Raw genomic sequence first — 56,464 nt, 5'->3', positions numbered from 1 at the left:
CGGCGCGTCGAGGCGCTCCCACACCTCGCGCGGCAGCACGGTGCCGAGGACGCCGACGAGCGCGGCGTCGATGTCGAGGCCGCCGACGTCGAGGCCGCCCTGCGCGACCACCTGACCGTCGCGGACCACGGCCAGGTCGGTGGTGCCGGCGCCGAGGTCGACGACGAGCAGCGCCGCGCCCGGCGGCAGGTCGTGCTCCTCGGCGAAGTACGCGGCGGCGGCGAGCGGCTCGCTGACCAGGTCCACCCGGCCGAGCCCGGCCTTCGCCGCCGCGGCGGTGAGGACCGCCCGCCGCGGCGCGCCCCACGCGGCCGGCACGGTCAGCACCACGGCCGCCGGCGCCGCGGGGACCCGGGCGGCGACGGTGGTCAGGACCGCGGCGAGGGCGTCGGTGACCGCGACCGTGTGCGCGCCGAGCAGGACGGTGCCGTCGTCGACGCGGCGTTTCGGGTTGGGCTCGAAGGCGGCCGGGTCGGCGCGGGCCAGGCGCTCGGCGTCGGGGCCCGCGACCAGCGCGCCGCCGGGACCGGCGTGGACCGCGGACGACAGCTGCTCGTGGCCGTCGAACAGGACCGGCCGGGCGGTGCCGTCGCCGTCGCGAAGCACCGCGACCGTGTTGGAGGTGCCGAGGTCGATGGCGAGCCGGTGCACGTCCGCAGCGTACGCCCGCCTCCGGTCGCCCGCCTCCGGTCGCCCGCGGCACCGCGCCGGCCTGACCGCGACGACCCCACCCGCTCCACCGCGACAACGGCGGGCGGCGGGCGGCGGTGTTCGACGTCGTCGAGCTGCGCGTAGACCGTCGCGCGGAGCTCAGGCGCCGTGGTAGAAGAAGCCGCCCAGGCCGACGGTGAAGATGAGCAGGCCGTAGGCGGCGTGCTCGACGGAGACCGTGAAGAGGGAGCGGGACGCCTGGTAGCGGCGGGCGAACAGCCACCCGCCCGCCAGGGTCATCACCACGGCCAGGACGTTGCCGAAGATGATGTGCGCGAAGCCGAAGGCCAGTGCGCCGGCAAGCGCGGCGGACCGCGGCCCGGGGAACAGCGGCGCGTACCGGTGCAGCAGGAACGCCCGGTACAGCAGCTCCTGCGGATAGACCGACGCCAGGGGGTAGAAGACGACGATCAGCGCCCACAGCAGCGGCCGCTCGCGGGGCAGGTCGAAGAGGCGGTCCGGGGCGAGCCACGCGACGAGGCCGGTCATCGCGACGGCGGCGACGACCCACAGGCCCAGCAGCTGTCTCCACTCGCCGCGCAACGCGCCGGGGCGCCACAGGTCGCGCCGGTCGAAGCCGTCCTGGCGGCGCAGGTGGACGACGGCCGCGACGGCGAGGACCAGCAGCACCGGGATCGGCCCGCCGGGCGGTTCCAGCAACGCGTACACGGCGATGAGGACGAAGAACACGAGGCCGAACTCGGCCGCGAGGCGGACCCGCATCAGGCGGCGCCCGGCGTCCTGCGGACGCTCCAGTCGAAGCTGCCCTGGCACACCACGGCTCCCGTCCCGTCGGTGATGTCCGTGGTCGTGGTGACCCGCACCCGGGTCGCGACGCCGATGAAAACCTCGGCGAGGGCCTCCCGGTCGTCGGGGTCGATGCGGCAGGTGGCGGTGAGCCGCCCGCGCGCCGGTGCCAGGAACCGCAGCGTCGCGGCGGCGCCGAGCGGGACGACGCCCTGGAACGCCTCGCCGGTCGGGCACGCGGAGATGATCGCGGCGAGGCCGGCCGCGTCGACGAGGGTCACGAGGCCGCTGGAGTGCAGCGAGCCGATCACGTTCGCGAGGGCGGGCGGCGCCGTCACCGCGACCACGCCGAGACCGTTGACCGCCCGCACGACCTCGAGTCCCACGGTGCGGTGCGCCGGGATCGGATCCAGCAGCGACCGGGCCAGCGCGGTGGCGTCCATCCCGCCGATGCTGCGGCACCAAGATGGCCGCAGGTTCACCAAAGCTCCACGGGATCCCCACGAACCGATGACGAGGGTACGGCATGATCGGCTGGATGAGAGCACGGTGGCTGACAGTGCCGGCGCTGGTGGTGGCGCTCGCCGGGTGCGGCACGACGCCCGCCCATCCGGTCGCGGCGCGCCCCGACGTGTCGATCCCGGTCGTTCCGGAGCCGGTTTCGCCGTCGGTACCGACGCCGCGGACGACATCCGGGTGCCTCGACCCGGGCGTGTCACTGTCAGTCGGCGAGGTCGACGCGGCGATGGGCCTGCGTGCCGTAGGGGTGACGCTGCGCAACTGCGGCACGGCCGTCTACACCGTGCAGGGCTACCCGGAGGTCGACATCCTCGACACCGACCGGAGGGTCCTCGACGTCACGGTCCTGGACGGCACCGCGGCCGTCGCGACGATCGAACGGTACGACGTCCCCCCGAAGCGCCTCGACGTGCCGCCCGGTGGCATCGCGGTCGCCGTCCTCGTGTGGCGCAACCTGACCACCGACGCGGCCACGGTCGCCAAGGGCGCCTACGTGAGCGTCGCACCCGCCCCGGGGCTGCCCCGGCACACCCTCAGCCTGATGACCGACCCCGGCAACACGGGCAAGATGGGGATCAGCCCGTGGATCGCCGGCTGACCGCGAGGGGGTCCCGAAGCCTGCGCTGAACGGCTGAACCTGAACGACGTTCCCGTCCAGTACGGTGCGGGCGTGGTCAACGGGGAGAACGACGCGCCGCTCCGCGGCCCGGACATGACGCCGCCACCGCCCGCGGGTGCGGGGCCGGCCGAAGCCCCTTCCGGGACGGCGCAGGGCGAGCCGCTTCCGGTTGCGGCGCAAGGACCATCGCCGTCCGCGACGGCGCAGGAAGCATCGCCGTCCGCGACGGCGCAGGGCGAGCCGCCGTCCGGTGCGGCGCAGGCAGCGGCGCCGCTCGCCTGGGCCGAGGGCACGGCGCCCTTCGCGGCGGTGCGGGCGCCGGTGCGGCGGCGCAGGCGGGTCCGGCTCGCGGTCGCGGCGGCGGTCGCCGGGGTCGTGGCCGCGGGGCTGTTCCTCGTCCCGGGCGGCACCGGGCCGCGGGCGACACCGGCCGCCGCCGTCGCGTCACCGTCGGCGAGCCCCTCACCGTCCCCGTCGCCGTCGCGGCCGCCGACGACGCGGGAGACCGTCGACCTCACCCTCGCCGCGCAGGACAAGGCGCTGCTCGCCGGGGACCTCGACGGCTATCTCGCGCCCGTCGACCCGGCGCTGCACGGCTGGTTCACGGCACGGTTCACGTCGCTGCGGACGCTCGGGGTGGCGCTGTTCTCGTCGAGGGCCGCGGACGCACCGGCGGTCCAGCCGGACGGGCGGTTCAGCCTGCTGCTGGAGACCTCGCACTGCTTCGGCGCGGTGGACTGCCGCACCCAGCAGCTGTTCGTCGACAGCACCTGGACGGTCGCCGGGGGCAGGGCGGTGCTGTCGGCGGCGAGCCGGTCGACGGCCCCGTGGGACGCGACGGAGCTGCGGTTCGCCACCGGCCGGAGGGTGGTCGTGGCCGCACCGGCGAAGTACGCGGGCAAGCTCGCGGCCACGGTCAAGGCCGCCGACCGGGGCGCGGACGTCGCCGACCGGTTCGCGCACTGGGGGCAGCCGCCGGGCCGGTACGTCGTGTACCTCGCCGGGCCCGCGGAGTGGAGGTCGTGGTTCGACGGGCGCACCGAGAACGCCGCGGACGCGTTCGCCCGCGGCGGCGAGGTCGTGCAGCGCGTCGACCGTGGCGTCGGGTCGTACGAGCTGTTCGCGCACGAGTTCACGCATGTGGTCAGCCTCGGGAAGCGCGCCCGCGGGCAGCAGGACTGGTGGCTGGTCGAGGGCCTGGCGGAGTACGCGGCGAACCGGGACGGCTCGTGGGTCCGCGCCCGGCTGCCGTTCGTGCGCCAGTACGTGCGCAAGGGCCGCTGGGACGGTTCGGTGGCGCTCGGCCCGATCCCGGAGCGCGCCACCGACGACGACTGGCAGGCCCGGTACGGCATCGCGCTGCTCACCGTGATCCGGCTCGCGGAACGGTTCGGCGAGCCGGCGATGCTCGACTTCTTCGCCGCGGTCGTCCGCGACGGGACACCCCCGGACGTCGCCGCCCCGGCCGCGCTCAGGACCGACTGGGCCGCGGTCGCCGCCGACTGCGCGGCCTACGTCCGCTCCCGCGCGAAATAGCGGACCCGGCCACGCCGCCCGCTCCCGCGCGAAATGGCGGGCCGGCCGCGCCGCCCGCACCGCCCGCACCGGCGCGACGCGGCGCGGTCATTCGAAGGCGGCAGCGGGCGCGTGGGCGAGGACCGCGGCGGCGGCGACCGTGGCGGCGACGGCCGCGACCGCCACGGGAGCCCACCCGGCCCGCACGTCGTCGCCGAGGAGCAGGACCCCGGCGACGGACGGCGCGAGCACCTCGACGATCCACAGCAGCGCGGTGACGGGACCCACCTGCCCGTGTTCCAGGGCATGGGCGTACAGCAGCGTCCCGGTCAGTCCGAAGCACGCCAGCGCCCAGGCGAGGGGCTCGGTCAGCAGCGGGCCGGGCCAGGTGACCGCGCGGGCGCACAACGCGGCACCGCCGAACGCGAGCCCGGCGACGGCGCCGGTGAGATTGGGCGAGCCGCGCCGCGCGACGGCCCACCCGGCGAGCGCGACCGGCACCACCGCGAGCGCCAGCCCCAGGCGGGTCGCGGCGGGCGGCAGCGCCGGGTCCTGCGGCCCGGACGCGGCGGCGAGCGCGGTGAGGGCGACGACGGTGACCGCGACCGCCGCCACGTCCACCGTCCGCAGCCGCGCCCTGAGGACCAGCCGGGCGGTGACGACCGTGACGGCAAGGGACCCGGCGAGGACCGCCTGCACCTGGTACACGGGCAGTGTCCGCAACGCGGCCACCGACAGCAGCCACGCGACGAGGTCGAGGGCGACCCCGGCGAGGTACGCCGGCTGCCGCAGCGTCCGGAGCATCCCCGGGTCGTGCTGGGCGCCGACGGCCTGCAGCACCGACGCGACGCCGTAGCCGATCGCGCCGGCGGCGGCGAGGGTGAGCGCGACCGCGGGGCTCACGGATGGCCGAGGAGCCGGCCGATCACCGGCAGCTCGGCGACCCCTTCGGCGTCGGCGACCGCCACCCCCTGCTGCGGCGCGTTGCCGAGGCCGCTGAGGACGAGGTATCTGGGCCGCCACAGCGGCTGGTACTTCTCGTTGTACCGCCACAGCGACTCGATCTGCATGGTGTCGGAGAACCGGTGCAGCAGCCGGCGTTGCAGATCGCTGAGGCGGCCGCCGCCGTGCTCACTGTCGCGTTCGCCGGCGAGGACCTGGCGCATGACGGCGAAGTTCAGCCCGAGCCCCCAGGCGCCCAGCGACCGGAGCCGGCTGATGGTCTCGACGATGATGAAGTCGGTGAGGCCGTTGGGCAGGTCGGGGTCGGTGCCGCGGCGCATCACGTCGAGGGACCAGCCGGAGATGTCGGCGGCCGGGATCCAGTGGCAGAAGGCGGCGGCGCGCCCGTCGGGGCCGTGCGCGACGGCGAGGAGCAGCCCGGTGTCGCGCGGGTCGAACAGCCGCGACAGCGTCATCGAGAAGCCGCGTTCGACCTCGCCGTGGCGGCTCTGCGTCATCAGCTCCTCCAACTCGGCCGTGAGGTCGGCGGGGAGCTTCGCCGGGTCGTAGAACCGCACGGTGTAGCCGGCGCGGCCCACCCGGTTCCACGCGCCGCGGAGCCCCTTCATAGCCCGCCCGTCGAGGGTGAACGCGCTGCAGTCGACGATCGCCTCGTCGCCGAGGTACACGGGGCGCAGCCCCGCCGCCCGGTAGACGGGCAGCCAGCCGGCGGCGGCGCCGACGACGCTGACGGGCCAGCCGTGCCGGTCGGCGAACGCCGTGAACTCCGCCCACGCCGCCGCCCACTGCTCGGGCGGGCCGATCGGGTCGGGGGAGACGAGGCACACGCCGTCGCGCACGGCGTAGGCGACGACGCAGTCGCCGGTGAAGAACCACGACTTGTCCTCGCGCAGCGCGAAGTAGGCGAGGGTGTCGCTGCCGTGCTCGGCCACGATCCGCCGGGCGTGCTCCAGATCGGCCCGGTGTTCGGCGGCGCTCGGCGGGCGGTGCAGCCTGGGCCGGACGAGGAGCCAGCCGACGATCAGCAGGAGGCTCAGGCCGGCGGCGTACAGGGCGGGCGCCAGCAGCGGCATCGTCGACGGCAGCGGCACGCCCCGGTCGCCGACCAGCCGCCCGGCGACGGCGCGGGCGGTCTGGTCCGACGTGCCGCGCTCCCCGGCGACGAGCACGAGCACGCCGGACACGACGGCGACGAGCAGCGCCCCGGCGAGCAGCGCGACCGTGGCGAGGCGGACCTGCCGGCTGTCGGGGTGGGCGGGGAACGAGGACCGGTGCCACAGCAGCCAGCAGGCCAGGACGGCGGCGAGCGCGGCCTCCTCGACGTCGATGCCCTTCAGCACGTGCAGGGCGGCGGTCACGGCGAGGAGCAGCACCGTGAGCGTCCACGCGAGCCGCCGCCCGCGCCGCAGCCCCCAGGCGAGCAGCAGCAGCGCGGCCGCCGAGAACACGACGGTGGCGGCGGCGGCCTGCGGTACCTCCACCGGCAGCGCACCCAGGAGCGCGGCGAGCCTGCCCCGCAGCGGCGTCGTCAGCGCGGACAGCAGGCTCAGCACGGCGGAGGCGGCGACGGCCCACGCGGCGACGCGGCGGACGCGTTCGTCGTGGACCCGCCGGCGCAGACCGGTGCTCTGCAGCGGCCACCCGGCCTCGCCCGGCAGCGTCGCCACCACCTCCCGCGCCCTGGGCTTCTCGCGGGCGGCGAGCCGTTCGAGGCGGGTCTCCTCCCCGCTGGGCGATTCGGCGACGTACAGGCGGATCCGGAGGTCGCGGTCGGCGTCGACCTCGACCCAGGAGCGGCGCAGGACGGCGGCGAACACGGGCGGCAGGAACCAGCGCGCGGGCCGCGACTCGACGCAGCGGGTCCCGCAGCCGCTGTTGGCGTAGATCCCGCCGGGCACGGCCGCGAGCTCCGGCTGGTGCGTGTGCCCGGTGATCAGCCCGGCGACCCCGTCGGCGCACAGCGACGCGGCGACGGCCTTGGGCGCGCCGTTGAGGTGCATGCCGCGCGGCCCGAGGCGGCTGCCGGACATCGCCGTGTACACGACCCGGGACGTCAGGACGGCGAGCAGCACCAGCAGCGCCGCCTCGGCGATCAGGCCCGTGCCGGCCAGGGCCGTCCACCTCGGCACTGCCCGCAGCGCGCGTTCGTGCGACAGCAGCTCCGGTACGCGCAGCAGCAGCGCGGCGAGCAACGGCAGCAGGAGCCACCAGGCGCGCGGGCCGAGGCGGCGGTACACGAGGCGGGAGGCGACGTACTGCCCGACCGCGTTCGGGTCGGCGATGGCGGCGAGGTCGGCGAGCAGCGGGCTGCGCCGGACCTCCGGCAGCACCTCCTGCACGATGTGCTGGCCGAGCGGCGAGTCGAGGGGGTTGCGCGGGTCGCGCATCGCGTTCGCCGGGTCGTACGCGTGACCGTGCTCGATCCGCACGAGCCTGCTCCCGGCCGGGGTCTCGACGTCGAGGTCGGCGGCCAGGGCGCAGCGGGCCCCGATCCGGCGGGTGAAGGTGTCCGCGGAGACGCCGTCCCACGCGACGGCCGCGTCGTGGTTGCCGACGACCACGACGACGTGCCGACCGGGCTCCCCGGCGAACTTGAGCAGGGCCGCGGTGAGGTCCGGGTGCGCGTCGAGGGCGGCCTCGACGGTGCCGCCCGGTTCGCCCCAGAGTTCGACGACGTCGCCGTTGAGCACGACCGCGCCGGGTGTGTCGCCCCAGTCGGCGAGGCGGGCCGCGAGGTCGCGTTCGAGCTGCGCGGAGGCGGGGGTGGGGCGGGAGGCGAGGTGCAGGTCGCCGCAGACGAGCGCCCTCGCCCCGGCCGGCAGCGGCACGGTGATCCGGTCGGGGACCTGGTGCTCCGCCTCGCCTTCGACGGTGGTCATTCCGGCGGGACCCGTGCTCATTCCGGCCGGACTCGTGTTTGTTCCGGCGGGACCTGTGCTCGTTTCGGCGGGACCCGTGCTCGTCCCGGCGGGGTCCGTGCTCGTCCCGGCGGGGTCCGTGGTCATTCCGGCAGGGTCAGGCAGGCGACCCTGGGGCCGGCGTCGCCCGCCTGGCCCGCTCCGGTCTTCGTCGGTGACGCGTGGATGACGAGGGACCTGGGCGCCTGGTCGAACGTCCACGGGTGGGTGGCGACCGCCGATCCACGGCCGTCGGCGCGGGTCGTGATGTCGAGCCACACCTCGTTCTGCGGGTTGACGTACGACGGGTTCGCGGGCGGCGGCGACACCGACGCCGAGACCACCGGCGACACGGAAGGGCGGGCGGGCGCTGAGACCGGCCCCGGCGGGGACGGCGCGGTCGGCGGCACCGGCGGGTGCCGGTGCTGGTAGTGCGGCCCGGCGGCGTCGCCGGTCGCCCCGCACGGCTCCATGTGCAGGTGGACGCCGTAGCCGCGGTCCGGCAGCAGCCCGGCGACGGTGAACCAGACCCGGCTGTCCGACGACGTCTGCGTGATGCTGAGCGTGGCGACCGCGCCCGGCGGGACGAGCGCCGGGTCGTAGGTGACCGCCGTCGCGCCCGGCGAGTACGCGGCGAACGTGCCCGTCGCCGACGTCACCCGCGGCGACGGGCCGGGCTGGGCTCCGCCGGCGGAGCTGGTGCACCCCGCGGTGCCGGCGGTGAGACCCAGGGACGCGAGCAGCAGGACTTCGGTGACGCGACGCATGTGCCCAGCGTGGTCCCGGTGGCCGCCCGCCGGGGCGCCGGTCGCCGCGCATCACCCCATTTCCGGTCCCTTGCGGGGTACGGCGGTACGCTGCCGCGCGTGGACTCCGGATGGACGTCGGACGGGTGGATCCTGCGGTCGATCGCCGCGACGGGCTCGACGCTGCGCGGCGTGATCGGCGTCGCCGACTACCTCAACCACGCGATCCCGACGGAGGAGGAGTTCACCGGCGCCGTCGGCCGGCTCGTCGCCGCGGGTCTCGCCGGGTGCGACCCGGCCGCGGACCGCTACTGGCTGACCCCCGCCGGGCAGGCGTCGCCCACGGTCCTGCCGGTCCTGTCGCCGGCGCCGCCGCTGACGCTGCCGCCGGGTGTCTTCGCCGCGGCGGTGCGGGCGTATCTCGGCTGACCGGAGCCGGCCGGGGCGGACCGCCACCTTCCTGAACGGCGGCGGTCACCGTGCCCGCGTGCGCCCGGGTGATCGACCGGACGATGGCGGCGCATCTCGCGTCCGGCGGGCGGTCCGGCCTGCTGCCGGACCTCCCCGTGCCCGTGCCCGCGTTTCGCCGGGATGCCGCTGTGCGTCCGGCGGACGGCGGCGTTACTTCCGGCCGACGGCGCCGAACATCGAGACCTCGGCGGCGCTCGCGTGCTCGGCGGTGGCGGGGCGCCAGTCGCTGATCGCGACCACGCCCGGGTCGACGAGGGACAGGCCGTCGAAGAAGCGGGAGAACGTCGCCCGGTCCCGGGGCCACGCGTCGACGAGGCCCTTGGCGAGCATCTGGTCATACATGCCGGCGACCTCCGGCGGCACGAAATCCTTCGTGGAGTTGCTCGCGACCAGGTAGCTGCCGGCGGGGACGGCGGCGAGGAGGTCGGCGACGACCTTGCGGGCGTGCGAGTCCTCGCGGATGAAGTGCAGCACCGCATACAGCAGGATGCCGACCGGCTCGCGCAGGTCCAGGGTCGCGGCCAGCTCCGGCGCGCCGAGGATCGCGGCCGGGTCGTTGAGGTCGGCGTCGATGTAGCTGGTGGCGCCCTCCGGGGAGCCGATCAAGAGGGCCCGCGCGTGGGCGAGGACCATCGGGTCGTTGTCGACGTAGACGACCCGGGCCGAGGGCGTGATCGCCTGGGCGACCTCGTGCGTGTTGGCGGGCGCGGGCAGGCCGGTGCCGATGTCGAGGAACTGCCGGATGCCGGCCTCGCGGGCGAGGAACGTGATCGTGCGGTTGTGGAAGGCGCGGCCCTCCTGCGCGGCGGTGCGGACCGCGGGATACACCCCGGCGATCCGGTCGCCGGAGTCCCGGTCGACCTGGAAGTGGTCCTTGCCACCGAGCCAGTAGTTCCACCGGCGGGCCGGCGACACGACGCCGGCGTCCAGCCGCGGGTCCTGCTGGGGCTGAGGGTTGTCCAGGTCGCTCGTCGGCACGGTGAAGCCTCCCGGCGGAGTCGAAAGCAGCGACGCTCATCGTAGCGGCCTTGACAACGCGACGTTCCTTATCGATTATCGGTATATCGAAAAACGATAAGGGGGAGATCGGGATGCCTTGGATCCTGGCGCGGTTGCGCCGTCGTGACTGGCTGGGCGAGCTGCAGACACTGCTGATCGTGGCGCTCGGGGTCTGCGCGGTGGTGGCGGTGGTCAACGTCAAGGCGATGGTGACCCGTGAGCCGATCAGCGTCACCGTGGGCGCGGGCGTGGAGATCCGGCCCGGCGGCGTGACCGGGATGCGGCCGGGGGTGCGGCTCGACCCGGACGCCGGCGTCGGTGTCGTCGTCGACGACCCGAGCACGCTGCAGGTGGCCCTGGACGCCGCGCGGACCGTGCCGTGGTTCGCGATCGCGGTGCTCACGCTCGTCATGCTGCTGCTCGTCGTGCGGACCGCCCGGCGCGGCGACCCGTTCGCCGCCGCCAACGTCCGGCGGCTCAGGAGGCTCGGCTGGACGGTGCTCCTCGGCAGCCTCGCCGCGTTCCAGGTCGAGCTGCTCGCCGGCCTGGAGCTGTCCACGTCGGTGGTGGCCGACCCGGCCAGCACCAGCGCGGACCTGCCCTTCGCGTGGCTGCTCTGCGGCTCCGGCTTCCTCGCGCTTGCCGAGATCATCCAGCGGGGGCGGGCGCTGCAGGCCGAGCTCGCGGAGGTCATCTGATGCCACCCGCCGACGACCACCGCGTCGACGTGCACATCGACCGGCTGCTCGCCGAGCGCGGCATGACACTGACCGACCTGGCCGCGGAGGTGGGCATCACCCTGGCCAACCTGTCGGTGCTCAAGAACGGCCACGCCAGGGCGATCCGCTTCAGCACGCTCACCGCGCTGTGCGAGGCCCTGGACTGCCAGCCGGGCGACCTCTTCACGGTCGGCCCGGCAGAGGAAAGGCAATGACGAGACGCGGGTAGCGCGGCGATCGACGGCACCGCCACCCAGCGGTGGACGGCGAACGCCGGCGGCCCGGTCCACGCGCCCGGCACGTGCCCGGACGCCAGGGACGTGTCCTCGGCGAGCGGTGGACGTTCGCGTGACGGAAGCTCAGTCCGCCCGGTCCCGAGGCCGGGCGGCCTGCCGTTCGAAGGCGTCCAGGAAGCGCTCCGGATCGTCGGCGAAGCAGCGCACGGTGCCGACCTCGCAGGTGGCGCCGAGCGGGCGCACGGCGGTGACGGGGGAGGTCAGTTCCAGCCGCAGGTTCGCCTGCGAGGACACCGCGATCGTGACCGTGTCGCCGTCCACCCGGACGGTGCCCTTCTCGTCGTAGGCGCGGATCCGGCGTACCGCGGCGATCTGCGAGCGGGGGATGCGCAGGTCGAAGAACGCGCCGGAGCGGATGCGGACCTCGGCGTCGGAGATGACGTGCGGCCGGGTCACGCAGGACGCGATGATTGCCAGGGCGAGCAGGATCGAGTATCCGTCCAGCGCCAGCAGGACCGCGCGGACCGCGAGGGGCGCGCCGAGCGAGCGCAGGACGATCTCGACGACGACGAGTTCGACGACCATCGCACCGACGAAGACGACCAGCGCCGGGGCCTGAGCGCCGAAGTACGGCACGGGCACCGCACCCGGCGGCACGCCGTGGCGGCGGCGGGCGAGCCACAGCAGCAGGCTCATCATGCCTTTGGCGTCGAAGCCCATGATGCGCCGCACCTGCACCGGCACGAGGGTCTCCCAGGCGGCGCGCACGGCGGCGCGGCGGCTGCTGCCGCTGCGGCGTTCGCGGGTGTACAGGCCGAGCACCGTCACGAGCTCGAGCAGCAGCACGGCGACCACGAGGATCTCCACCGCCGCCACGAGTGGGGCCGGTGGCCGCACCCCGGCCACCAGGAGCACCACGAGCAGCAGCTCCGCGGGGACGGCGGCGAACAGGGCCGCGCGGGCGGTCCGCAACATCAGGGCCTCCCCCTGACGGCGGCGAACAGGGCGGCACAGGCGGTTCGCGGCATCAGGCGGCCTTTCGCAGCAGGTCGACCAACAGGCGGAACACCTCGGCCTGCGCGGCCGACATCTCCGCGGTGACGGTGTCCATCCAGCGGCCGGGGTCGGCGCCGGTCATCGCTTCCGCCATCGGCGGCGGCAGGAAGCCGGCGAGGTCCGCGGCGAGCGCGGCGACCCGAGGGTCGGCCGGGTCCGCGGCGGCGAGCTCGTCCATCCTGGCGTAGATCGCCCGGCCCCGGGCCTGCGCCTCCGGCGAGGTCAGCGGGCGCAGCAGGTCGGCGACGCCGGAGTCGCCGGTGCCCGTGCCGATCAGCGCGAGGAGCTCGCGGTCCAGGGCGCCGAAGGCCGAGCCGTCGGCGGGGAGGTCCCGCAGTACCGCCGCCATCTCCGGCGAAACGGTCGAGTCCGGACCGAGGTCGGGCCGGGCGAGCAGCGCCGCGAGCCGTTCCCGCCGGGCGGCGAGGGCGGCCTGCTGCCGGGCCAGGTCGTCGTCCAGCTCCCGCAGCACCTCGCGCAGCTCCCGGCCCTGGTCGTCGGCGAGCACGTCGCGGATCTCGTCGAGGGACAGGCCCAGCTCGGCGAGCCGGCGGACCCGGGCGAGCCCGACGGCGTCGCGCAGCCGGTACTCCCGGTAGCCGTTGACCAGGCGCTCCGGCTCGGGCAGCAGCCCCAGGTGGTGGTAGTGGCGCACGGTGCGGGTGGAGACCCCGACCAGCGCGGCGAGCTCGCCGATCCGCATCGCCCAAGTAAAAACGTTGACGCTACGGCAAGGTCAAGGGTCGGTCGCTCGGCGGGAGCACGGTCATCGAACCGTAGCTGTCAACGCCTTTCGAAAGCTTCCGAAATTCGTTCCCGGCACCGGGCATCGGCGGCTATCAACAGCATGTGACGGATGTCAGCGGGTACGTCGCCCTCACGTACGACGACGGCCCCGACCCGGGGAGCACCGCCGCGCTGCTCGGCGCGCTGCGGTCCGCCGGGGCCCGCGCGACGTTCTTCGACGTCGGGCGGCGCGCCCGGGCGCACCCGGAGCTGGTCCGGGCCCAGCGGGCGGCCGGGATGTGGGTCGGCAACCACAGCTGGACGCACCCGCACCTCACCGGGCTGAGCGCCGCCCGCATCGCCACGGAGCTCGCCCGGACGCAGCGGGCGCTGCAGGACGCGACCGGCGGCACGCCGACGCTGTTCCGGCCACCGTACGGCGACACCGACGCCGTCGTGGGTGCCGTGGCGGCGCGGCTCGGCCTCACCGAGGTCCTGTGGGACGCCGACTCGCGGGACTGGGCCGGGGCCGGCACCGAGGAGATCGTGGCGGCCGCGTCGGCGCTGCGGGCCGGCGACGTCCTGCTCATGCACGACGGCCACCGGGCCACCGTCGACGCCGTGCCACGGATCGTCGAGGCCCTCGCCGCCCGGGGCCTGCGCACCGGCATGATCAGCGCCGCCTCCGGCCGTGCCGTCGCCCCGCCCTCGCATGCCGGTACACCTGGAGAAACGGAGCAGGAATGAGATTGCGACGACTCGTCCACGCGAGCGTCCTCGCGGTCGTGGCGGTGGGCTCGATGAGCACCGTCGCGGCGTCGGCGCACGACGGCCGTCCGCAGCAGCCGCAGGACCAGACGCTACGGTCCCTCGCCGCGCGGCACGGGCTGTACTTCGGCACCGCCGTCGACCCCGACGCCTACGCCGGCGAGCCCTTGTACAAGACGATGGTCGACACGCAGTTCTCGACCGTCACCGCCGAGAACGCGATGAAGTGGGAGAGCCTGGAGCCGGTCCGCGGCCAGTACAACTGGGGACCCGCCGACGCGCTGGTCGACGCGGCGCGCCGCAACCACCAACTGGTCCGCGGCCACGTGCTGAGCTGGCACAGCCAGCTGCCGGGCTGGCTCGTCGCCGGCATCGACGACGGGACCATCGACGGCCCGCGGCTGCGCGCGCTGCTCAAGCAGCACATCACCGCCGTCGTCACGCACTTCCGCGGCCGGATCTGGCAGTGGGACGTCGCGAACGAGGCGGTCAGCGACCCGTGGGAGACTCCGGGCGCCATCCACCTCGGCGGCGACGCGGGGTCGTTCAAGCAGAAGTTCGCGGACCTGGTCGGTCCCGGCTGGCTCGCCGAGGCGTTCCGCACCGCGCGGGCCGCCGACGCGAAGGCGCTGCTGTTCTACAACGACTACAACATCGAGGCCTTCGGTGACGGGGGTCCGGGCGACAAGACCCAGTTCGTCCACAACCTGGTCAAGCAGCTGCGGGCGGAAGGTGTACCGGTCGACGGCGTCGGCAGCCAGGGGCACCTGAGCACGCAGTACGGCAACTACGACGTCCTGCAGGTGGCCGACGCGTTGCGGCGCTTCACCGACCTGGGCGTGGCCGTCGCGCTCACCGAGGTCGACGCGCGCAGCCTCACGCAGAACGCCGGTGACCCGGCGCTGCCGGCGAACGGCGCGGACGTCGCCGCGCGGGACCAGGCGGCGGCGTACAACTACCACGTCCTGCTCCAGGCGTGCCTGATGAACCGGCACTGCCTGTCGTTCACGGTGTGGGGCTTCACCGACAAGCACTCCTGGATCCCGGGCTGGTTCAAGAACCCGCCGGAGGGTCTCGGCTGCCTGTGGGACGCCGCGTACAACCCGAAGAAGTCGCTGCGGACCGTCCAGGGTGACCTGGTGGCGGCCGGTCCGCCGCTGGTCGGGCAGCGCATCGCGCAGCAGCCGCGGCGCTAGGAACAGGCCCACTGTCCGGCATCGCGGCGGCGGTGCCGGACAGTGCATTCCGCTCGGCCCCACACGACGGGAGAGCGCTCTCTCAAGTTTGCCTTAGGCTTTGATGAAGTCGGGGTCCTCCGGCTTGACGTGCCTTTTCGCATCGGCGAGCTTGAGTGCCATGAAGCTCCATCGGACCGTCCGCCGCCGGACCCTCGCGCTCGTCGTGTCGACCGCCGCCGTCGCGGCGCTCGGCGTGGCCGGGCTCACCAACGCCCTCGCCGCCACCGCCGGCCCGATCACCGGGATCGGCGGCAAGTGCGTCGACGTCGCCGGCGCCAACTCCGCCAACGGGACCGCCGTGCAGCTGTACACCTGCAACGGCACCGGCGCGCAGCAGTGGACGGCCGAGTCCGACGGCAGCGTCCGCGCCCTCGGCAAGTGCCTCGACGTCGCCGCGTCCGGCACCGCCGACGGCACCAAGGTGCAGCTGTGGGCGTGCAACGGCACCGGCGCGCAACGCTGGACCGCGAGCTCCGGCCGCCTGGTCAACCCGAACTCCGGCAAGTGCCTCGACGCCTCCGGCAACAGCTCCGCCGACGGCACCCGGCTGCAGATCTGGGGCTGCACCGGCGGCGCCAACCAGGCCTGGAAGCTCCCCGGCGGCACCACCCCGCCGCCGTCGTCCTCACAGCCGCCGTCCTCGGGGAAGAAGAAGGGCGTCAGCACCTGGGAGTTCCCGGGCCTGTCCGCCGCCGTCACGAACGTCGGCGCCGGCTGGTACTACAACTGGTCGCCGAGCAACGACAGCATGCCGGCCGCCGCCGAGTTCGTCCCGATGATCTGGGGCGCCGCCAACGTCACCGACGCCACCCTGGCGAAGGCGAAGAGCGAGGGCACCGTGCTGCTCGGCTTCAACGAGCCGGACCTCGCCGGGCAGGCCGACATGAGCGTCGAGCAGGCCCTCTCGCTGTGGCCGCGCCTCGAGTCGACCGGCATGCGCCTGGGCAGCCCGGCCGTCGCGTACGGCGGCAACACCCCCGGCGGCTGGCTCGACCGCTTCATGACCGGCGCGCGCCAGCAGAACCGCCGGGTCGACTTCATCACCCTGCACTGGTACGGCTCGGACTTCAGCGACGCGGCCGCCGGCCAGTTCGCCGGCTACCTGCAGGCCGTGTACGACCGGTACCGCCTGCCGATCTGGGTCACCGAATACGGCCTGATGAACTTCACCGGCACCCCGAAGTACCCGAACACGGCGCAGATCACCGCCTTCATCACGGCCACCACCACCCGCATGCAGGCCACGTCGTGGATCGAGCGGTACGCCTGGTTCTCCCTGCCCGCGGTCGGCGACTCCGTCGCCTACGGCCTGTACAAGGACGGCACCACCGCGACCCCGGCGGGCCAGGCATACAAGGCGGCCGGCTGACGGGATTCCGCCGCCAGAGAACCGGCCCGGGTGAACCTCGAAAAACTGGTATGGCGAAGCTAGATTTTCGCCTGGGCGGAGGGTAGCGTTTCTGGTGCCAAGAGAGTTGGGAAACGACGCTGACGATGCCGCCCCGACCGAGGGCGAAGGGACAGAGCCGCGCGACTGGCTGCGACTCCGTTCAGCACAGTTGGTGAGTGACGACGAGAGGAAGGGGAGGGTTCACACCGTTGGATCGCCCGCTCGTGACCGTGCAGCACGGTCCGGCGAGCACCGCAGTATCCATCGAACGAGAGGTGGTCTTCGGTCTGGCTGATGCGATCCCCGCACGCGGCGACGGTTGTCGCGGCAGGTGCGGACATGACACTCCGGCATTCATGTCGGTAGATGGTGTTTAGACCCAATACCCTGGGCCCCGGTGCGCGAGCGCCGGGGCCCTCGACGTGGAGGTGACGTGGCACAAAACGACGATCCGCTGGACGACGACGATTTTCCCGCCTACACCATGGGCCGCGCCGCGGCGATCATCGGCGTCTCGCACGACTTTCTCCGCCGGCTCGGCGAGCTCAGGCTGATCACCCCGCTGCGGTCCGACGGCGGCCACCGCAGGTATTCGAAGCATCAGCTACGGCTGGCGGCCAGGGCCCGCGAGCTGTGCGACCGCGGCACCCCGCTCGACGCGGCGTGCCGCATCATCGTCCTGGAGGACCAGCTCGAAGAGGCGCTGCGGATCAACCGGGAGCTTCAGCCGGAGATCGACTAAAGTCCACCTCATGCGTGTGCTGTTCGTGTCCGCGCCGCTGCTGGGCCACGTCATGCCGCTCGTCCCGCTCGCGGAGGCGTTCCGGCGGGCCGGGCACGACGTCCTCGTCGCCACCGCCGCCGACGCGCTCACGGCCGGGCGGACCCGCAAACTGCCCGTCGTCGACGTCGCGACGGGCTTCTCCTTCGACCGGATCGCCCGGCGGACGATGCTGCGCCACCCGTTCATCGCCCGTGCCGAGCTGGCCGGCACCGGCGGCACCCGCGGCGTGGCCCTGCTGTTCGGCGCCGTCAACGAGCAGCTCGTCGACGGCGTCGCGGCGGTCGCCGACCGCTTCCGCCCCGACCTCGTCGTCTACGAGCCGCTCGCCGTCGCCGGTGCGGTCGCCGCCGCCCGGCGCGGCATCCCCGCCGTCCGCCACGAGAACAACCTCTTCGACGGCGCCGTCCTCGCCGACGTGACCGCCGGCCCGGCACTGCGCCGGCACCGCGTCGACGCCCTGCCCGACCCGGTCACCGCCGTGCAGCTCGCACCCGCGGAGCTCGTCGGCGAGCGGCCCGGCCTGCCGATGCGCCGCCTGCCGGTCAGCAGCGACACCCGCACCTCCGCCCCGCTGTCATACGGCCGGCCGGGCGCCGGCCCGCCGCCGCGGGACCTGCCGGGCGCCGGCCCGCTGTCCCATGACCGGCCCGGGGGCGGCCCGCTGTCCCATGACCGGCCGGGGGACGGCTCGCAGTCACGCGACCAGGTGGGTGCCGGCCCGCTGTCCCATGACCGGCCGGGAGGCGGCTCGCCGCCACGCGACCGGGTGGGTGCCGGCTCGCTGTCGCGGGATCCGCGGGGCGGCGGCGGTGAGCCGGTCACGCCGCTCCCGCCCGCCGGTGGACGGCCACGGATCGCGGTCACCCGCAGCACCGTCGACGGACCCGGCAGCGGCGGCATCATGCGCGCGATCGTGGCCGTCGCGCCCGAGGTCGACGCCGACATCCTCCTCGTCCGGCCGGAGCGGGGGTTGCCGGATCCGTTGCCCGGCAACGTGTACACCACCGGCTGGCTGAATCTCGACGCGCTCATGCCCTTCCTCGACGCCGTCGTGCACCACGGCGGCGCGGGGACCGTCCTCGGCGCGCTCGCCGCCGGGATCCCGCAGCTCGCCGTGCCCGGCCCCGGCGACCGCCGGCACAACGCGGGCGTCGTGGAGCGCTCCGGTGCCGGCTGGTCGATGTCGGGCGCCGCGATCACCGCCGACCAGCTGCACCGCCTCCTGTCCGACTACGGCCTGCGGATGACCGCCGCCCGGTTCCGCGACAGCATGGCCGCCCGCCCCCACCCCGACGAGGTCGCCGCGCACCTGGCCGCCGTGATCCAGCACCCGAGTTCGCCGCACGCCTGACCGCCGAAGCCCAGCGCACCGCCCCGCCGCCGACCAGCGCGGTCAGCCGCGCTGACCGACCGTCCCGTCGGCGGCGATCCGCAGGTTCGCCTGCGGCACGCCGTCCGCGCACGCCGACGCCCGCTGGTCCCGGCAGACGAGCGGCGCCGTGACCCGGAGCTCGGCGGAGATCGCCATCGGCGCGCCCGGCGGCGTCGTCACCGTCACCGTGACCGGGTCGGCGGTCAGCTGCGGCACGGGCGCGTACCCGTACCCCGGCCCGGCGCCCGGCAGGTGCACCACCCCGCACACGTCACCGGCCGCCCCCGACGGACCGGTCGCGCAGGGCGCCGCGCTGGTCGGGCCGGAGATCATCAGCGGTACGTCCTGCTCGTGGCAGCCCCAGCCGCCGCAGACCCGCAGGTGCACCATCGGCACCCGCGCGGCCACGGCCTCGTCGACCGCGACCGAGAACCCGCGCAACGGCTCGGCCCCCATGCTCCCTTGCTCCGTCGTTCCCGGGCTCACCACCGAGCACCCGGCGAGGAGCAGCGTCACCAGCAGCAGCGTTCTCACGTCAGTACCGACGCGGCCGCCGCCTGCCGGGTTCCCTCGTCACCCCAGTGTGACGATCTGGCGCCGCTCCGCCGAGCGCCGGGCGGCTTCCAGCACCGCGAGGGCCGCCACCGACCCGGCCGGGTCGACGGGCGGGGGCGCGCCGTCCCGCAACGCCCGGACGAGACCGCTGTAGAAGTCCTGGTAGGCGCCCGGCGTGGTCGGCACGGGCCGGTCCTGCCCGTCGACGGTCAGCGTGCCGTGCCGGGCCGGGTCGTCCTCGCCCCAGCCGGGTCCGGTCGGCAACAGGCCCGCCTTCAACGCGTCCTCCTGCACGTCCATGCCGAACTTCGTGTACGCCCCCTTGTCCCCCAGCACCCGCAGCCGCGGCCCGGGCGACGCCGCGAGCGCGCTCATCCACAGGTGCGACCGCGCGTCGCCGTGGTGCCGCAGCGCCACGAACACGTCGTCGTCGACCTCGATCCCGGCGCGCCGGGTGTGGACCTCCGCGTACACCTCGGTCGCCGGTCCGAGCAGCTGCAGGGCCTGGTCGACGAGGTGGCTGCCGAGGTCGTACAGCAGCCCGCCGGCCTCCGCGGGGTCGCCGCTCTCCCGCCAGCCGCCCTTCGGCACCGGCCGCCACCGCTCGAACCTCGACTCGAACCGCAGCACCCGCCCGAGCGCCCCCTCCTCGACGAGCCGCCGGGCCGTCAGGAAGTCCCCGTCCCACCGCCGGTTCTGGTACACGCTGAGCAGCAGCCCCCGCTCGGCCGCCAGCCTGACCAGCGCCGCCCCCTCTTCGGCGGTCGCCGTGAGCGGCTTGTCCACGACGACCGGCAGCCCCGCTTCGAGCGCCGCCCGCGCGAGCGGCGCATGGGTCCGGTTCGGCGACGCGACGACGACCACGTCGACGCCCTCCGCCGCCGCCCACAGCTCCTCGGCCGTCCCGAACAGCTCGGCCCCCGGATGCGTCCCGGCGGCCGCCTGCCGGCGGTCGGGGTTGGCGGTGACGATCGCGCTCAACGTCAGCCCGGGTGTCGTGCTGATCAGCGGTGCGTGGAACACGGAGCCGGCCGTGCCGTATCCGACCAGCCCGACGCGCAGAGAGGTGTCGCTCATGCCCTGCAGTCTCCCCCACCCCGTCCCGGCTCCCACACCGAAGCCACCCCCCACGACGAAATCCGAACCCGCTAGCGTGGAGATCATGTTCAGTGTCGCCCTCGGAGCAGGTGCGCAGCTGCGGCCGTTGGAGCCGTGGCAGGCCGCGGAGTTCCTCGCCCACATGGACCGCGCCCGCGCCACCGTCGACCCGTGGATCCCGTGGGCCGGGATCAGCACGGACCTGGACTCGGCGCGGGCGACGCTGCGGCGGTACGCCGACCTCCAGGCCCGCGACGCCGGCCGGCTGTTCGGCATCTGGCTGGACGGCACCCTGGTCGGCGGGACGATGTTCGTGGCCTTCGACGCCGACGCCGGCAGCTGCGAGATCGGCTGCTGGCTGGAGCCCGCCGGGCAGGGCAGGGGTCTCGTCACCCGGTCCGTGCGGCGGCTGATCGACTGGGCGTTCGACACCCGGGGCATGCACCGCGTCGAGTGGCACTGCCGGCCGGACAACATCGCGAGCAGCGATGTCGCCCGGCGGCTCGGCATGCGACGGGACGGGGTGTTGCGCGAGGCCTACCTGTTCCGGGGCATCCGTCACGACCTCGAGATCTGGTCGCTCCTGGCGTCCGACGGGGCATCCGACGAAGCGTCCCGCAGCGCGTCCGGCAGTGCGTCCGAGGAGGCGTCCGAGGAAGCGTCCGAGGGGGCGCCCTCCACAGCGTCGGCCGGCGGCTGACGCAGGCTCAGCAGCACCGAGCCCGCCAGGACGACGACCACCACCGCCAGGCTGACCAGCGACGGGATCTCCGGCACCGAGGTGCTGATCGTCTTGTGCGCCGCCTGCAGGATCAGCTTCACGCCGATGAAGGCGAGGATGATCGCCAGGCCCTTCGACAGGTACCGGAACTTGTCCAGCATGCCCGCGAGCAGGAAGTACAGCGCCCGCAGGCCCAGGATCGCGAACGCGTTCGACGAGTAGACGATGAACGTGTCGTCGCTGACGGCGAGCACCGCCGGCACGCTGTCCACGGCGAACACCAGGTCGGCGGCCTCGATCGCGACCACGACGACGAGCATCGGGGTGGCGACCCACTTGACGCCCTGCTTGACGAAGAACTTCGCCCCGGAGTACTCGTCCTGCACCGGCACGATCTTGCGCACCAGCCGCACCGCGATGTTGGTGCTCGGGTCGTAGTCGTCCTCGTTGTCCTTGACCAGCTTGTACGCGCTCCACAGCAGGATCGCCGCGAACACGAACAGCACGACGGTGAACTTGCTGATGATCGCCACGCCGGCCGCGATGAAGATGGCCCGGAAGATGAGGGCGCCGATGACGCCGTAGAACAGCGCCCGGTGCTGGTACTGCTTCGGTACGGCGAAGTACCCGAAGATCAGCGCGAACACGAACAGGTTGTCGACCGACAGGCTCTTCTCCAGCAGCCACGCGGTCGTGAACTCCACCCCGGCCTCGGCGCCGAGGACCGCCCACACCAGGCCCGCGAACGCGAGCGACAGCGCCACCCAGACGGCGCTCCACTTGGCGGCCTCGCGGAAGCCGATGACGTGTTCCTTACGGTGGGCGAAGAGGTCGACGGCGAGCATGACGACGACACCGATGCCGAACGTCGCCCACAGCCAGATCGGCACATCGAGCATGATGCCTCCACAGATCGCGAATCGTCTGGGTTCAAGCCTCGCCTGGCAGACGGGGTCCCGTCCGCGTCCGCCGCAGGACAATCGGCCGGAAGTATGTTGCCGACCACCGGCAATCACTCAAGCGGCACCGCGGGCCAGTCGAGGAGCCGGGCGGCCGTGACGGCCGCGTGCAGGGTGAGCCGCTCGGAAGGGTCCGACGGGTCCCTGCCGATCAACTCCGCCACGCGCGCCAGCCGGTACGTCACCGCCCGCACCGACAGGTTGAGCCGGCTCGCGGTCTCCGTCGCGACGCACCCGGTCGCGTAGTACGCGTCGAGGGTCTCGACCAGGTGGGCGGCACCGCCACGCGCCCGCGTCAGCGGGGTCAGCGTGCTGCGGACCAGGTCGTGCACGGCGGGCAGGTCCTGCAGCAGCACCCGGTAGATGGTGAGGTCCCGCGCGTCGACCACGGGCTGCTCCAGGCGCAGCCGGTCGGCGAGGTCCAGCGCATACCGCGCCTCGTCGTGGCTGGTCCGCACCGCCGCGGCGCCGATCCTGGGGCTGCTGATCGCGCCCCGCCAGGCCGACCGGACGACGAGGTCCAGCTCGCGGGTGACGAGGTCGCGGACCGCCTGCACCGCCGCGGCGTCGGGCGCGGCGAACACGCACACGACCTCGCCGGAGCGGATCAGCACGAGGGGCTGCGCGTCGCCGTGCCGGCCCTGCAGCGCGCGCTCGAGGCGGCCCGGGGTGGCCGCCGTGTCGGGTCCGCCGAAGCCGGCCGGCCGCCGGGCGACGAGCACCGCGACCGGCCCGGTCAGGGTGAGGCCGATGTCGGCGGCGGGGCCGGTCGCCTCGATCGCCTGCTGGCCACCGGCAAGGAGGGCCTCCATGACGTCGTGCTTGACGGCTTCCTGGAGCCGGATCACGTCGGCCCGTGCGAGCTGGAACCCTTCGACCAGCGCGGCGACCCCGTCGTCGGCGGCCCGCAGCACCGCGAGCGCGGACCCGCGGACCCGTGCGGCGTCCCCGGCGGCCACGTCGGGCGCGTCCCGCCACAGCCGCCACGCCGCCGACAGATACAGGTCCACCAGGGCGCGCACCGCCACGCCCTGCACGGCCGCCCGGCGCCCGGACGCGGCGCACGCCTCCAGCTCGCGGCGGCGCAGGCGCCGTCCGTCGGCCGTGGCCGCGACGACCGCGGTCAGGAAGCCACCGAGCAGGGACGGGTCGACCCCGCCGGCGTCACTGGACGCGGCGGCGGCGATCCGGTCGAGGCCGGACAAACGATCACCACCTCACCGGAACAGGCTAGCCGCGGGCGACGCCGATGCCGAAGAGAACAGCGATCCCGAGGGCGCTGCGCGGCGAATACGGCTGCCGCCACAGCCCTCCGTGTGCCGCCGCGAACGCCTCGTCCTGCCACGGGTGCACCTGTGGAGGACGGGCGACGTGCAGGTCGTGGACGAGCAGGGCCGCCATCAGCGTGTTGCTGGTCGCCGGCTCGAAGATCTCGATGCCGAAGCGGTGCGCGCCCGCATACGCCGCGGCGAGCAGCCGGTTCTTCAGCACGCTGCGGGTGCGGGTCGCGGGCGCGACGGTCAGCGACACGGTCGCCCCCGCGGCGCGCTCGTGCGCGGCCCGCCACCGCTGCAACCGCTTGGCCAGGGCGTAGTTGGGCCCCTGCTGCGGCACGAGGCTGTCGTTGATCCCCGGACGGGTGCCCGGGTAGTTGGGCGCGAGCAGGCGCCCGCCGCTGATCACCCGCAGCGGCCCCCGGAGCCGCCCGATGCCCTTCGCGGTCGCATACCGGCTGCCGGACTCGTCGACGGCGTCGTCCGGGACGGCGAAGACGTCGGTGGGCGTGGCGAGAAACGCCAGAGCAAGGTCGGGTCGCGCCTGCCGCAGCCGCACGGTCAGCGCGTCGACCGCCACGGCGACCCGCACGTTGAGCGCCCCGTCGGCGTAGACGTAGTTGCCCAGGACGGGCGCCCCGTCGACCTCACCGAGCCAGTCGGCGACCCGCCGCAGGTCGTGCAGCAGATCCGCACCCGCCTCCCTGGACACATCGGACCCGGCGGACGCGACAGGCACGTGAAGGCGGCCGCCGGACCGTTGCGCGATCTCCAGCAGCCGCTCCCAGATCGCCGGCCGCGGCAGGTCGACGGCGACCACATCGGCCCCCCACCGCAGCAACGCGGTCAGCGGCCCCATCTCCGCACCCGCCCCGAGCACCACGACCGGCCGCCCCTCCAGGGCAAGCCACGACGGGTTGGCGGCGACGGTCCGCACCGCCTCCGCGCACGACGGCTCGATGACGCCGCCGGAGACCCACCGGTCGAGCTGCCGCAGGAGGCTCTCCCCTTGGAGCCGCTCGCCCCGATACGGCACGACGAGCTCACGCCGCACGTCCCCGGTCCCCGTGACGGTGACGGTCCGCAGGGCCGCACCGGAAGGTGCGTCGAAGGCGTCCTCCAGGGGCCGTTCCTCGGCGGCGGGCTCGGGCCGATACCGCATCCGCGACCGCAACGAGGTGAGCCCGTCCCCGGCGATGGTCAGCGCCGCCTCGCGGGACGGCAGGCCCGCCTCGACGAGCCGGTGGAAGTGGCGCAGGTAGTCACCGCGCCAGTCCTTCGTGCTCTCCGCGTCGCGGGCCCACCCGGGCGCGACGGACCGCAGCGCGTCGGCGACCACGCCCCGCCCGAGCGCGGACGTGCTCGGCGCGCCGTCGACGGTGGGGATGACGATCCCGGTGGGTGTGTCGCTCATGGAGGCAGTCTGCCAAAACGCCGGCCGCCCCGGACCGAAGGCCCGGGGCGGCTGTGGAAAACGTGGTGGTTGTGGACAACCTACAGCCGCACATCGAAACGCGGGTCGGCGGCGATGCGCTTGAACGCGGTCAGCGCCTGCGGCGTGTCGTCGACGCGGATGTCGTGGCCCGACTGGTCGCGGGCGGTCTCGAAGTAGACCAGGCCCTTGATGGCGGGCATCGCGGCGAGGTTCTTCAGCACGGTGTCGAACGTGTTCGCCTTGTTGACGCCGTTGACCTTCGCGGACGAGTCGTACACGCCCCACTCGGCGACCATGACCGGCTTGCCCGGGTGCTTCGTGGTGGCCCAGGTGTAGAAGCCGGGGTACTTCGAGGTCTGGTTGCCCGTGGTGCGGTCCATCAGCGAGGTGAAGTCACCGCTGTGGAAGCCCTTCGGCTGCGCGTTGAGGTAGGAGTCGACGCCGATCCAGTCGATGACGTCGTCGCCCGGGTACAGGTCCGCCCACCACGGCGAGTTGTTCCACTTCTCGTAGTTCATGTACGCGATCGTCGAGATGGCGTTGGTGACGCCCTGCGCGCGCAGCCGCAGGATCGTGTGCCGGTACATGGCGGCGAAGTCCTTCGCGGTCATGCCCGAGCCCGCCTTCGGGTTCACGTCGTTCTCCGGCTCGTGGTGCAGCACCAGGAAGAACGGCTTGGTGAAGTTGGCCTTCAGGTAGGCGGCCTCACGGTCGATCCGGGCGTCCTGCGCGCCGGCGGCGACCTTCGCCCACGTGGTGGCGTACGCGACCTTCCAGTTCAGCATCAGGGTGCGCGGCCTGGCCGGGTCCGCGGTCATGGCCATCTCGTCCTTGGTCGGGAAGAGCTCGTTGCCCTTGTGGTAGGTGTGGTAGATGGCGGCGGTGCGGCCGGTCTTCTCCTCGAAGGTCTTCAGCGCCTGATCGCGCGGCACGTCGGAGAATCCGCCGGCCGCGGCGCCCCACAGCACGCCGCAGGTCGGGACGAGCTTGGCGTCCACCGTGCACTGCGTACCCGCGGCCGTGGCGTCAGCGGCGAACGCGGCGGTGCCGGTGCCGGCGCCCGCGAGAACACCCGCGGCGAGCACCCCGATCGGCAGCAGGCGGCGGACGACGCGACGGACACGGTCGGAGTTCAGCGTGGCGAACGTCAAAAGATCTCCCCGGTTGCTCGTGCCGGGCCCCGGCGGCCTGACCAGAACAAGATTCCTGGGCGTGCGGAGCGCCCCCGGTTCGCCACCGGTTGCCGTTGTGGTGTCCACCGCCCGGCCCGGCCGCGGACGCCGCCCGGCCCAGCCGCGGACGCCGCCCGGCCGACACCGACGACGGCCGGTATCGTTCCGCAGGTGCACATCCGATTCGACGTCCCGGCCGACCCCGCGTACGCGGCCCGGGTCGCCACCGTGCTCAGCGACGTCTACCTGCGCAAGTACCAGTACATCGGCTTCGCGCTGATCGCGCTCGGGCTGGTCGGCCTGTGGGTGCCGATCGGCGGCCGCAACTTCGACGCCGGCCCCTTCTTCACCGTGATCCTGGTGGTGGGCGTGCTGTCGATGCTGTTCCCGGTCTGGGCGCGGTATGCGGCCCGCCGGCGCCTCGACGGGCTCGCCGTCGACGGCGGCTACGACATCAGCGACGACACGGTGACGATGCGCAGCGGCGACGAGAGCGGCGAGCTCGACTGGGACGACGTTACCCGCGTCACCGAGTCCCGCGGCTTCTTCGTGCTGTTCACCGGTCGCGCGCCGTACACGGTGATCCCGCTGCAGTTCATGACGGCCGAGCAGCAGGGCACGCTGCGCGAGTTCCTCGTGGAGCGCGGCGTTCTGCCGGCGACGCCCGCCTGATCACACGCGCCGGGTGCAGGTGAGCACGATCGTCGTGCTCGTCGGCACCTTCGCGCCCGCGGCGGCCGACTGCTTCGTCACCGTCCAGTTCTGGGGCAGGACGACCTCGGTGTCCCCTTCGTCCTGGGAGCCGAACCGCACGTCGCCGAAGCCCAGCCGCTCCAGCTCGATGCGGGCCGCCGCCGCGTTCTTGCCGACGAGGTTCGGCACCGCCACGGCCACCGGCGCGGCGGACGTCACCGCGGGCGGCGACGGAGCGGTGGTCGCGGGAGCCGGAGGCGCTCCCGCGGTTGTCGCCGCCGTCGATGCACCGCCGGGAGCCGCCGGACCGCTCACCGCTGGCGTCGTGGGCGCGGCGGTGGGGTCGTCGTCCCGTCCGGTGATCGCGAATCCGGCAAGGACCACCACGAGGACCACCACAACGGCGACCGCGCCGATGATGATCACGCGCCTGCGCCGCGACGGCCGAGCTGGAGAGGTCACCGCCGGATTCTGCCCCGCCGCCCGTGTCACGGCAACGTGAGCGCGGACCCGCCCCGCAACCCCGGCGGCGGCTCCGGGCCGAGGCCGCGGGTCGTCGCCCACCACCGCGCGTACGCCGCGGCAACGTCGGGAGCGACGGGCCGGACCCGGTCGTTCGGGTGGTGCTCCTCGCGGAGCCGGTAGCCGGCGGCGGTCCCGTCGTGGTGTTCGAGGGCGCAGTCGCGGCCCGGGTGGCGCCGGATGCGGTCGGTCACGCCGGGCAGCCGGCGCTCGTGCCAGTCCGCGGCGAGCGCGGGCGCGGCGGCCGGGTCGCGGTAGGCGGCGACCCACGTGGCCTTCAGGCCGAGGAGCAGCTCCACCACCTCGCCGTGCAGCATCCAGCACTCCGGCAGCGACTCCCGGGCGGCGTTGTGCCGGACCAGGATCCCGGTGACCCACGCGGCGAGGTCCTGGAGCATGACGACGGCCCGGTCCGCGTCCACCTCGAACCAGCTCGGCGCGGCGGCCCGCCCGGCGACAGGCACAGCAGCGGTCAGCCGCGTGCTCAGGGCGGTGACGTCGTCGGCGATGCCGGACAGGTCGCTCACCGCGTCGATCACCGTCGCGAGCCGCCGCTCGACGTCGTCGAGGCGGGCCCACAGCCGGGCGGTCCCGTCGTCGCTCACATGTACCACAGCGCCTTGCCGTCCTCGATGGTGACGTTGCCGCCGACGGAGACCGTGATCGGCTCGCTGAACGGCTTCCAGTCCCGGGGCTCCAGGATGTCGAAGGTGTAGTCGTAGCTGATCACCGCCTCGCCCTCGGCGACCGTCTTGACGGCGGCGAACCGCCCGGGCAGGGGCGACAGCGCCAGCTTCGGATAGCGGGTGATCTTCCACGTGATGTTGCGGGTGCTGGTGTACCGGTCCCGCGCGGAGAACGGGCAGTCGTTGCCGCTCAGCAGCGCCGGGTCGGTGTCCGGCCGGAGCACCGCCTGCCGCGCGCAGGCGTCGAGGCGGTCCTTGACCTGCCGCTCGATCTCGGGGAGCAGGTCGTCGCGGAGCCGCGGGGCCGGTCGCACCGTCGTCGTGCCGGCGTCGCCACCGACGGTCAGCGTGACGGGGTCGGCGGTGTAGAGCGGGTCGCCGTCGTACGTGAAGGTGTACGCCCCGGGCGGCGCCCACAGCTTGGCGGTGACCGGCGAGTCGCCGAACTTCTGCTCGGGGTGCGCGGTGACGGTGGCGGCGGCGACCCGCACCTTCGGCAGTTGCTCGCCGTCGACGACGAGCTCCCAGCCGGGCGGGTAGAAGATCCGCCAGCCGGTGAACCAGCCGTCGCGGCCCAGCCCGACCGTGTCGGCGAAGGTCTTCCCGCCGACCTCGTAGGTGACGTCGACGCCGGCCCGGTCCCGGTCCGGCAGCCGGGCCAGTTGCTCGTCGTCGGCGGCGGCGCCGATCCGCACCTCCTTGATGGTCAGGCGGGTCGGCGGGGTGTACCCGGACCCGAGCGCCCCCCGTTCGCACAGCGGCCCTTCGCCGCATGCGACGGCACTGGCGTCCTTCCTGGCGAGGGCGGCGAAGTACTCCCGGACGACCTGTTCCGGCCGGTTGGCGATCCGGTCGGTCGCGCTCGCGGCGAGATACCCACCGACCAGCACGAGCACGGCGACCCCGCCGATGATGAGCCTCCACCGCAGCTTCGGCCGCTCGGCGTCCAATGTGGACGACGCGGACGGCGCGGACGGCGCAGACGGCGCAGACGGCGCAGACGGCGCGGGTCCAGGGTCGGCGGGCGGTCCGGCGGTGAGGGGTCTGCCGCAGGCGCGGCAGAAGCGGGCGGCCGGGCCGACGGCCGCGCCGCAGTGCGGGCACGCCAGCACCGGGGGCGCCGGCGGCACCGGGGGCACGGCCGGCTCGGGCAGGGTCACCGCGGCACCTCCGCGTCGGGCCGGGCTTCCCAGGGCAGGTCGGCGAGCTGCCGGTACGGCTCCATCAGCCCCGCCGGCCGGGTCTCGACCAGCAGCGGCGCGTCGGAGCGGTAGAACAGCCACGCGTGCAGCGGCGGCAGCCGCTGGATCGCCTCGACGGGCAGCACCGGGCGGTACAGGCCGCTGACCGCGTGCTGCCTGCCGATGACGTCGTCGCCGGCCAGCCCGCCGCCGGGGCGCGGCCCGCGCAGCATCGCCGGGGTGGGTTCGCCGCCGGCGTAGTAGGTGACCTGCGGGTCGCGGAACTCGCCGGCCCAGCTGGAGATGTTGCGCAGGTCGTCGCCGTTGCTCATGCCGCCGTAGATGAGCTTCGCGGTGGTGGCGGCGAGGATCGCCTGCTGCTCGTCGGTGCCGTACCGGGCGCGCAGCTGGGCGAGGGACTGCGCCGCCCACAGCGTGATGATGCCGCGGCCGCCGCCCTCGCTGACGAGGCTCGGCAGGCTGCGCAGCGGCGCGATGTTGGCGACCTCGTCCAGGGCGAGGAGCAGCGGGTCGGCGAGCCGCCCGCCGGGCGACCGCGCGGCGATCTCGGCGGCGCGTTGCGCGACGGAGTCGACGAGGCCGACGATCAGCGGCGCGATCGCGTCCTGGTGGTGCGACGGCCCGACGATGAACAGCGTCGAGGAGGTCGCCAGGAAGTGGTCGAGGTCCAGGTCGGTGACGGCGGTCGAGGCGAGGACCGTCGGCTCGGCGGTCGCGTCGAGGCAGTTTCGGGCCACGGAGAAGAAGCTGCCGCGCTCGCGTTCCCCGATCAGCTCGATCGCCTGGAGGTCGTCGCCCCAGCCGCGGGCGGCGCTGTCCGTGTGCCGCAGGATGTCCGCGGGGGTCCGCACGTCCTGATGCGCCAGCCACCGGCGGACCTGGGCGAGGTCGGCGCCGGCGACGGCCGCGGCGTGGAAGACGCCGCGCAGGATGACCGCGGCGCCGGTCCGCCAGTGCTCGCCGTCGGTGACGCCACGGGCGGCGACGCCGGTCATCGCCGCGACCCGCCGGTAGCAGACCGCCGGATCAGCGCAGCCCGCGAGGGGCGACCAGCGCAGCCCGGTGACGCCCGGCTCGGAGCCGAACGGGTCGTACACGTAGATCCTGCCCCCGCGGGCCGCGGCGAGCTGGGCCCGCCAGCCGCCGCAGAAGCGCAGCAGGTCGCCGCGGGTGGAGGTGGCGACGGCCGGTCCGGCCCAGCTCATCAGCGCCGGGATGATGAGGCCGGACGTCTTGCCGTAGCGCGGCGGCCCGATGACACCGACGGAGTCCTCGGGACCGGACCAGCAGCGGCGCAGCCCGTCGCCGGGGTCGAGGCCGAGATAGACCTGCCGGCGGGGCTCGACCTGGAACGGTGGCAGCGGCATCGGCTGGGTCATCGCGGTCACCGGTCCCGGTCGACGGTCGAGGACGGCGCCCAGCCCGGTAGCCCGCGCAGCATCGGTTGGCGGCTGCTCAGCGGGTACCCGCGACCGGGTTGCTCAAGGGCCTCCAGGCGCAGCTCGGTCGGCGGGTGGGTGGCGAGGACCGCCGCGTCCCAGCCGGACCGCTGACCGTCGAACGAGTGCCGCAGGTAGGTGAGCGCCTGGTAGAGCCCGGCGCCGTAGCCGGCCCGGGCGGCGGCCGCGTCGGCCCGGAACTCCGCGGCGCGCCACGTGCCGGCCTGCACGGGGATCACGAAGTAGCGGGTCGTGGCGATCACCGACCAGAACAGGAACCGGATCAGGTAGTGCAGCGGCCGGTTGCGCACCACGCTGAGCAGCCGGGTGGCCAGCTCGTACAACAGATACAGCGGCAGCGTGACGCCCTTGGCCCAGGCGAGCGCGATGGCGTCGCCGTCGCGCCAGTGCGCCAGCTCGTGCGCGATGACGCCGCTGACCTGGTCGCGGTCGTGGTCGAGCTGCTCCAGCAGGCCCTGGTTGACGACGATGTGCCGGATGCCCGCCGCGGCGTTCGCCTCGCGCCGGTCGTCGATCAGCACGCGCGGCACGCTGCGCAGCCCGAGCCGCGCCGCCGCCTCGTGCACCATCGGCATGAGCCACTCCTCCTCGCGCCGCGACAGCCGCCGCGCCCCGGACACCCGCAGCCGCACCGCCTCCGTGGCGGTGGACCAGGCCACGTAGAGCGCGCCGACGAAGACCGCGACCAGCACCTGACCGATCGCGAAGGACACGGGCCACAGGGCGTCGACGTGGTACATGCGCCGCCACGGCTCCGCGAACGCCAGCCAGCCGAGGGTCCAGCCGCCGTTGACCGCGCCGATGATGCCGCCGATGATGCCGCCGATCTGCGCGCTCGCGGTCGGCAGGAGCTCCCCGGCGCTCATCGGCAGCGGCAGCACCCACTGCAGCAGCCTGTCGACCCGCGCGACGACCTGCGGCCCGGCGAACGACCCGTTGAACAGCCCGACGATCCCGCCGACGAACGCCCCGACCGCCGCCATCATGATCGTGAACGGCACGTTGAACCACGCGCCGAAGATGCCGGCCGCGGTGCCGCGCAGGTTGCGCACGACGACCGCCCCGAGCCACGCCCGCGGTCCCGGCCCCCGCCCGAGCGGCCCGGCCTGCGGAAACAGCCGCTCCCCCGGGGCCGGCGCCCGCTGCCCGGGCACGACCGGCGGCCCTTGTCGCGCAACGATCGGCGGCACCGGCTGCGGCGCCACCGGCGACACGGGCCGCGGGACCGCCGGAGGCATCACGGTGGCCGGGGACCCGACAGGCGCGCCGCAGCGCGGACAGCTCACCGCCCCAGCGGGCAGCAACAGCCCACACTGATCGCAATACATGTCGATCGCCCCCGTCGTCGACTGTAGTGATACACGTAACCGCATCGATGCGCCAGATACACAGCGGTACGATGCGGGCACGAAGCGCGGATCCGGGGGGATGCCATGTCCGACTTCTCAGCCGCCGGGGGGCTCGAGCCCTTCGAGTGGAACCACGACGAGGCCATCCGGTATGAGGTGGCGATCGAGCTCATCGGTGAGGCCACGGCCTGCTACACGGCGCTCATCGACCGGGCCCGCACGGCCGGCGACGAGGGCGGTGCGGAGCGGCTCCGGGCGGAGCGGTCCAGGTGCGCCGCCGACCGGCGCCGGCTGAGCCCCACGGACCACGACGACATCGCGCGCACGTCGCACGCCTACGCTCAGCTGATCCGCGAGCTGCGGGAGCGTCTCGGTTGACCGGGCCGGTCGATCCACGCCGCCACCTGCTGACCGACGAGGAGTCCCAGCGTGTCTTCGTCGAGGACATCGTCCCGGACGAGCTGGCCCACGGCGAACCGCAGGCCGAGCCGACGGTGGTGTTCGTCGCCGGTCAGCCCCGCGTCGACACCGTCATCGAGACGACCATGCGGGACCCCGGTGACTTCGCCGAGCCCGCGCGGATGTTCCGTGCAGCCGGGTATCGCGTCGAGGCCGTCATCATGGCCGTCCCCGAGGCGCAGAGCCGCCTCGGGATCGTGGACCGGTATCAGAGCCAGGTCGAGCAGGCGGGCCACGGCCGTCTCACCGCCCGCGACAACCACGATGCTTCCTACCGGGGCGTGCTGGAGGCCGCCAGGGCCATCGACGAGGTCCATCGGGCCGCCGAGGCGATCAGGCGGGCGCGGCACACCGTCGAGGCCCCGTCGTCGGCCGGCGACGGACCCGGGGCACCGGCGCCCGACGCCGGCCGGCCGGAGGCCGGGGCCGGGCGATGACGGCGTGGGAGGGTCCTGTGTGGCTGACGGTGGTGCGGCACGGGCAGAGCGAGGCGAACGCCGCGTTCGCGGCGGCCGAGGCGGCCGGGCTGCTCGACAGCGGGGTCAGCGGGCCCGACGACCGGATCGCGCTGACCGGGCTCGGGCGGGAGCAGGCGGCGGCGCTCGGGCGGTGGCTGGCCGCCGCGGACCCGGGGCAGCGGCCGGAGGTCGTGGTGTGCTCGCCGTACGTGCGCGCGGTGCAGACCTGGCGGGTCGCGTGCTCGGTGGCCGGGGCGCACGGCGTACCGCTGCCGGATGCGACGCTCGACGAGCGGCTCGGCGACCGGCGGATGGGCGAGCTCCAGATGCTCACCGGCGCCGCGATCCGGGCCCGCTTCCCCGCGGAGGCCGCCCGCCGCGAGGCAGTCGGCGACTTCGGCTACCGGCCGCCCGGCGGGGAGTCCTTCCACGACATCGCCGCGCGGGTGTCGGGGGTGCTCGCCGATCTGGAGCGCGACCATCCGGGGCGGCGGACGTGGGTGGTCGCGCACGACGCGGTCGTCCTCGTGCTGCGATTCCTCCTGGAGGGGCTCACGGTCGAGCAGGTCACCGCCGTCATGGCCGGCGGGCCGGTGCTCAACGGCTCCATCACGCAGTTCGACATGACCGGCGGCGTGCGGCGGTTGCGCCGGTACAACGTCGTCGACCACCTCACCGACCCAGGGGGCACCCCGTGACCACACCCGAACCCGACGCCGACGCGGTGCTCGCCCGCGTCACCCCGGGGCCGTTCGACCCCGAGGCCAACGAGGAGTTCGAGCTCACCCGGCGGCTGCTGCTGCAGGTCCTCGGCGTCCACTCCGCCCGTATCTGGGACCTCGAGCACGCCGACCCGCAGGACCCCGAGGCCCTGGCCGCGGCGAACGCCGCGCAGGCGGAGACGGCCCGGCTGGTGCGGACCCTCGACCCCGACGACCGGGTCCGCGTCGCCGAGGTCCGGGCGGCGAGCGCCGCCTTCCTCCGCGAGGCCCGGGCGCGGTGACCGTACCCCCGCCCTCGCAGCTTCCCGAGGAGATGAACGAGGAGATCTTCCGCGGCAGGATCGTCCCGGCGTTCCTCACCGGCCCGCCGGCGAGGGACAACCCGGTGGTCGTCATCGTCGGCGGCCAGACCGGCGCCGGGAAGACCGAGATGACCAAGATGGTCCGGCGGGCGCTCGGCGGGCCGGGCGAGTACACCAACATCGACATGGACCTCTACAACCCGATGCACCCCGGCTTCACCCGGTGGCAGGCCGAGGACCCGGCCACCGCGAGCGCCAAGGTGCGCCCCGACGGCGAGCTGTGGTGGACGAAGGCCCAGCGGTACGCCATCGAACAGCGTCAGAACGTGGTGCTGGAGTCGGCGATGCGGGACCCGTCGGAGTTCGAGGACATCGCGGCCGCCTTCCGCGGCGGGGGCTACCGGGTCGAGGTGGCCCTGGCCGCCGTCCCGTCCGCGCTGAGCCGGCTCGGCGTCCTGTCCCGCTATCACGACGAGGTCGAGACGTCCGGGCAGGGCCGGTACGTCTCCCCCGCCGGCCACGACGCCTGCTACGAGGGTGTGCTCCGCGGCGCGGCCGCCGTCGACGCGGGCGGCCTCGCCGACGCCGCGTTCGCGTTCCGCCGTTCGGGCGCGGCCGTCTACGCCAACCACGCCGACGCGGACGGCACCTGGCGGGCGCCGGCAGGCCTCGCGGCGGCCGTCGAGCAGGAGCGGCAGCGCCCCTGGACGGACGCTGAGCGTGCCGCGTATCAGCAGGCCATGGCCAGGGAGCGAGCCCGCGGCGGCGACGAATGGCGGCCCGAGCTCGACGCCGTCGACCGCCTGGCCGCGCCGCTGCTGCGCGACGGCACCCCCGGCGCCGGGCCACCGGCGGACACCGCCCAGCGGCGGGCCCTGGACGAAGCGGACGCCGTACATCCGCCGACCCCCGACGAAGCGGAACAGGCCGCCGACCCCACCCGGCAGCAGGCCCTCGACGACGCCGTCGGACGCATCCGGCGGGCCCGGGAGGCGCTCGACCAGGTCCGGGCCCACGCGGAGGACCTCGACCGGCCGGGACCCGCCCCCTCGCTCGAATCCGGCGCCGAGCCGCCCGACCCGGCCCCCGAGCGGGAGGCCGAGCCCGGCTGACGCCGTCTCGCCGAGCTGCTCAGGGGCAGCTGATGGAGATGACGACCTGGCGGTTGAGCTGGTCATACCTGGGGTCCGGCGGGGCGGTCGGGTTGGGGTGCGGACCCCAGCCCATGCCCTTCGCGGTCATCGGGTTGCGCGCGCCGAGCGAGACGAGCTCCTGCTTCACCCGGTCGGCGCGGCGCTGCGACAGGTCGCCCCTGCCGTAGTGCGCGACGAAGCCCTGGATCTCCACGACGGCGCGGGAGTTGGCGGTGAGGAAGCCGGCGAGGCCCTTGAGGACGTTGCGGGCCGCGTCCGGGTTGCGGAACTCGGCCTGGTCGGGGATGAAGCCGACCTCGCCGTCGTCCGGCAGGGTCGAGTTGGCGTTGCATTCCAGCAGGATCGCCCCGGCCGGGAAGGCCACGACGCCGACCGACGGGTTCGACTGGACCGCGGCGCTGGTGTTGGGGTCGGGCAGGACGACGGGTTCCTTCACGCCGGCGGCGATGACGATCTCGCGCCACAGGTCCCGCAGGAAGTTGCGGTTACGGTCGTCGAGCGGTGTCTGCGGCGCGGCCGTGTAGCCGATCCCGGACAGGATCACCGTGCGGCCGGTGAGGTCCGGCAGGAGCTTGTCGCGGTGCAGCGCCTCGGCGATGACCTGCGGCTTCTTCGCCGGGAGGTTGCTGGTGCGCAGGTCCATCGGGTCGGTCGTCTGCACGCCGGAGTCGATGAGCACGACGGTGCCACCCTGCCCGGCGGCGCCGGCGGCGACGCTGAGCGCGCCGAGCACGTTGGCCTCCGGCTCGACCGCCTTGGCGGCGGTCGTCAGCAGCTCCCCGACGTCCTTGAGGAACTTGGCCTGCTCGATGTCCGAGTTCTGCCGGGTCTTGGCCGTGGGCGCGAACACCCGGTCGCCGGCCACGCTGGGCCGTCCGTCCACCCGGACGACCGTGATCCTGCCGCAGCCCTGCATCGTCTCCGCGATGAGCTTGCGGACCTCGGCCGGAGGCGCCGGCGTCGGGCTGTTGGCGCGGGCGCCGACCGCGATCGCCAGCCCGGCGTGGGCGGGCTTCGGGCACGTGAACGTGGACTCCTCGCCCAAGAAGTCCTTACGGAACTCACCGCAGCCGGCGGTGACGGTCATGCCGAGCGTTGCGCACATCGCCAGCGCGGCGAGTCGCAGGGACCTGGGTAGCCTCATGGCTGTCTGCTGACGGACCGCGCCCCCGCGTCCGTCAGAACAGCCCATGGCGACCACCGAGGACACGACGTACCCCGCGCTGCTGCGGCGCGGCGACGAGCTCCGGGGGCGACGCGACGGTGAGCAGCGGATTCCGGCGCTGTCCGAGGTCCGCCGCCTGACGCAGGAGTCCGGCGGGCAGGTGACCGTCGGCTATCAGAAGAAGCTGCTGGCGGACTGCGACGGCGAGATCCACGCCCTCTACCCGATGTTCCAGCGCACCGGCCGCGAGGCCGCGCAGCAGCTCGCGCAGCTCGCCGGGCACATCGTGGAGGCGCGCGACGACCTGCGGCGCCGGCAGGAGGACGTCACCGCCGCCGGCGCCGCGCTCACCGACGACGAGCTGCGTCCCCGCAACCCGGAGGAGCAGACCTGGGACCCGCCGAAGCTGCGCGACCGGCGCGAGGTGGCCCGGTCCCGGCGGATCAAGCTGGCGCAGGAGGCCGCCGAGGCCGCCCGTGACCGGCTGCGGCAGTGGCGCGCCCAGCACGCAGACGCGGTGCGGCGCCGGGACGAGGCGCTCGCCGGGTTCGTCGTCCAGGCCCGCCGGATCGCGGAGCTCCACCACCGGCGCATCGCGACCTACCTCGACGCGCTGGCCCGCACCCACCCGGACGGCAGGACGCTCTACCCGCTGCTGACCCTGCCCGAGGTCCCGCTCCCCGCGTGGGTGCGTGACCTGGACCCGACCGACGACCCGTCCCGAGAGCTGGAGCAACCGTGAAGCACTGGCAGGAGTGGCTGCGATCCGTGAAGCTCGCGCGGATCGGCCGTCAGCTGACGAAACTCAACAAGCCCCGGGTGCTGCCGATGACCGGCGAGGCGGAGCTGCGCACGCGCGTGGAGCGGCTGGTCCACAGCGGGCGCCAGCGCAACGACCCGGCCACCATCGAGGCGATCGGCCAGGTCATCGAGTCGCACATCATCGAGCTGCAGGTCGGGATCGACCGCCAGCGCAAGGCCGAGGACGTCGAGCTGGGGAAGCTCGAGGCGAAGCTCGGCGGGTTGCGCGCGCAGTGGAAGGACGAGTCGGACCGCCTGGACGAGGCGATCAAGCTGCTGGCGTACCAGCGCCGCGGCGCGATGCGGGAGGTCGAGGACCGCGACACGTCGATGCCGGCCGGGTCCGACGGCGTCGAGGAGGACGGCTACCAGCACGGCAACGTCGGCGAGTTCGCCGGGCGCAACTGGGGCGGCCGGATCATTCTCTACGTCGTGCTGATCCTGGCGATGGTCGCGGACCTCATCACGTTCCGCCAGGTCGTCGAGCGGCTGACCGACGACACCATGGTGCTCCCGCTGGTGATCGCGCTGACCGGGGCGACGACGTACGTCGCGCACCTGGCCGGCACCTTCTTCAAGAAGAACCGGCTGCGCCGGCGGAGGATCGGCCAGAGCCTCGGCGGCTGGTCGCTCACCGGGACGTGGGCCGGGATGGGGATCGGCGCGTTCCTCGTCCGGCTCTTCGCCCCCGCTCCGATCGCCGTCAGCGCCGTGGACGCCTTCATCGCCTCGGGCTCCTCGACCGCCACCGACGACAAGGCGCTGCTGAACGCCTCGATGATGGGCCTGCTGTACCTGCTGACCGGCGCGATCGCCCTCGCCGCCGGATATCTGGGGCCCCGGTCGGAGATCGAGCAGTTCAAGCGGGCGGACCGCAAGATCCGCCGGCGCGGGCCGCGCCTGTCCGGGCTCCGGCGGGACGCCGCCGAGGCCGACGCGCTGCACACCGAGCTCACCGCGCTGCGGGCGGCCCGCGTCGACCAGTACACCGAGGAGATCCAGCGCTCGAAGGCGGCGGCCATGCGGCTGAAGGCCGAGGTGGTCGTCATCGCGCGCAGCCTCCTGCACGACGGCCAGCAGGGCTGGTTCCGGCGGCTCGTCGGCGGGCGGGGCGCGTCGGCCGACCCCATCGCCGGTGAGTTCACCGTCGAGATCGAGAACCCCGCGGGCGCGGCGCCGTCGAAGCCGGGCATCCCCCGGCGGCGGCGGGACGCCACCGGCACCGCCAAGGTGCACCACCCGTCTCCCTGGGACGGCGGCGGGACCTACTCGGGCCAGCGGCGCTACGACAACGGCGGCGGCGGGACCGTGTACCACCCGCAGCGCGACGACGGCCCGACGGTGCCCGTGAGCCGCCTCGACGACGACGCCACGGTCCACATCGAGTACGGCGGCGAGGACGACGGGCGGGGTGCCCACCGGGCCGGCTGAACGTCAGCGGGCCCGCCGCCAGCTCACCGACTCGACCGAATACCCGTACGCCGCGAGGGTGGCCTCCACCGCCCGCTTGGTGTCCGGGTTGTTCGGCACGCCCACCCACCACGCGTGCCCGTCCGGGGACGTCTCGATCTGGATCGGCGGCTCGGCCGGCTCGCAGTCCACATAGGACGCGTAGCGCTCCTGTGCGAGCGGCGTCTGCAGCCGAAGCCGCTGGTTGGCGGAGCCGCGCCAGATGAGCTTCGTCGGGGCCGTGGCCACGTACCGGCCGGTGACCAGGACGTCGGCGAGCGCGGCCGTGCGGCGCTGCGCCGCGTCCAGCTCAGGCGGCTCGTAGCCGGTGTAGAGCATGATGTCGAACGCCGCCGCGGCGGCCGCGCGCAGGTCCCGCACCCCGCGCAGCAGGTCGCCGAGCGGCCCCGCCTGCTCCAGCGGCTCGCCGCCGCTGACCGTGATCCCGTCCGCGCCGGCGTCGATCGCCCGGCGCACGTCGCGCAGCAGGGTCCCGACGCCGACCTCGAGCCCGGCGCCGGGATCCCAGGTGTCCTTCGCGATGCAGCCCGGGCAGCGCAGGGGGCAGCCCTGCACCCACACGCCGAGCCGGACGCCGTGTCCGAGCGCCGTGACCGGGAAATGCGAGCGGGTGACCCGCAGGGTGGCGCTCACGCCGCCGCACCGTCCCCGACCGGCTCCGGCTGCGGCTGCGGCTCCGGCTGCGGCTCCGGCACGGCCGCCGGCACCGGCGCGGGCTCCGGCGCCGGCCGGGGCGCCGGGAGGGCGGTGCGGCGGTTCCGGCGGCGCATCACGGCCTCGGTGAAGGTCGGGTCGGCGACCGCCTCGATGAGGCCCTGGTAGTAGGCGTCCTCGGCGGCGAGGTACGCGTGCTGGATGGCCAGCTCCCGGTCCGGCTCCGGCGCCGGCGGGTCCTCGTCGGGCTCGTCGCCGATCCCGCCCCGCATCGGGCCGACCGTGGTGGCCCGGTAGTCGCCGTTGATGCGCGTCCCCATCCGCTGGCTCAGGTGGACGGTCCGGTTGCGCATCTGCCGGCTCCGCGCGAACGCCTGCTGAAACGGGTGCCGCTGGGCGAGCCCGAGGATGTACGCCATCGCGCACGCCAGGAACAGCACGACGTCGAACACGACGATCAGCGTCGCCGGGGTGAGGCCGAGCGCCGCGGAGCGGGACGCGCCGACGACGCCTGCGCCGGCCGTGACGCCGTGGTCGAACAGCCGCGCCGCGAGCAGGCCGAAGCCCAGGATGATCGCCAGGGTCGGCACCAGGAGCAGGAACGTCAGCGCGCCCATGACCCGGTCGTAGCCGGTCGCGTGCCGGTTGCGGAAGAGCTGGCCGGACACCAGCGGCCCCACGATCGTCAGGCCGGCCATCGCGAGCGTCATCAGCAGCGTCGTCGTGCCGCCCAGCCCGGTGACCGGAAGGTACGTCTGCGTGACGTAGTGCTCGATCTCGAAGACCACGGCCGTCAGGAAGAGCACGATGAGCACCCGCCAGATCAGGGGCATCGGCGGCGCCTCCCCCTCCCAGACCGGATGATCGAGCGGCGGCAGCTCCAGGGCGTCGGCGTTGATGTTGCGCCGGTGCATGAACGCGCGCAGCGAGTCGTCCTCGCCGAGCTGGTCGCGGGCGGCGACGCGGGCCATCCGGTCCCGGGCCGCGCGCATGGTGCGGTCCGAGTCCCGCACCACCAGGTGCAGGTCGGCGAGGCGGGCGTCGGTCAGCTTCTGCCGGTCGCGGTGCTCGTGCACGGCCGACTGGCACTGGTGCCGCAGGCCCAGCACGTACTCGGGGTCCAGCACCGCGTCCGGCGGGTCGTTGTCGTGGCCGAACGACCAGCCGTCGTAGAGATACTTCCGGCCGTCCGCGAGACCCTGCCGGCGGGCCTCCTCGGCGAGACGCTCGGCGTTGACCCGCGGGTCGACAGCCGGCTCGGGCAACGGCAGCAGCAGGCCCGCGTCGGGGTCGCGGAAGACCGCGAACGCCTGCCGGAGCCGGCGCGCCAGGAGCTGGAGTGGGTTCACCTGTCCGTCACTTTCTCTAGTGGAGGCACACAGCTGTCACCACAGTTCTGGCGGACGGGAATTCCGGACCGGAGACGACGGGAGGTGGGGGCGGCGCATGACTGAGCCTGAGCAGGCCGGCGGCCTCGCTGAGACACTGCTCGACCCGGGACGGGTGCGACGATTCCCGCCGCGGGCACCCCGCGGCGACGCCCAGCTGGCGGTGACGCTGCTGGACGAGGGCCGCGAGTGGCCCGACGCGGCCGCCGACGCCCTCGACTGGCCCGACGGCGGCCTGCCCGACGCCCTCACCGGGCGGTACGAACTGATCCGCCCCTTGGACGGCCCGTCCAGCCAGGCCGACCTGTTCCTGGTGCGGGAGCGCGACAGCGGCGCCGAGCGGGTGCTCAAGCACTACCGCGAGGCCCACAGCCCGCATCCGGACCTGGTCGCGTTCCTGTCCGCCCCGCAGGACCGGGTCGTGCCGTTCCGCGAGTTCGGGCCTCGCTATGAGGTGATGGACCACGTCCCGGCCGGCTCCGTGCTCGGCTATCGCGAGACGCACCCCGCCGGGTTCGACTTCGCCGCCCTGCACGAGATCGTGCAGCAGGTCTCGGCGGCCCTCATCAGCTTGCACCGTCGGGGACTGGTGCATCGGGACGTGAAGCCGGCCAACCTCCTGCTCCGCTCCGGCGACCCGCTCGACGTCGTCCTCATCGACTTCGGCCTGGCCGGGCCGGCCGGCCGGATCCAGCTGGACGACCGGATCAATCCTGCCTACCAGGCGCCCGAGTCGATCCTCGTCGACGACGTCACCGAGGCGGCCGACTGGTGGGCGCTCGGGATGACGATGCTCGAACTGGCCTCCGGCCAGCACCCGTTCACCTACCTTCCGGCGGCCTCGATCAAGCTGTACTACGGCCGGTCCCACACCGTTGACGTGGGCGGCGTACCCGACGGCGACCCGTCGGGCACGTCCCAGCGGCCCGACCGGCTCCGCATGCTCTGCCAGGGGCTGCTGTGCTCCGACCCCCACCGCCGCTGGGGCGAGGAGGAGGTCGGGCAATGGCTCGTCGGCGAGGACCCGCAGCTGCCGCCGACCGCGGCGACCTGGCCCGCGCCGACCGCGACGGACGTGCCGGACGCAGCAACGCCCTTCGTGTTCCGCGGAACCGAATTCCGCTCGCGCGCCGACCTCGCACAGGCGATGGCGACCGAATGGGCGCTTTCGGTGAGCGTGTTCTTCTCCCACGACGGCGCCCTCGACCGGCTCCGGGAGTGGCTGGAGCAGTTCACCGACGACGAGGCCGATCAGACCCGCAGGATCGTCGACGGAGTGCGGCTGGAGACCACCGAGAACGCCGCGGACGCGGAGCCCGCGGACGTGCGGCTCCTGCGCGTCCTGCGGGCCCTGGATCCGACCCGCCCGGCGTTCTACCGCAACCGCGTCATCTCCCGGGACGGCCTGGCATTGATCACACACGGGGCGTTCGCCAACGAGGGCAACACCGCGTCTGTGCTGGGACAGCTGTGGAACTACCAGCTGCTGCCGATCTTCGACACCGCCACGCCGATCGACGATCCCTTGCACCGCGACAGCGGGCGGCAGGCACTCACCGAGCTCGACCGGGAGTGGCGCGAGGAACGGCGCCGGTGGGCCGACCGGGTGGATGCGGTGCGCGACGATGAGGCCCGCGAACATCTGCGGCGCCCCGATGTCGAGGCCACCGGACTCGCGCTCGCGCTGCGGGCGGTGCTGCGCCGTCCCGTCGACCTCGACGCGGCGCGCCGGGCCGTCCGCGAGGCCAACGCCGCCCTGGCCGCGCCGATGCCCTGGTTCAGCGCCCTCGCGGCCCGCGACGACCTGGTGTGGGTGGCGCTGCTGCTCGGCGGCCACGCGACGGCCCGGGCGCAGACGGCGGCCGCCGAGATTGAGACGCGGCTGGCCCTCGACAGGGTGCTGCACATGAGCGCGAGCTTCCGGGAATGGTCCCGGCGGCAGAACCGGCCGGCGGCGCTCGGCTGGGCCGTCGGTGGGGTCTGCCTCTTCGCCGTTGTGTGGGTCGCGCTCATCGTCGCCGCGGACGCCGCGAACCGGGCCGGCGACGTCGCCGTCGGGCTCGCCTGGGTCGGCGCCGCCGTCTGTCTCGCCGTCTCTCTGGTCGCCGAGTGTTTCCTGGCGGCCGAGATCGGCGGGCGGTTCCACCGGCGGTACTCCATCCCGGGGGCCGGTGCCATCGCGCTGCGCCCGGTCGGCCGGTGGATGCAGCGCTCGTCGCTGCTGGCCGCCGGTGTCATCGCGCTGGCGCTGGCCGGCGTCGGCCTGTTCGCGGTCCAGCTGCCGCAGGCCGTCGCCGTCTGCACCACGGCGGCGCACCTCGTCTGGGTCGTGCGGCGCGGTCAGGCGTGGCGGCGGCAGATCGAGGACGAGGACCGCCGCGTCGCCGAGGAAGAGCTGAACAACCCGTCCATCCCGGGCATTCGAGTCGGAACGATCTGAGGAGCGGATACATGAGTGGTGGAGAGATCGTGGTCGCCCCGGCGGTGATGGTGATCGGCCCGGCCGTCGCCGCCGCCGCGCTGGTCGTCATCGGCGCGGCCGTGGCCGCCGCCCTGGTGATCAAGGCCGCGCAGGCGGGCACCGCCGCGGGCGGGCGCGCGCTGGAGCAGTTCGGTGCGGCGATGGAGGAGGCCGCCGACGCGCAGGACGACCGGGAGATGCGCAGCCGGCTGTGGGGGCTTGCCGCCGGTGCGGTCGTACAGGCCAACACGGAGGTGCGCCTGCTGTCGGCCCGCGCCGCGCGGGTGGGCGCCCGGGTGCCGATGCCCTCGCCGTACGACCTGAACGGCCGCGGCCTTGCCGACGTCCGCGCGTGGGTGGCCCGGGTGCAGGAGGAGCTCGCCGTGGCCCGGGCCGCCGTCGAACGCTGCGAGACCGAGCGCGAGCAGCGGACCCTCCTCGCGCAGCTGCCCGCCCCGGCCACCACCACGGTGACCGCCGCGGAGCTGCTCACCCGTTACCAGGCCGTGCTGGACCGCCGCCGGGCGCAGCGCGACGGGCAGCGCCTGCCCGTGGCGGCGCCGGTGCCGGTCGCGCCCCGCGCCGACCAGGACCGGGTCCAGGCCCACATCGACGCGATCCTGACCCGCCTCTCGCCCGACGCCAACGCCACGGAGCGGGAGCAGGCGATCCGGCTCGCGGCCGTCACCTCCTCTCAGAGGAACGCCAGTATGAGCAGCACGTTCGTCGAGGCCCTCGCCGAGACCGTCGACAACGAGATCAACCCGCGGGTCGCCCGCCGCATGGAGGCCGCCCGCCTGCTGGTCGGGCTGGAGGAGCCGCTGGTCACCGACGTGATCAGCAAGACCGCGACCGTGCCGCAGTGCGCGCGGTCGATCGAGCGGCTCCGGGCCGTGGTCGCCGGCAACGCCGACCTGACCGCCGCCGACCGCCGCGACGCGGACAGCACCCTCGCCTGGGTGCAGCGTGAGGTCGACCGCCTCCGCCTGCTGGAGGCGCTCGCGGAGACCTTCACCGGGCTCGGCTACGCGGTCAGCACCGGCATGGAGGTCAACCACACCACCGCCCTGTCCGTGGCGCGCGGCTCGTGGAACGCCGAGCACAGCGCTGACGTCTGGGTCGACGAGCAGGGCCAGGTGCGCTGGCAGATGCTCCAGCACCAGGCGGGCGCCGGCGCCGAGGCCACCCGCTGCACCGACCTCAACGAGAGCATGCGGCAGGCCGGCGAGGCCCTCGCGGCTCGCGGCTTCGAGGCGAACGTCCAGGTCCCCGCAGAGCTGCGCAAGTCGATCAACGTAGCCGGCTCGACGAACCGGCAGCGCCGGCCCGACGACGCGGCCGCGCCCAAGTACCGCACGGTCGACGGCTCCGGGAGGTAGTCATGACACTGCAGGTATCCACCCGCAAGCAGACGGCGTTCCTGCCGGGCTACCCGTCGTTCGCGCAGGAGCTCGCCGGGACGCTCGCCGCGCACTCCCAGTACGTCCTGTACGGCAACATCCGCGACCTGTACATGGTCCCGGACCAGACGGGGCGCGCGCCCGACGGGGTGCGGCCCGAGCCGCTGCTGGAGGTGCTGTGGCGGGCGCTGCGGCCCTCCGGGTACCGCTGCCTGATCGTCTCCGACCAGGTCGACGGCATCTCCGTGTACCCGCCCGACAACGCCGACGCCCGCGCGGCCGCGGACCAGCTGCTCGGCCGGACGATGGTCGGCAAGAAGCAGACCCTGGAACGGCTCCGGACCTGCATGGCCCGCGTGGTCGGCGGCTCGGAGCCACCGCCGATCAACGCCGACGCGATCCAGGCGGAGCAGAAGCAGGACGCGACGCCCGACAGCGGGGCGAAGCACGTGCGGGCCGCGTTCGTCATCGACTACGCCGCCCGCATCCCCCGCAGCCCGACCGGGCTGGAGAACGACGAGCGCGACTTCTTCCTGTTCGCGCAGAAACTCGCGGCGACCGCGGGCACCCGCCACGGCGGGCCACCGGACCGCACCATCGACCTGTTCAACCCGGTCATCTGGCTGACCGAGGGGGAACGGGACCTGCCGGCGTGGCTGGCGATGGGAATGGAGCGGGTGCGCACCATCGCGCTGGCCAACCCGGGCCTGTCCGATCGGACGGCGGCCGCCCGGTTCTTCGCGCCGATCGTCACCAAGAACGTGCCGCCGCCGAACGACCCCGACGTCAACCGCTTCGCCAAGCGCACCGACGACATGACGGTGCACGCGATGCGGGAGATCGCGCGGCTCGCCGCCGACCGGGCGATCCCGCTCGGGCAGATCGACGACGCGATCCGGATCTACAAGATCGGTGTGGACAAGAACCCGTGGCGCGAGGACACCATCCGGGAGCAGATCCTGCGCGGCCAGAAGGAGATTCCGGAGCTGATCTTCGGCCAGGAGGCCGCGGTCGTCAAGGCGTTCGACATCCTCAAGCGCGCCGCGCTGGGCCTGTCCGGTGCGCAGGCGGCCAGCTCCGCGAACCGGCCGCGGGGCATCCTGTTCCTCGCCGGCCCGACCGGTGTCGGCAAGACCGAGCTGGCCAAGCAGATCGCGACGATCCTGTTCGGCGACCCCGACGCGTACCTGCGCTTCGACATGTCCGAGTTCTCCGCGAGCCACTCCGCCGACCGGCTCACCGGCGCTCCCCCCGGGTACGTCGGCTTCGAGGCCGGCGGCGAGCTCACCGGCGCGATCCGGCGCAAGCCGTTCTCGGTCGTGCTGTTCGACGAGTTCGAGAAGGCGCACCCGCAGATCTTCGACAAGTTCCTGCAGATCCTCGACGACGGCCGGCTCACCGACGGGCAGGGCACCACCACCTACTTCACCGAGTGCATGCTGATCTTCACCTCGAACCTCGGCATCTTCCGCACCATCCCGAACACCAACCAGAAGGAGCAGCTGGTCTTTCCGGGCACCCCGCACGAGGAGGTGGAGCGGACCGTGCTCGCCGCGATCCAGGAACACTTCACCATGGTGCTCGGCCGCCCGGAGCTGCTCAACCGGTTCGGCGACAACATCGTCGTCTTCGATTTCATCAACGCCGAGACCGCCCGCGGCATCCTCGCCCAGCAGCTCGGCAACGTCCAGCAGCGGCTGGCCCGGGAGAACGGCATCGACCTGCGGCTGGGGGGCGATGCACTGCTGCGGCTCGACGAATGGTGCACCAGCGAGGCGACCCTCGCCAACGGCGGTCGCGGCATCGGCAGCGAGGTGGAGAGCAAGCTCATCAACCCGCTCGCCCGCTACCTGTTCGACAAGCAGGTCAAGTGGGGCACTGTCGTCGTCAGCGACATCAAGGCGGACAACGGCGTGGTCACGCTGATCGCGAGCCACGACTGATGAGCGGCGACGATCAGTTGTGGTGTCGCGTGTGCGAGCAGCTGCGGCCGGCCGACCTCATGTTCTGCCCCGAGCACTCCGGGGTCGAGCTGGTGGATCCGCCCGCGGCGGAAGGCGGCACGGGGCAGGAGCAGACGCAGGAGGAGCTGGCGTGTCCCGTGGACGGCGAGCTGCATCCGGCCGGCCTCATCTTCTGCCCCGACCATCACGGGGCAGAACTGGTGCCGCCGCGACCATCATCGGCGGCAGACGACAACGGACCACAGGACGGCGACGACAGCGAGCCGGACCAGCGGCGCACCGTCTGCTGGAAATGCGGCACCCGGGCGGTGGACGCCACCAATGACGCTTGCGCCAGGTGCCACGAGAGCCTGGTCCCACCCGCCCTGGTGATCGATTTCCCGGACGGCCCGGTGGTGCTGACCGCGCCGGGCATGTCCGCCGACCTGGGGCGGGCCGGCACGCACAGCCACGTCTTCGCGCGCTACCCCAACGTGTCCCGCTGGCACGCGACGGTCACGGTCGACGGCCAGGGCGACGCGTGGATCACGCCGAACCACGCGGCGCCGAACGGCACCTTCGTCAACGGCGACGAGATCGTGCACCGGACCGCGCTGGCCCCCGGTGACGAGCTCCGTTTCGCGGCGGGCGAGGGGGCGCGCCTCGGGCCGGTCAGCGACCGGATCCGGCAGCCGCGCCGCGAGCCGGAGCCCGCGCCCGGGTCGTGATGGTCACAGCGAAGCAGGACGCCGTCACCCGCTGGGAGAGCGAGTCAGGCCGCCCGTACACGGGCGGCCTGAGCTGAGGCGTCTACTTCGGGGTCGTCGGTGAGTCCAGCCAGGTGTTGATGAGCGTGGTGAAGTCCTTGCCGGTCTGCTGGTTGACGAAGGCGATGAACGACGCCCGGTCCTGACTGGTGCCGCGGTGCCGCTGCGCCCACTCGCGGGCGAGCGCGAAGAACGCGTCGTCGCCGAGTTGCTTGTGGATCTGGTGCAGCATCAGCGCGGGGCACATGTAGACGTTGCTCTCCGCGAAGTTCTCGGCCTTCGGGTTCCCGGGCGGGCCGAGCCTGCCGCGCAGCCGGCTGTCGACGCCGCGGGCCCACTCCTCCCACTGCTTCGCCGTGATCTTGTCCCGCTCGTTGGCGTACAGGTGCTGGGCGTACGTCGCCCAGCCCTCGTTGAGCCACAGGTCCTTCCACGTGGCCGGCCCGACCGCGTCGCCGAACCACTGGTGGGCGTACTCGTGCAGCAGGTCGTCCTCGAAGTACTTCGCGAACTCGGCCGGCTTCGTCGTGCCGTAGTCGGGGGTGCCCATGGTGATCATCTGCTGGGTCTCCATGCCCGACTCCGACGGCACCATGACCACGCCGGCGCTGGCGAACGGGTACGGGCCGAACCGCTGCTCCAGCCAGGCGAGCTGCTGCGGGCCCTTGCGCAGCGACGGCAGCAGCTTGTCGTCGACACCCTTGCGGAACCAGTACGTGACCGGGATGCCGCGCGGCCCCTCCGCTGTCTCCTTCTGGTACCGGCCGACCGCCAGGGTCGTCAGGTAGGTCGCGACCGGATCGGCGGACGCGTAGCGGAAGGTGGTGCCCTCCTGGGCTTTCGCGGTCCCGGACGCCACCGCGGCCCATCCCTCGGGCACCGTGACGGCGATGTCGTACAGCGCCTTGTCCGAGGGATGGTCGTTCGCCGGGTACCAGGTCGACGCGCCGTACGGCTCCTGCATCGTCCACAGCCCGCCGTCCTTGGTGACGGTCAGCCCGAGCGGCTCCACGTCCCCCCGGTGCGACGGCATCGGCACCGTGACCGGCGTCCCATGATACTGCACGACGACGGTGGCGAACGCGTCCTTCGCGACGGTGCCGGGCACCGTGAGGTCGTTGTCGGCGACGGTACCGGCGGCGGATGCCCCGTTGAAGGTCACACCGTCCACCGTGTACGCCTGCGAGAAGTCCAGCCGGACCGAGGTCAGGTCGCTCGCCGCCCGGAGCCGGATGGTCGCCTTCCCGGTCAGCGTCTTCGTCTCCGGCGCCCACGACAGCTCCAGGCCGTAGTGCAGCACGTCGACCCCGGCGTTGCCGTACGACGGGTAGAGCGGATCGGCGACGGGTGCCGACCTCCCGGCCGCCCAGCTCGCGTAGTCGGGCCCGGCGGGCGCCGAGCTGACCGGTGCGCCGGTGGTGGCGCCGGTGGACGGGGGCGTGTCGGGTGAGCAGCCGGCGATCAACGCCAGCACGGGTACCGCGAGAAGGAGGGGTCGACGCACCGCAAGATCGTAAACAGGCCACCGGTCCGCCCGCTGTCCCGCGAGGTGACAGACCTGTGGAGGTTCGGTGACCGTTCCGCCCGTCAGGTGCCGGCCCGACCGGCCACCGCCGGGCAGATCCCGCCCGGCCCGCGCTCCTCCTCACCCCGCCGGATCCGCTCCGTGCGCATCGCGAGCGCTTCGAAGACGGTGGATTGCGCCGCCGCCGTGCGTTCTCTAGTACAAAATATAGATATCTGACGATACCGTGGCACCCATGGTGACACTGTTTCCGTCCCGGCGCGCGATGATGCGCGCGCTCGCCGTCCTGGTGGGTGCCGCCGCCGTGATCGTCCCGGCGACCGCCGCGCTCGCGGCACCCACGTTCAAGGTCCCGTTCCCCTGCGGCCAGGTGTGGTCCGGCCAGACCCGCTCCGACCACAGCCCCGCCAACGCCATCGACTTCAACCGCGCCAACGACGACGGCGACCCCGTCGTGGCCAGCGCGTCCGGCACCGTCGACCGGGTGACCGACCTCGGCGGCACCAGCTACGGCAGGTACGTCCGGATCGACCACGGCGGCGGGTACACCACCTACTACGCCCACCTGAGCCGCTTCAACGTGTCCGTCGGCCAGACCGTGCGGTACGGCCAGGTCATCGGCTACGTCGGCACGACCGGCGGCTCGACCGGCCCCCACCTGCACTACGAGCAGCGCTCCGGCGGCACCGCCGTGAAGATCAGGTTCAACGGCACGCAGGCGCTGTACTGGGGCACGAAGAACTACACCAGCGACAACGGCTGCACGTCCGGCGCCGGCAACGGCACGGTGAACACCTCCGGCACGCCCCTGACCGTCCGGTCCGGCCCGGGCACCAACCACTCCCCCGTCGACACGGTCGCCGACGGCGCGCGGGTGACGATCGCCTGCCAGACGACCGGCACGACCGTCGACGGCACGTACGGCACCAGCAACATCTGGGATCGCATCGGCTCCGGCCGCTACATCGCCGACGCCTACGTCCTCACCGGCTACGACGGCTACATCCCCGGCGTCCCACGCTGTTGACGGCGACCCGGCACGCTCCGGCGTGCCGGGTGGTCGCACGCCCCCGCCGACCGGGGCCTCAGCCGGCGGGGACCATCGGGAACGACTCCGCGGCAGGGCACGGGTCCGGCCCGGCGAGCGGGATCTCCGCGGTCAGCGTCGTTCCCTGCGCCGGCGGGCTGACGACGCTGAACCGGCCGCCCAGCGCCTCGACCCGGTCGCGCAGGCCGACGAGCCCCGTGCCGCCGTCCGGCTTGGTCCCGCCGACACCGTCGTCGCAGACCGACAGCCAGGCGCGCCCCTCGTCCGCGCCCACCGTGACGTAGGCGACCGACGCCTGTGCGTGCTTGGCGACGTTGGTCAGCGCCTCCGAGACCACGTAGTACACACCCACCTCCACCCGCTCGGGAAGCCGGTCCGGGACCTGCAGCCGCAGCTCGACCGGCACGACGCTGCGCCGGGCGAGCGTGCGCAGCATCGGGCAGATCCCGCCCTGGCTCAGCAGGGCCGGGTGGATACCGCGGGCGAGGTCGGTCATGCTCTCGTGGATCTCGGTGAGGCTCCGGACCGTGTCGGACAGCAGGTGCCGCACCTCCCGCGGGTCGTCCGATGCCAGGTCCTCCGCCATGCGCAGCCGCAGGGCGAGCGCGACGATGCGTTGCTGCGGCCCGTCGTGAAGGTCGCGTTCGATGCGGCGCCGTGCCTCGTCCGCCGCGGCGACCAGCCTGCCGCGGGACGCGATGAGGCGCCCGCGGTTCTCGGTGTTCGCGATGGCGGTGGCGACGAGCTCGGTGAAGGCATGCAGGCGTCGCTCCGCGTCGGCGGGCACCGGCTCCGGCCTGGCGGACAGGACCAGCGTGACCCCCCAGAGCTCACCGTCGACCACGATCGGCACGCCGAGGCCGCGGCGGAAGCCGCGGGCCCGCAGCTCCACGGCGATCGGCCCGGTGGCGGAGTCGTAGTCGATCCGCGCCGTGCGGCGGGTGCGCAGGATCGTGCTGACGATGTTCTCGCCCGCGATGGGCAGGCTCGGGTATTCGGGCAGCAGCCGCCCGTCCGTGTCCCGCTCCGAGACCGCCGCGACGGTCTGGTCCGGCTCGTACCGCAGCAGCGCGGTGTGGAACCCCCGGAACAGGCGGTGCAGCTCGGCCGTCACCGCCGCGAAGACCTCTCCGGGCGGCCCGCCCGTGGCGACCAGCGTGGCCACCCGCCGCAGTGCCGCCTGCTCGGTCAGCAGCGCCTGGGTCGCCTGCTGGCTGGCCCGGAGGGTGCCGATGAGCTCCTGGCGGTCCACGGCGGTGCGGACGGTCTCCTCCAGCGCCGGGCCGAGCCGGTCGCGGAGACGGTGCAGCGTCGCCGGCGGGGTGTCGTCCGGGACGACGAGCCGCAGCAGCCGGCGCCCCCCGGCGGGTTCGAGCACGGTCGTGCCGGCGACCTCGGCAGGGCCCGGCGCGGCGCCTGCCTCGATCGACACGTGGGAGAGCCCGAGCCGGGCCGCCAGGCACTGCGATCCGGCCCGGAGCCCGGACGCCAGGTCGTCCCGGCCGTGGACGCGGTGAGCGACCTCGGCGGCGATGTCCGCCTCGTCCGCCCGCTCCTGCGCCTCCAGCGCGCGCTCCCGGGCAAGGTCGGCCAGCCCGCCGCTGGCCAGCGCTATGATCCCGAACACCAAGGCCCGCTGGAGGTCCTGCGCCGCGGTCAGGTGCAGCCCGCTCGGAGGCATGTGGACGAAGTTGAACACCACCGCGCTGGCCAGCGCGACACCCAGGCCGAGCCGGGCGCCCCACACGGTCGTCAACGCCACCACGCCGAGCATGTACACGACGGCACTCGGCTGCCCCTGCGGGTGAGCGGCATGCAGCAGCCCGACCACGACCGTCTCGACGGCGACGACCACCACCGCGACGGCGATGCCGATCGCGAGCGGCGGCGGCGGGGTCGGCAGCAACCACGTCATGAGCCGATGCCGGACAACGCTGGTCACGGTCATACGGCCTCCCGGTCGGCGAGGTCCTGGGTCCGGGACCGGGCCGGGCCCGCGCCGGTCCGACGTGCACACGTCCGACCGTTCGCCTTGCCGGCGACGGTCAACACCACCCGATGCGGGTGACATCGCACCACCCGCTCCGGCGCACTTCGGCCCCTCACCGCCCGGCACCCGCACCGAGCCGGACGACCTCACCCCCTGCCCCGGCCGGAGGCGGGTGACCACCGCTGCGGCGGAGCGGGGAAGCCCACCGCGCCCAGGCAGGTGGATTCCGGCCGGAAGGCTTCGTCGGGCGCCGCTGACGAGCCCGTACGATGGCGGCGGCCGGCGCCCCCACCTGGGGCGCCGGCGGCGGACCGGCCTGTTACCAACGGATGAATACGAAGGGTTGTGGCAGATCTCCGACACCGCCGCGCCCCTGCGGGCTGCCACCATTCGGACCATGGGACGGTGGGGGGCGCGGCCGGCACGGGTGGGGCTCGCCGTCCTGCTCCTCGCGGCGTTCCTGCTCACGCCGCTGGCCAGGGCGCAGTCGGCGCATCTGGCGCTGGGGCACCCAGACAGCCCGTCAGCGGCGGCCGGGCACGACCATCACGGCGCCGCCGGCGAGCACTCCCATCAGCACCACCACAACGTGCTGCACACCGCCGGGGCCCCGACGCAGCCGCAGCAGCCGAAGCTGCCCGCCGGCTCCGAGACCGTCACCGTGGTGCCGGCCGGCGTCGTCGCCGAGCCCGCACCGCGGACGACCCAGGGCCGGGACACCGGCCGACCTCGGCAATCGCACCTCCAGGTGTTGCGGATCTAGGCCGGACACGGCGCTCGCGACGTGTCCTGACCGGCCCCACACACCTGGAGCTCCCACATGCCCGCAACCGCCGACCGGCGGCCGACGCACCATGTCCCCGAGGCCCCCGACACCGCAACCCACACCGACAACCACGCACCGGTCGCCCCGCCGCGCGGCTACCGGCTCGCCCACGGCAGCCTCGCGCAGCGGTGGAACGGGCGCGACAACGGCATCGGCGCCATCCGGCTCGGCCTCGCCGTCGCGGTCGTCGTCGCCCACGCCACATCCCTCGGCTTCGGCTGGGAGGACCTGGGGCAGAGCCTGTTCGCGGGCCAGACCAACGTCGGCACCCTCGCGGTCTTCGGCTTCTTCGTCCTGTCCGGCCTGCTCATCACCCGCTCCGCCGCGCACACGAGCGTCGGGCGGTTCGCCTGGCACCGCGCGCTGCGCATCCTGCCCGGCCTGTGGATGTGCCTGCTCGTCACCGCGTTCGTCGCCGCGCCGGTCGTCGCGCTGCACCAGCGGGGCACCCTCGCCGGGTTCTGGGACGGTCCGAAGGGTCCGCTGCAGTACGTCGCCGGCAACTGGTTCACCGGTGTGCGCCAGTACGGCATCCAGGACCTGCTCGCCGACACCCCCTGGGGGCGGGAGATCGGCGGCACCAGCGTCTTCGACGGCGCGCTGTGGTCCCTCGTCTACGAGTCCACCTGCTACGCGGTCCTCGCGGTGCTCGCGGTGACGGCGGTGCTGCGCCGGGCCCGGTGGCTCGTGCCGGCGATCGCCGCCGGGCTGTACGGCTGCGTCGTCGCCGACCAGATCCGCGGCTGGACCCTGGAAGGGCCGCCGGCGCAGCACTACGGTGCGATCGTCCCGCCGCTGGTCGGCAGCGTCTCCGTGCAGTGGCTCATCTACCTCGGCGCGCTGTTCCTGACCGGCGCCACGATCGAGCTGTACCGCGACCGCGTCCCGATCCACGACGGCCTCGCCCTCGCCTGCCTCGTCGCACTCACCGGGTCGCTGCTGCTGGGCGGGTTCTTCGTGGCCGGCTTCCCCGCCCTTGCCTACCTGCTGGTGTGGGCCGCGGTCCGGGCACCCCGGCGGCTGCGCCGCGTCGGCGCCGTCAACGACTACTCCTACGGCATCTACATCTACGGCTTCCTCGTCCAGCAGCTGCTGGCCACGTTCGGCGGCAACCGCTGGGGCTACCTGCCCTACACGGCGCTGAGCCTGGCGATCACCGGCGCCGTCGCCTACGCGTCGTGGCACCTCGTCGAGCGCCGCGCCCTGGCGCTGAAGCACTGGCGGCGACGCGTGCCGGCGAGCATCGGCGGTGCGTGACGGCGGGCAGCACCCTGCCGCTGTCAGTCGTGTTCGGGTGCTCCGGTCAGGTGATGGTCGGCCGCGTGGAACACCTCGGTCACGAGCCGGCGGACGTGACCGCCGGCCGCCCGGTACAGCACGCGCCGGCCGTCCCGGCGGGTGTGGACCAGGCCGGCGAGGAGCAGCTTGGCGAGGTGCTGCGACACCGCGGGACGGGCGGCGCCGACCGCCGCGGTCAGCGTGCTCACGTCCTGCTCGCCGTCGCGCAACGCCCACAGCAGCCGCAGGCGGGTCGGATCGGCGAGCATCCGCAGCGCCGTCACGGCCGCGGCGACCTGCTCGTCGGTCGGCGTGGGATCGTCAGGTGCATACACGGGCACGCATTGTACCTACCGGTGGTGGGCGACAGCGGCGTGCGCGTCGGCGGTGTCGGGGTCGGTGTGGATGGTGGCCGCGGTGAGGCGGGGCACGGCGTGCAGCAGCCGGTGCTCGGCCGCCAGGGCGATCACGTGCGCCTCGACGACCGTCAGGGTGTCCGCGACCACGACATCGGTCTCCGCGTGGAGCCGGTGGCCGACCCAGCGCATCCGCAGCGCGGCGACCCTCCGCACGCCGGGAGTGCCGGCGAGGGCCGCCTCGGCGGCGTCGACCAGCGCGGGGTCGACGGCATCCATCAGCCTGCGGTACACCTCCCGCGCCGCGTCCCTTCCCACGATCAGGATCGCGGCCGTGATGGCGAGGCCGACGACCGGGTCGGCCCACCGCCATCCGAGGGCCACGCCGCCGGCGCCGAGCAGCACCGCCAGGGAGGTGAACCCGTCGGTGCGGGCGTGCAGGCCGTCCGCGACGAGCGCCGCGGAGCCGATCTTCCGGCCGACGCGGATGCGGAGCCGGGCGACGACCTCGTTGCCCGCGAAGCCGATGACCCCCGCGGCGGCCACCCAGGGCAGATGGGTCACGTCGGCGGGGTTGAGCAGCCGGTCGACGGCCTCGTAACCGGCGAAGGCGGCCGACGCGGCGATGGTGAGCACGATGAGGATGCCGGCGAGATCCTCCGCGCGGCCGTAGCCGTAGGTGTACCGCCGGTTGGCGGCCCTTCTGCCGACGATGAACGCCACGCCGAGCGGCACGGCGGTGAGCGCGTCGGCGATGTTGTGCAGCGTGTCGCCGAGCAGCGCGACCGAGCCGGACACCAGCACGACCACGACCTGCAGGCCCGCGGTGGCGCTGAGGACGAGCAGCGAGATCCACAGCGCGCGGATCCCTTCCCTGGAGGACTCCAGCGCGCTGTCGACCTTGTCCGCGGCGTCGTGCGAATGCGGTGTCAGCAGGTGCCCGACGCGATGCCGCAGCGTCGCCCGGCGAGAACCCACCTGGCCGCGCCCGGGCCCGTGCGCGTGGCCGGGCCCGTGCGCGTGGTCGTGGCGCTCCGGGTCGCGTCCGCGCTCATCGCTCATGCCTCGCATGATAGGTGCTCATGTACGCACGCGACAACGTTGCAACTGCCAGCCGTGTGCAACTGCCGGACGCTGCGTCACGCACGGCAACGGGACGACGGCCCGGTCGTCAGCCTGGGCGGCGGGCTCCCATGTACGGCATGGTGTCGATGCGGGACATTCTGACCGGCACTCCCGCCCGGGATGCGTGGACCATCAGGTTGTTGCCGACGTACATGCCGACGTGGTGCAGGTCGCTGAAGAAGAAGACCAGGTCACCGGGGCGGAGGTCGGCCTTGCCGACCGCGCTGCCCTGCTTCCACTGCGCCCCGGTGTAGTGCGTCAGCGACACCCCCGCGGCCTTCCACGCGTACTGGGTGAGCCCGGAGCAGTCGAACGTGCCGGGCCCGACGGTGCCGAACACGTACGGCTTGCCGATCTGCGCGCAGGCGGTCTTGACCGCGGTGCCCGCCGCGCCGCCGATGTACACGGCCGGACACTGACCGATGTAGAGCGCGCTCTTGGGCACGTCGGTCGCGCCGAGCTGCCGGCGCAGCACCTGCAGCCTGTCGACCTCGGCCTGGATCGACTTCTTGCGGGCGGCGAGCTCGGTCTCCTGCGCCTGCTGCTGCGCGACGAGGGCGTCGATCTTCTCCTTGTCCGCGGCATACCCGTCGCGCAGCTGCGCGACCTGCGAGATCTGGTCCGCGCTGGCCTTCGCGAGACGGTTCAGCGTCGCCAGCTGCTCGGCGAACGTCTGCGGCGAATCCGTCGACAGCAGCACGCTGAGCACCGACGCCCCGCCGTACTTGTACTGCCGCGCCGCCATCGCCCCGACCTCCTGCATCGCGGCGTCGACCTGCCGCTGCAGCGGCGCGAGCGTCTCGTTGAGCGTCTTGGCCTTGCCCTGGTTGGCCGCGAGCCGGCTGTGCAGGTCGTTGTACTGCTCGATGACCGGCTCCAGCTTCTCCCACGCCTCGTCGAGCTGCCGCTCGATCTCCGGCAGCGACGGCTCGGCGTGGGCCGAGACCGAGGGCGCGAGTCCGACGAGGGCCGCGACGGCGACGACCAGCGTTCTGCGAACGATCGAGAACGTGCGGTTACGGTCCACCGAGGCGACGCCCTTCCTCCAGCTGCCGCCGCCTCAGCACCACGGGAGGGAGAGACCGGCGACCGAGACGGTTCGCGGCCAACCGTAGAGAGACCGGCAACCACAATCAACCCGCACGCCGATCTCCTTCACTCCGCAACCGGACCACTACCGGCGGTGGGTCCTACGAAGGATCGGACTTCCGGCGGATCCAGGGAGCGGGCGCATCCCGCGACGGCGGGTTCATGCCCGCTCCCGGCCCGGGGAGATGTGTGGACCGGGAGCAGGCATAGGCCGGCACACGGCCTCGGGTCACAGCGACGAAACTCCGGGGCCGTGAGGCGAGCCGGCCGTGCGGCGCAGGACAGCACTGACGCCGACGCCGCAATACTATGATGATTAGTAGATCCCCGCCACATCCGGCGGGCCCTCGGCCGCGACGCCACCGGCGGGGAATCCCGGGGCGTCGCGGTGTCGCGGGGGTCAGTGTCCGGCGATGGCGGGGCCGTGGTCGCCGGTGGAGATCTGGGTGCCCTGGGCGAAGGTGGTTTCGAACTGGGCGCG

At 73.8% G+C, this 56,464-nt stretch carries 53 protein-coding genes and 1 pseudogene (1 of these 54 cut by a window edge); 26 read left to right on the top strand and 28 right to left on the bottom strand.

Annotation, left to right across the window (positions count from 1 at the left end; genetic code table 11):
• The 3 genes from ABZS58_RS30885 to ABZS58_RS30875 all read right to left on the bottom strand — a co-directional run.
• Positions 1-651, bottom strand: partial view of an Hsp70 family protein gene (locus ABZS58_RS30885; protein WP_354786750.1) — the 5' end (the start) only. Its footprint begins 963 nt before the window's first position; 651 of the gene's 1,614 nt are visible here — the first part of the coding sequence; the start codon lies at positions 649-651; its stop codon lies beyond the left edge, outside the window.
• A 159-nt stretch (positions 652-810) separates the two neighbouring features.
• Positions 811-1,485: a CPBP family glutamic-type intramembrane protease gene (locus ABZS58_RS30880; protein WP_354786749.1), complete on the bottom strand. Its 675-nt coding sequence runs from the start codon at positions 1,483-1,485 to the stop codon at positions 811-813.
• Positions 1,434-1,901 carry a DUF4442 domain-containing protein gene (locus ABZS58_RS30875; RefSeq protein ID WP_354786748.1) on the bottom strand — a complete coding sequence of 156 codons (468 nt, stop codon included), beginning with the start codon at positions 1,899-1,901 and terminating at the stop codon, positions 1,434-1,436. Before ABZS58_RS30875 ends, ABZS58_RS30880 begins: the two co-directional genes overlap by 52 nt.
• 95 nt (positions 1,902-1,996) lie before the next feature.
• Here ABZS58_RS30875 and ABZS58_RS30870 point away from each other — a divergent pair, with 95 nt between their 5' ends.
• Entirely contained in the window at positions 1,997-2,575 is a 579-nt protein-coding gene (locus ABZS58_RS30870; RefSeq protein ID WP_354786747.1) for a DUF4232 domain-containing protein, read from the top strand.
• 72 nt (positions 2,576-2,647) lie between these two features.
• Positions 2,648-4,132 (top strand): hypothetical protein, encoded by a 1,485-nt coding sequence (locus tag ABZS58_RS30865; RefSeq protein WP_354786746.1) that lies wholly within the window; start codon positions 2,648-2,650, stop codon positions 4,130-4,132.
• An 87-nt stretch (positions 4,133-4,219) separates the two neighbouring features.
• Here ABZS58_RS30865 and ABZS58_RS30860 read toward each other — a convergent pair whose 3' ends face one another.
• From ABZS58_RS30860 to ABZS58_RS30850, 3 genes are all read right to left on the bottom strand, one after another.
• Positions 4,220-5,014, bottom strand: coding sequence for a hypothetical protein (locus ABZS58_RS30860; protein ID WP_354786745.1), 795 nt, complete (start codon positions 5,012-5,014; stop codon positions 4,220-4,222).
• On the bottom strand, positions 5,011-7,953 hold the full coding sequence (locus ABZS58_RS30855; protein ID WP_354786744.1) for a phosphatidylglycerol lysyltransferase domain-containing protein: 2,943 nt from the start codon (positions 7,951-7,953) through the stop codon (positions 5,011-5,013). Before ABZS58_RS30855 ends, ABZS58_RS30860 begins: the two co-directional genes overlap by 4 nt.
• Positions 7,954-8,075: 122 nt before the next feature.
• Positions 8,076-8,738: a superoxide dismutase gene (locus ABZS58_RS30850; protein ID WP_354786743.1), complete on the bottom strand. Its 663-nt coding sequence runs from the start codon at positions 8,736-8,738 to the stop codon at positions 8,076-8,078.
• A 99-nt stretch (positions 8,739-8,837) separates the two neighbouring features.
• Here ABZS58_RS30850 and ABZS58_RS30845 point away from each other — a divergent pair, with 99 nt between their 5' ends.
• A complete protein-coding gene (locus tag ABZS58_RS30845; protein ID WP_354786742.1) occupies positions 8,838-9,146 on the top strand; it encodes a hypothetical protein in 309 nt (102 codons plus the stop codon).
• Between the two features lie 192 nt (positions 9,147-9,338).
• Here the strand turns inward: ABZS58_RS30845 and ABZS58_RS30840 are convergent, their stop codons facing one another.
• Positions 9,339-10,166, bottom strand: a complete 828-nt coding sequence (locus ABZS58_RS30840; protein ID WP_354786741.1) for an SAM-dependent methyltransferase — start codon at positions 10,164-10,166, stop codon at positions 9,339-9,341.
• A gap of 113 nt (positions 10,167-10,279) precedes the next feature.
• Between ABZS58_RS30840 and ABZS58_RS30835 the strand changes: the two genes are divergently transcribed.
• Positions 10,280-10,885, top strand: a complete 606-nt coding sequence (locus ABZS58_RS30835) for a DUF2975 domain-containing protein (RefSeq protein WP_354786740.1) — start codon at positions 10,280-10,282, stop codon at positions 10,883-10,885.
• Positions 10,885-11,121, top strand: coding sequence for a helix-turn-helix transcriptional regulator (locus tag ABZS58_RS30830; RefSeq protein WP_354786739.1), 237 nt, complete (start codon positions 10,885-10,887; stop codon positions 11,119-11,121). Before ABZS58_RS30835 ends, ABZS58_RS30830 begins: the two co-directional genes overlap by 1 nt.
• A 144-nt stretch (positions 11,122-11,265) precedes the next feature.
• On the opposite strand, the gene ABZS58_RS30825 is transcribed toward ABZS58_RS30830, so the two are convergent.
• Together ABZS58_RS30825 and ABZS58_RS30820 are read right to left on the bottom strand one after the other, a co-directional pair.
• Positions 11,266-12,117 (bottom strand): hypothetical protein, encoded by an 852-nt coding sequence (locus tag ABZS58_RS30825; RefSeq protein ID WP_354786738.1) that lies wholly within the window; start codon positions 12,115-12,117, stop codon positions 11,266-11,268.
• Between the two features lie 52 nt (positions 12,118-12,169).
• Entirely contained in the window at positions 12,170-12,901 is a 732-nt protein-coding gene (locus ABZS58_RS30820; protein ID WP_354786737.1) for a MerR family transcriptional regulator, read from the bottom strand.
• A 146-nt stretch (positions 12,902-13,047) separates the two neighbouring features.
• Between ABZS58_RS30820 and ABZS58_RS30815 the strand changes: the two genes are divergently transcribed.
• From ABZS58_RS30815 to ABZS58_RS30795, 5 genes are all read left to right on the top strand, one after another.
• Positions 13,048-13,671 carry a polysaccharide deacetylase family protein gene (locus tag ABZS58_RS30815; RefSeq protein ID WP_354786736.1) on the top strand — a complete coding sequence of 208 codons (624 nt, stop codon included), beginning with the start codon at positions 13,048-13,050 and terminating at the stop codon, positions 13,669-13,671.
• Entirely contained in the window at positions 13,668-14,888 is a 1,221-nt protein-coding gene (locus tag ABZS58_RS30810; protein ID WP_354786735.1) for an endo-1,4-beta-xylanase, read from the top strand. Before ABZS58_RS30815 ends, ABZS58_RS30810 begins: the two co-directional genes overlap by 4 nt.
• Positions 14,889-15,048: 160 nt before the next feature.
• Positions 15,049-16,299 carry a glycosyl hydrolase gene (locus tag ABZS58_RS30805; protein WP_354786734.1) on the top strand — a complete coding sequence of 417 codons (1,251 nt, stop codon included), beginning with the start codon at positions 15,049-15,051 and terminating at the stop codon, positions 16,297-16,299.
• A 454-nt stretch (positions 16,300-16,753) separates the two neighbouring features.
• Positions 16,754-17,062 (top strand): MerR family transcriptional regulator, encoded by a 309-nt coding sequence (locus ABZS58_RS30800; RefSeq protein WP_354786733.1) that lies wholly within the window; start codon positions 16,754-16,756, stop codon positions 17,060-17,062.
• Between the two features lie 10 nt (positions 17,063-17,072).
• Positions 17,073-18,455 (top strand): glycosyltransferase, encoded by a 1,383-nt coding sequence (locus tag ABZS58_RS30795; RefSeq protein WP_354786732.1) that lies wholly within the window; start codon positions 17,073-17,075, stop codon positions 18,453-18,455.
• A gap of 42 nt (positions 18,456-18,497) precedes the next feature.
• Here the strand turns inward: ABZS58_RS30795 and ABZS58_RS30790 are convergent, their stop codons facing one another.
• Positions 18,498-19,010 carry a hypothetical protein gene (locus ABZS58_RS30790; RefSeq protein ID WP_354786731.1) on the bottom strand — a complete coding sequence of 171 codons (513 nt, stop codon included), beginning with the start codon at positions 19,008-19,010 and terminating at the stop codon, positions 18,498-18,500.
• A 39-nt stretch (positions 19,011-19,049) separates the two neighbouring features.
• Complete coding sequence (locus tag ABZS58_RS30785; RefSeq protein ID WP_354786730.1) at positions 19,050-20,108, bottom strand: Gfo/Idh/MocA family oxidoreductase; 1,059 nt, start codon at positions 20,106-20,108, stop codon at positions 19,050-19,052.
• An 85-nt stretch (positions 20,109-20,193) separates the two neighbouring features.
• Between ABZS58_RS30785 and ABZS58_RS30780 the strand changes: the two genes are divergently transcribed.
• On the top strand, positions 20,194-20,829 hold the full coding sequence (locus tag ABZS58_RS30780) for a GNAT family protein (protein ID WP_354786729.1): 636 nt from the start codon (positions 20,194-20,196) through the stop codon (positions 20,827-20,829).
• Positions 20,830-20,885: 56 nt separating this feature from the next.
• Here the strand turns inward: ABZS58_RS30780 and ABZS58_RS30775 are convergent.
• From ABZS58_RS30775 to ABZS58_RS30760, 4 genes and pseudogenes are all read right to left on the bottom strand, one after another.
• Positions 20,886-21,695, bottom strand: a pseudogene (locus ABZS58_RS30775) (TerC family protein); the annotation flags it as partial.
• 167 nt (positions 21,696-21,862) lie between these two features.
• Positions 21,863-23,014, bottom strand: a complete 1,152-nt coding sequence (locus ABZS58_RS30770) for a helix-turn-helix domain-containing protein (protein ID WP_354786728.1) — start codon at positions 23,012-23,014, stop codon at positions 21,863-21,865.
• A gap of 25 nt (positions 23,015-23,039) precedes the next feature.
• Positions 23,040-24,497 carry a hypothetical protein gene (locus ABZS58_RS30765; protein ID WP_354786727.1) on the bottom strand — a complete coding sequence of 486 codons (1,458 nt, stop codon included), beginning with the start codon at positions 24,495-24,497 and terminating at the stop codon, positions 23,040-23,042.
• Between the two features lie 80 nt (positions 24,498-24,577).
• Positions 24,578-25,669 carry an endoglucanase gene (locus ABZS58_RS30760; RefSeq protein WP_354786726.1) on the bottom strand — a complete coding sequence of 364 codons (1,092 nt, stop codon included), beginning with the start codon at positions 25,667-25,669 and terminating at the stop codon, positions 24,578-24,580.
• Between the two features lie 192 nt (positions 25,670-25,861).
• On the opposite strand from ABZS58_RS30760, the gene ABZS58_RS30755 reads away from it, so the two are divergent.
• On the top strand, positions 25,862-26,362 hold the full coding sequence (locus tag ABZS58_RS30755; RefSeq protein WP_354786725.1) for a YcxB family protein: 501 nt from the start codon (positions 25,862-25,864) through the stop codon (positions 26,360-26,362).
• On the opposite strand, the gene ABZS58_RS30750 is transcribed toward ABZS58_RS30755, so the two are convergent.
• From ABZS58_RS30750 to ABZS58_RS30730, 5 genes are read right to left on the bottom strand one after another with little or no spacing between them, the layout of a single operon-like run.
• Positions 26,363-26,845 (bottom strand): PASTA domain-containing protein, encoded by a 483-nt coding sequence (locus ABZS58_RS30750; RefSeq protein WP_354786724.1) that lies wholly within the window; start codon positions 26,843-26,845, stop codon positions 26,363-26,365. It lies immediately after the preceding gene.
• 26 nt (positions 26,846-26,871) lie between these two features.
• Positions 26,872-27,510 (bottom strand): hypothetical protein, encoded by a 639-nt coding sequence (locus tag ABZS58_RS30745; RefSeq protein ID WP_354786723.1) that lies wholly within the window; start codon positions 27,508-27,510, stop codon positions 26,872-26,874.
• Positions 27,507-28,751 (bottom strand): zinc ribbon domain-containing protein, encoded by a 1,245-nt coding sequence (locus ABZS58_RS30740; protein WP_354786722.1) that lies wholly within the window; start codon positions 28,749-28,751, stop codon positions 27,507-27,509. Before ABZS58_RS30740 ends, ABZS58_RS30745 begins: the two co-directional genes overlap by 4 nt.
• Positions 28,748-30,172: a type IV secretory system conjugative DNA transfer family protein gene (locus tag ABZS58_RS30735; protein WP_354786721.1), complete on the bottom strand. Its 1,425-nt coding sequence runs from the start codon at positions 30,170-30,172 to the stop codon at positions 28,748-28,750. The genes ABZS58_RS30740 and ABZS58_RS30735 overlap by 4 nt, the downstream gene beginning before the upstream one ends.
• 5 nt (positions 30,173-30,177) lie before the next feature.
• Positions 30,178-31,407, bottom strand: coding sequence for a M48 family metalloprotease (locus ABZS58_RS30730; protein WP_354786720.1), 1,230 nt, complete (start codon positions 31,405-31,407; stop codon positions 30,178-30,180).
• Positions 31,408-31,686: 279 nt separating this feature from the next.
• On the opposite strand from ABZS58_RS30730, the gene ABZS58_RS30725 reads away from it, so the two are divergent.
• From ABZS58_RS30725 to ABZS58_RS30705, 5 genes are read left to right on the top strand one after another with little or no spacing between them, the layout of a single operon-like run.
• Entirely contained in the window at positions 31,687-31,980 is a 294-nt protein-coding gene (locus tag ABZS58_RS30725; protein WP_354786719.1) for a hypothetical protein, read from the top strand.
• On the top strand, positions 31,977-32,498 hold the full coding sequence (locus ABZS58_RS30720; RefSeq protein ID WP_354786718.1) for a zeta toxin family protein: 522 nt from the start codon (positions 31,977-31,979) through the stop codon (positions 32,496-32,498). The genes ABZS58_RS30725 and ABZS58_RS30720 overlap by 4 nt, the downstream gene beginning before the upstream one ends.
• A gap of 17 nt (positions 32,499-32,515) precedes the next feature.
• Positions 32,516-33,217: a histidine phosphatase family protein gene (locus tag ABZS58_RS30715; RefSeq protein WP_354786717.1), complete on the top strand. Its 702-nt coding sequence runs from the start codon at positions 32,516-32,518 to the stop codon at positions 33,215-33,217.
• A complete protein-coding gene (locus ABZS58_RS30710; RefSeq protein WP_354786716.1) occupies positions 33,214-33,522 on the top strand; it encodes a hypothetical protein in 309 nt (102 codons plus the stop codon). The genes ABZS58_RS30715 and ABZS58_RS30710 overlap by 4 nt, the downstream gene beginning before the upstream one ends.
• Positions 33,519-34,655 (top strand): zeta toxin family protein, encoded by a 1,137-nt coding sequence (locus ABZS58_RS30705; protein ID WP_354786715.1) that lies wholly within the window; start codon positions 33,519-33,521, stop codon positions 34,653-34,655. Before ABZS58_RS30710 ends, ABZS58_RS30705 begins: the two co-directional genes overlap by 4 nt.
• A 19-nt stretch (positions 34,656-34,674) precedes the next feature.
• On the opposite strand, the gene ABZS58_RS30700 is transcribed toward ABZS58_RS30705, so the two are convergent.
• Positions 34,675-35,841 (bottom strand): hypothetical protein, encoded by a 1,167-nt coding sequence (locus ABZS58_RS30700; protein WP_354786714.1) that lies wholly within the window; start codon positions 35,839-35,841, stop codon positions 34,675-34,677.
• Between the two features lie 46 nt (positions 35,842-35,887).
• Between ABZS58_RS30700 and ABZS58_RS30695 the strand changes: the two genes are divergently transcribed.
• Positions 35,888-36,604 (top strand): hypothetical protein, encoded by a 717-nt coding sequence (locus ABZS58_RS30695; protein WP_354786713.1) that lies wholly within the window; start codon positions 35,888-35,890, stop codon positions 36,602-36,604.
• The gene (locus ABZS58_RS30690; RefSeq protein WP_354786712.1) at positions 36,601-38,094 is read left to right on the top strand and encodes a hypothetical protein; all 1,494 of its coding nucleotides are present in this window, start codon (positions 36,601-36,603) and stop codon (positions 38,092-38,094) included. Before ABZS58_RS30695 ends, ABZS58_RS30690 begins: the two co-directional genes overlap by 4 nt.
• A 3-nt stretch (positions 38,095-38,097) precedes the next feature.
• Here the strand turns inward: ABZS58_RS30690 and ABZS58_RS30685 are convergent, their stop codons facing one another.
• Together ABZS58_RS30685 and ABZS58_RS30680 are read right to left on the bottom strand one after the other, a co-directional pair.
• Positions 38,098-38,766: a 4Fe-4S single cluster domain-containing protein gene (locus ABZS58_RS30685; protein ID WP_354786711.1), complete on the bottom strand. Its 669-nt coding sequence runs from the start codon at positions 38,764-38,766 to the stop codon at positions 38,098-38,100.
• Positions 38,763-40,136: a hypothetical protein gene (locus ABZS58_RS30680; protein ID WP_354786710.1), complete on the bottom strand. Its 1,374-nt coding sequence runs from the start codon at positions 40,134-40,136 to the stop codon at positions 38,763-38,765. Before ABZS58_RS30680 ends, ABZS58_RS30685 begins: the two co-directional genes overlap by 4 nt.
• A 97-nt stretch (positions 40,137-40,233) precedes the next feature.
• On the opposite strand from ABZS58_RS30680, the gene ABZS58_RS30675 reads away from it, so the two are divergent.
• From ABZS58_RS30675 to ABZS58_RS30660, 4 genes are read left to right on the top strand one after another with little or no spacing between them, the layout of a single operon-like run.
• On the top strand, positions 40,234-42,615 hold the full coding sequence (locus ABZS58_RS30675; RefSeq protein ID WP_354786709.1) for a protein kinase: 2,382 nt from the start codon (positions 40,234-40,236) through the stop codon (positions 42,613-42,615).
• Positions 42,616-42,626: 11 nt separating this feature from the next.
• Complete coding sequence (locus tag ABZS58_RS30670; protein WP_354786708.1) at positions 42,627-44,015, top strand: hypothetical protein; 1,389 nt, start codon at positions 42,627-42,629, stop codon at positions 44,013-44,015.
• Between the two features lie 2 nt (positions 44,016-44,017).
• Positions 44,018-45,979 (top strand): AAA family ATPase, encoded by a 1,962-nt coding sequence (locus tag ABZS58_RS30665; RefSeq protein ID WP_354786707.1) that lies wholly within the window; start codon positions 44,018-44,020, stop codon positions 45,977-45,979.
• Complete coding sequence (locus tag ABZS58_RS30660) at positions 45,979-46,707, top strand: FHA domain-containing protein (protein WP_354786706.1); 729 nt, start codon at positions 45,979-45,981, stop codon at positions 46,705-46,707. Before ABZS58_RS30665 ends, ABZS58_RS30660 begins: the two co-directional genes overlap by 1 nt.
• An 82-nt stretch (positions 46,708-46,789) precedes the next feature.
• Here ABZS58_RS30660 and ABZS58_RS30655 read toward each other — a convergent pair whose 3' ends face one another.
• Entirely contained in the window at positions 46,790-48,250 is a 1,461-nt protein-coding gene (locus ABZS58_RS30655) for a M1 family metallopeptidase (RefSeq protein ID WP_354786705.1), read from the bottom strand.
• 256 nt (positions 48,251-48,506) lie between these two features.
• On the opposite strand from ABZS58_RS30655, the gene ABZS58_RS30650 reads away from it, so the two are divergent.
• The gene (locus ABZS58_RS30650; RefSeq protein ID WP_354786704.1) at positions 48,507-49,298 is read left to right on the top strand and encodes a peptidoglycan DD-metalloendopeptidase family protein; all 792 of its coding nucleotides are present in this window, start codon (positions 48,507-48,509) and stop codon (positions 49,296-49,298) included.
• A gap of 58 nt (positions 49,299-49,356) precedes the next feature.
• Here the strand turns inward: ABZS58_RS30650 and ABZS58_RS30645 are convergent, their stop codons facing one another.
• Complete coding sequence (locus ABZS58_RS30645) at positions 49,357-51,234, bottom strand: DUF4118 domain-containing protein (protein WP_354786703.1); 1,878 nt, start codon at positions 51,232-51,234, stop codon at positions 49,357-49,359.
• Between the two features lie 472 nt (positions 51,235-51,706).
• On the opposite strand from ABZS58_RS30645, the gene ABZS58_RS30640 reads away from it, so the two are divergent.
• Complete coding sequence (locus ABZS58_RS30640) at positions 51,707-52,072, top strand: hypothetical protein (RefSeq protein WP_354786702.1); 366 nt, start codon at positions 51,707-51,709, stop codon at positions 52,070-52,072.
• Between the two features lie 57 nt (positions 52,073-52,129).
• On the top strand, positions 52,130-53,392 hold the full coding sequence (locus tag ABZS58_RS30635) for an acyltransferase (RefSeq protein WP_354786701.1): 1,263 nt from the start codon (positions 52,130-52,132) through the stop codon (positions 53,390-53,392).
• A gap of 23 nt (positions 53,393-53,415) precedes the next feature.
• Here the strand turns inward: ABZS58_RS30635 and ABZS58_RS30630 are convergent, their stop codons facing one another.
• From ABZS58_RS30630 to ABZS58_RS30620, 3 genes are all read right to left on the bottom strand, one after another.
• Positions 53,416-53,748, bottom strand: coding sequence for a metalloregulator ArsR/SmtB family transcription factor (locus ABZS58_RS30630; protein ID WP_354786700.1), 333 nt, complete (start codon positions 53,746-53,748; stop codon positions 53,416-53,418).
• A gap of 15 nt (positions 53,749-53,763) precedes the next feature.
• Positions 53,764-54,831: a cation diffusion facilitator family transporter gene (locus ABZS58_RS30625; RefSeq protein ID WP_354786699.1), complete on the bottom strand. Its 1,068-nt coding sequence runs from the start codon at positions 54,829-54,831 to the stop codon at positions 53,764-53,766.
• A gap of 109 nt (positions 54,832-54,940) precedes the next feature.
• Positions 54,941-55,921, bottom strand: a complete 981-nt coding sequence (locus ABZS58_RS30620; protein ID WP_354786698.1) for an NlpC/P60 family protein — start codon at positions 55,919-55,921, stop codon at positions 54,941-54,943.
• Positions 55,922-56,464: the final 543 nt, after the last annotated feature.

It is taken from the genome of Dactylosporangium sp. NPDC005555, assembly GCF_040605635.1.
GTDB lineage: Bacteria > Actinomycetota > Actinomycetes > Mycobacteriales > Micromonosporaceae > Dactylosporangium.
This window is presented reverse-complemented; position numbering and strand designations above follow the sequence as displayed.

What these genes read in the sequence shown, in the direction of transcription:
- ABZS58_RS30875 (WP_354786748.1), bottom strand. Translation starts at nt 1,901, where the DNA reads ATGGACGCCACCGCGCTGGCCCGGTCGCTGCTGGATCCGATCCCGGCG.
- ABZS58_RS30870 (WP_354786747.1), top strand. Translation starts at nt 1,997, where the DNA reads ATGAGAGCACGGTGGCTGACAGTGCCGGCGCTGGTGGTGGCGCTCGCC.
- ABZS58_RS30855 (WP_354786744.1), bottom strand. Translation starts at nt 7,953, where the DNA reads ATGACCACCGTCGAAGGCGAGGCGGAGCACCAGGTCCCCGACCGGATC.
- ABZS58_RS30850 (WP_354786743.1), bottom strand. Translation starts at nt 8,738, where the DNA reads ATGCGTCGCGTCACCGAAGTCCTGCTGCTCGCGTCCCTGGGTCTCACC.
- ABZS58_RS30835 (WP_354786740.1), top strand. Translation starts at nt 10,280, where the DNA reads ATGCCTTGGATCCTGGCGCGGTTGCGCCGTCGTGACTGGCTGGGCGAG.
- ABZS58_RS30830 (WP_354786739.1), top strand. Translation starts at nt 10,885, where the DNA reads ATGCCACCCGCCGACGACCACCGCGTCGACGTGCACATCGACCGGCTG.
- ABZS58_RS30825 (WP_354786738.1), bottom strand. Translation starts at nt 12,117, where the DNA reads ATGTTGCGGACCGCCCGCGCGGCCCTGTTCGCCGCCGTCCCCGCGGAG.
- ABZS58_RS30820 (WP_354786737.1), bottom strand. Translation starts at nt 12,901, where the DNA reads ATGCGGATCGGCGAGCTCGCCGCGCTGGTCGGGGTCTCCACCCGCACC.
- ABZS58_RS30810 (WP_354786735.1), top strand. Translation starts at nt 13,668, where the DNA reads ATGAGATTGCGACGACTCGTCCACGCGAGCGTCCTCGCGGTCGTGGCG.
- ABZS58_RS30805 (WP_354786734.1), top strand. Translation starts at nt 15,049, where the DNA reads ATGAAGCTCCATCGGACCGTCCGCCGCCGGACCCTCGCGCTCGTCGTG.
- ABZS58_RS30795 (WP_354786732.1), top strand. Translation starts at nt 17,073, where the DNA reads ATGCGTGTGCTGTTCGTGTCCGCGCCGCTGCTGGGCCACGTCATGCCG.
- ABZS58_RS30785 (WP_354786730.1), bottom strand. Translation starts at nt 20,108, where the DNA reads ATGAGCGACACCTCTCTGCGCGTCGGGCTGGTCGGATACGGCACGGCC.
- ABZS58_RS30780 (WP_354786729.1), top strand. Translation starts at nt 20,194, where the DNA reads ATGTTCAGTGTCGCCCTCGGAGCAGGTGCGCAGCTGCGGCCGTTGGAG.
- ABZS58_RS30765 (WP_354786727.1), bottom strand. Translation starts at nt 24,497, where the DNA reads ATGAGCGACACACCCACCGGGATCGTCATCCCCACCGTCGACGGCGCG.
- ABZS58_RS30735 (WP_354786721.1), bottom strand. Translation starts at nt 30,172, where the DNA reads ATGACCCAGCCGATGCCGCTGCCACCGTTCCAGGTCGAGCCCCGCCGG.
- ABZS58_RS30725 (WP_354786719.1), top strand. Translation starts at nt 31,687, where the DNA reads ATGTCCGACTTCTCAGCCGCCGGGGGGCTCGAGCCCTTCGAGTGGAAC.
- ABZS58_RS30700 (WP_354786714.1), bottom strand. Translation starts at nt 35,841, where the DNA reads ATGAGGCTACCCAGGTCCCTGCGACTCGCCGCGCTGGCGATGTGCGCA.
- ABZS58_RS30695 (WP_354786713.1), top strand. Translation starts at nt 35,888, where the DNA reads ATGGCGACCACCGAGGACACGACGTACCCCGCGCTGCTGCGGCGCGGC.
- ABZS58_RS30675 (WP_354786709.1), top strand. Translation starts at nt 40,234, where the DNA reads ATGACTGAGCCTGAGCAGGCCGGCGGCCTCGCTGAGACACTGCTCGAC.
- ABZS58_RS30670 (WP_354786708.1), top strand. Translation starts at nt 42,627, where the DNA reads ATGAGTGGTGGAGAGATCGTGGTCGCCCCGGCGGTGATGGTGATCGGC.
- ABZS58_RS30665 (WP_354786707.1), top strand. Translation starts at nt 44,018, where the DNA reads ATGACACTGCAGGTATCCACCCGCAAGCAGACGGCGTTCCTGCCGGGC.
- ABZS58_RS30660 (WP_354786706.1), top strand. Translation starts at nt 45,979, where the DNA reads ATGAGCGGCGACGATCAGTTGTGGTGTCGCGTGTGCGAGCAGCTGCGG.
- ABZS58_RS30650 (WP_354786704.1), top strand. Translation starts at nt 48,507, where the DNA reads ATGGTGACACTGTTTCCGTCCCGGCGCGCGATGATGCGCGCGCTCGCC.
- ABZS58_RS30645 (WP_354786703.1), bottom strand. Translation starts at nt 51,234, where the DNA reads ATGACGTGGTTGCTGCCGACCCCGCCGCCGCCGCTCGCGATCGGCATC.
- ABZS58_RS30640 (WP_354786702.1), top strand. Translation starts at nt 51,707, where the DNA reads ATGGGACGGTGGGGGGCGCGGCCGGCACGGGTGGGGCTCGCCGTCCTG.
- ABZS58_RS30635 (WP_354786701.1), top strand. Translation starts at nt 52,130, where the DNA reads ATGCCCGCAACCGCCGACCGGCGGCCGACGCACCATGTCCCCGAGGCC.
- ABZS58_RS30625 (WP_354786699.1), bottom strand. Translation starts at nt 54,831, where the DNA reads ATGAGCGATGAGCGCGGACGCGACCCGGAGCGCCACGACCACGCGCAC.